The 57,671-nt window shown below is 56.7% G+C and carries 46 protein-coding genes, 1 tRNA gene and 1 pseudogene (1 of these 48 running past the window's edge); 29 read left to right on the forward strand and 19 right to left on the reverse strand.

Features of this window, described 5'->3' with window-relative positions; translation table 11 throughout:
• Positions 1-115: 115 nt before the first annotated feature.
• Positions 116-1,171, reverse strand: coding sequence for an alcohol dehydrogenase catalytic domain-containing protein (locus AABO57_22275; GenBank protein MEK6288454.1), 1,056 nt, complete (start codon positions 1,169-1,171; stop codon positions 116-118).
• Positions 1,172-1,578: 407 nt separating this feature from the next.
• Here AABO57_22275 and AABO57_22280 point away from each other — a divergent pair, with 407 nt between their 5' ends.
• The 7 genes from AABO57_22280 (at position 1,579) to AABO57_22310 (ending at position 10,827) form a co-directional block, all read left to right on the forward strand.
• Positions 1,579-2,034 (forward strand): hypothetical protein, encoded by a 456-nt coding sequence (locus tag AABO57_22280; protein MEK6288455.1) that lies wholly within the window; start codon positions 1,579-1,581, stop codon positions 2,032-2,034.
• A 491-nt stretch (positions 2,035-2,525) separates the two neighbouring features.
• Positions 2,526-3,455 (forward strand): hypothetical protein, encoded by a 930-nt coding sequence (locus tag AABO57_22285; GenBank protein MEK6288456.1) that lies wholly within the window; start codon positions 2,526-2,528, stop codon positions 3,453-3,455.
• Positions 3,456-3,550: 95 nt separating this feature from the next.
• Positions 3,551-3,826: a hypothetical protein gene (locus tag AABO57_22290; GenBank protein MEK6288457.1), complete on the forward strand. Its 276-nt coding sequence runs from the start codon at positions 3,551-3,553 to the stop codon at positions 3,824-3,826.
• A 165-nt stretch (positions 3,827-3,991) separates the two neighbouring features.
• Positions 3,992-4,672 carry a BON domain-containing protein gene (locus tag AABO57_22295; GenBank protein MEK6288458.1) on the forward strand — a complete coding sequence of 227 codons (681 nt, stop codon included), beginning with the start codon at positions 3,992-3,994 and terminating at the stop codon, positions 4,670-4,672.
• A gap of 233 nt (positions 4,673-4,905) precedes the next feature.
• Positions 4,906-5,544, forward strand: a complete 639-nt coding sequence (locus AABO57_22300) for a pyridoxamine 5'-phosphate oxidase family protein (GenBank protein ID MEK6288459.1) — start codon at positions 4,906-4,908, stop codon at positions 5,542-5,544.
• Positions 5,545-5,602: 58 nt separating this feature from the next.
• Positions 5,603-8,281 (forward strand): HAD-IC family P-type ATPase, encoded by a 2,679-nt coding sequence (locus tag AABO57_22305; protein MEK6288460.1) that lies wholly within the window; start codon positions 5,603-5,605, stop codon positions 8,279-8,281.
• 164 nt (positions 8,282-8,445) lie between these two features.
• On the forward strand, positions 8,446-10,827 hold the full coding sequence (locus AABO57_22310) for a phosphoketolase family protein (protein ID MEK6288461.1): 2,382 nt from the start codon (positions 8,446-8,448) through the stop codon (positions 10,825-10,827).
• A gap of 97 nt (positions 10,828-10,924) precedes the next feature.
• Here AABO57_22310 and AABO57_22315 read toward each other — a convergent pair whose 3' ends face one another.
• The 7 genes from AABO57_22315 to AABO57_22345 all read right to left on the reverse strand — a co-directional run bounded on the left by AABO57_22315 (position 10,925) and on the right by AABO57_22345 (position 18,666).
• On the reverse strand, positions 10,925-11,878 hold the full coding sequence (locus tag AABO57_22315) for a universal stress protein (protein MEK6288462.1): 954 nt from the start codon (positions 11,876-11,878) through the stop codon (positions 10,925-10,927).
• A gap of 22 nt (positions 11,879-11,900) precedes the next feature.
• Positions 11,901-13,826, reverse strand: coding sequence for a PAS domain S-box protein (locus AABO57_22320; protein MEK6288463.1), 1,926 nt, complete (start codon positions 13,824-13,826; stop codon positions 11,901-11,903).
• A 367-nt stretch (positions 13,827-14,193) separates the two neighbouring features.
• Entirely contained in the window at positions 14,194-14,613 is a 420-nt protein-coding gene (locus AABO57_22325; GenBank protein MEK6288464.1) for a pyridoxamine 5'-phosphate oxidase family protein, read from the reverse strand.
• Positions 14,614-14,676: 63 nt separating this feature from the next.
• On the reverse strand, positions 14,677-15,141 hold the full coding sequence (locus AABO57_22330; protein MEK6288465.1) for a universal stress protein: 465 nt from the start codon (positions 15,139-15,141) through the stop codon (positions 14,677-14,679).
• A gap of 33 nt (positions 15,142-15,174) precedes the next feature.
• Positions 15,175-16,140, reverse strand: a complete 966-nt coding sequence (locus AABO57_22335; protein MEK6288466.1) for a universal stress protein — start codon at positions 16,138-16,140, stop codon at positions 15,175-15,177.
• 402 nt (positions 16,141-16,542) lie between these two features.
• Positions 16,543-17,997 carry a sigma-54 dependent transcriptional regulator gene (locus AABO57_22340; GenBank protein ID MEK6288467.1) on the reverse strand — a complete coding sequence of 485 codons (1,455 nt, stop codon included), beginning with the start codon at positions 17,995-17,997 and terminating at the stop codon, positions 16,543-16,545.
• A gap of 183 nt (positions 17,998-18,180) precedes the next feature.
• Positions 18,181-18,666 (reverse strand): DinB family protein, encoded by a 486-nt coding sequence (locus AABO57_22345; GenBank protein MEK6288468.1) that lies wholly within the window; start codon positions 18,664-18,666, stop codon positions 18,181-18,183.
• A 286-nt stretch (positions 18,667-18,952) separates the two neighbouring features.
• On the opposite strand from AABO57_22345, the gene AABO57_22350 reads away from it, so the two are divergent.
• Positions 18,953-20,245: an NAD(P)/FAD-dependent oxidoreductase gene (locus AABO57_22350; GenBank protein ID MEK6288469.1), complete on the forward strand. Its 1,293-nt coding sequence runs from the start codon at positions 18,953-18,955 to the stop codon at positions 20,243-20,245.
• 213 nt (positions 20,246-20,458) lie between these two features.
• Positions 20,459-21,538, forward strand: coding sequence for a sigma 54-interacting transcriptional regulator (locus tag AABO57_22355; GenBank protein ID MEK6288470.1), 1,080 nt, complete (start codon positions 20,459-20,461; stop codon positions 21,536-21,538).
• Here the strand turns inward: AABO57_22355 and AABO57_22360 are convergent.
• Positions 21,497-22,438 (reverse strand): glycosyltransferase, encoded by a 942-nt coding sequence (locus AABO57_22360; protein MEK6288471.1) that lies wholly within the window; start codon positions 22,436-22,438, stop codon positions 21,497-21,499. The genes AABO57_22355 and AABO57_22360 overlap by 42 nt on opposite strands.
• A 37-nt stretch (positions 22,439-22,475) precedes the next feature.
• Between AABO57_22360 and AABO57_22365 the strand changes: the two genes are divergently transcribed.
• The gene (locus tag AABO57_22365; protein ID MEK6288472.1) at positions 22,476-23,393 is read left to right on the forward strand and encodes a glycosyltransferase family 2 protein; all 918 of its coding nucleotides are present in this window, start codon (positions 22,476-22,478) and stop codon (positions 23,391-23,393) included.
• A gap of 117 nt (positions 23,394-23,510) precedes the next feature.
• Here AABO57_22365 and AABO57_22370 read toward each other — a convergent pair whose 3' ends face one another.
• Both AABO57_22370 and AABO57_22375 read right to left on the reverse strand, forming a co-directional pair.
• Positions 23,511-24,641: a glycosyltransferase gene (locus AABO57_22370; GenBank protein MEK6288473.1), complete on the reverse strand. Its 1,131-nt coding sequence runs from the start codon at positions 24,639-24,641 to the stop codon at positions 23,511-23,513.
• A complete protein-coding gene (locus AABO57_22375) occupies positions 24,638-25,618 on the reverse strand; it encodes a glycosyltransferase family 2 protein (protein ID MEK6288474.1) in 981 nt (326 codons plus the stop codon). Before AABO57_22375 ends, AABO57_22370 begins: the two co-directional genes overlap by 4 nt.
• Before the next feature lie 254 nt (positions 25,619-25,872).
• Between AABO57_22375 and AABO57_22380 the strand changes: the two genes are divergently transcribed.
• The 3 genes and pseudogenes from AABO57_22380 (at position 25,873) to AABO57_22390 (ending at position 29,681) form a co-directional block, all read left to right on the forward strand.
• Complete coding sequence (locus AABO57_22380) at positions 25,873-27,945, forward strand: tetratricopeptide repeat protein (protein MEK6288475.1); 2,073 nt, start codon at positions 25,873-25,875, stop codon at positions 27,943-27,945.
• 64 nt (positions 27,946-28,009) lie between these two features.
• On the forward strand, positions 28,010-28,894 hold the full coding sequence (locus AABO57_22385) for an ABC transporter permease (protein MEK6288476.1): 885 nt from the start codon (positions 28,010-28,012) through the stop codon (positions 28,892-28,894).
• A gap of 40 nt (positions 28,895-28,934) precedes the next feature.
• A pseudogene (locus tag AABO57_22390) lies at positions 28,935-29,681 on the forward strand (ABC transporter ATP-binding protein).
• Between the two features lie 146 nt (positions 29,682-29,827).
• Here AABO57_22390 and AABO57_22395 read toward each other — a convergent pair.
• Entirely contained in the window at positions 29,828-30,967 is a 1,140-nt protein-coding gene (locus tag AABO57_22395) for a DegT/DnrJ/EryC1/StrS family aminotransferase (protein ID MEK6288477.1), read from the reverse strand.
• A gap of 238 nt (positions 30,968-31,205) precedes the next feature.
• Here AABO57_22395 and AABO57_22400 point away from each other — a divergent pair, with 238 nt between their 5' ends.
• From AABO57_22400 to AABO57_22460, 13 genes are all read left to right on the forward strand, one after another.
• Complete coding sequence (locus AABO57_22400) at positions 31,206-32,159, forward strand: VWA domain-containing protein (GenBank protein ID MEK6288478.1); 954 nt, start codon at positions 31,206-31,208, stop codon at positions 32,157-32,159.
• A 185-nt stretch (positions 32,160-32,344) separates the two neighbouring features.
• On the forward strand, positions 32,345-32,584 hold the full coding sequence (locus AABO57_22405; GenBank protein MEK6288479.1) for a DUF465 domain-containing protein: 240 nt from the start codon (positions 32,345-32,347) through the stop codon (positions 32,582-32,584).
• A gap of 319 nt (positions 32,585-32,903) precedes the next feature.
• A complete protein-coding gene (locus AABO57_22410) occupies positions 32,904-33,524 on the forward strand; it encodes a phosphatidylserine decarboxylase (GenBank protein MEK6288480.1) in 621 nt (206 codons plus the stop codon).
• 26 nt (positions 33,525-33,550) lie between these two features.
• A complete protein-coding gene (locus AABO57_22415) occupies positions 33,551-34,318 on the forward strand; it encodes a hypothetical protein (protein ID MEK6288481.1) in 768 nt (255 codons plus the stop codon).
• 8 nt (positions 34,319-34,326) lie between these two features.
• A complete protein-coding gene (locus AABO57_22420; protein ID MEK6288482.1) occupies positions 34,327-35,238 on the forward strand; it encodes a TIGR04222 domain-containing membrane protein in 912 nt (303 codons plus the stop codon).
• The gene (locus AABO57_22425; protein ID MEK6288483.1) at positions 35,235-36,080 is read left to right on the forward strand and encodes a DUF692 domain-containing protein; all 846 of its coding nucleotides are present in this window, start codon (positions 35,235-35,237) and stop codon (positions 36,078-36,080) included. Before AABO57_22420 ends, AABO57_22425 begins: the two co-directional genes overlap by 4 nt.
• Positions 36,070-36,582 carry a hypothetical protein gene (locus AABO57_22430; protein MEK6288484.1) on the forward strand — a complete coding sequence of 171 codons (513 nt, stop codon included), beginning with the start codon at positions 36,070-36,072 and terminating at the stop codon, positions 36,580-36,582. Before AABO57_22425 ends, AABO57_22430 begins: the two co-directional genes overlap by 11 nt.
• A 250-nt stretch (positions 36,583-36,832) precedes the next feature.
• Positions 36,833-38,074 (forward strand): type II secretion system F family protein, encoded by a 1,242-nt coding sequence (locus AABO57_22435; protein ID MEK6288485.1) that lies wholly within the window; start codon positions 36,833-36,835, stop codon positions 38,072-38,074.
• A 123-nt stretch (positions 38,075-38,197) separates the two neighbouring features.
• Positions 38,198-39,793, forward strand: coding sequence for a GspE/PulE family protein (locus tag AABO57_22440; protein MEK6288486.1), 1,596 nt, complete (start codon positions 38,198-38,200; stop codon positions 39,791-39,793).
• Positions 39,794-40,093: 300 nt separating this feature from the next.
• The gene (locus tag AABO57_22445) at positions 40,094-42,796 is read left to right on the forward strand and encodes a secretin N-terminal domain-containing protein (GenBank protein ID MEK6288487.1); all 2,703 of its coding nucleotides are present in this window, start codon (positions 40,094-40,096) and stop codon (positions 42,794-42,796) included.
• A gap of 50 nt (positions 42,797-42,846) precedes the next feature.
• Complete coding sequence (locus AABO57_22450; GenBank protein ID MEK6288488.1) at positions 42,847-43,413, forward strand: type II secretion system protein; 567 nt, start codon at positions 42,847-42,849, stop codon at positions 43,411-43,413.
• Positions 43,413-43,889, forward strand: coding sequence for a prepilin-type N-terminal cleavage/methylation domain-containing protein (locus AABO57_22455; GenBank protein MEK6288489.1), 477 nt, complete (start codon positions 43,413-43,415; stop codon positions 43,887-43,889). Before AABO57_22450 ends, AABO57_22455 begins: the two co-directional genes overlap by 1 nt.
• Positions 43,890-43,986: 97 nt before the next feature.
• A complete protein-coding gene (locus tag AABO57_22460) occupies positions 43,987-44,925 on the forward strand; it encodes a hypothetical protein (protein ID MEK6288490.1) in 939 nt (312 codons plus the stop codon).
• An 80-nt stretch (positions 44,926-45,005) separates the two neighbouring features.
• On the opposite strand, the gene AABO57_22465 is transcribed toward AABO57_22460, so the two are convergent.
• Complete coding sequence (locus tag AABO57_22465; protein MEK6288491.1) at positions 45,006-48,236, reverse strand: M14 family metallopeptidase; 3,231 nt, start codon at positions 48,234-48,236, stop codon at positions 45,006-45,008.
• Between the two features lie 209 nt (positions 48,237-48,445).
• Positions 48,446-49,729, reverse strand: a complete 1,284-nt coding sequence (locus AABO57_22470; protein ID MEK6288492.1) for a tetratricopeptide repeat protein — start codon at positions 49,727-49,729, stop codon at positions 48,446-48,448.
• 323 nt (positions 49,730-50,052) lie between these two features.
• Between AABO57_22470 and AABO57_22475 the strand changes: the two genes are divergently transcribed.
• The 3 genes from AABO57_22475 to AABO57_22485 all read left to right on the forward strand — a co-directional run bounded on the left by AABO57_22475 (position 50,053) and on the right by AABO57_22485 (position 53,975).
• Positions 50,053-50,126, forward strand: a tRNA-His gene (locus AABO57_22475).
• Between the two features lie 568 nt (positions 50,127-50,694).
• Positions 50,695-51,726, forward strand: coding sequence for a radical SAM protein (locus tag AABO57_22480; GenBank protein MEK6288493.1), 1,032 nt, complete (start codon positions 50,695-50,697; stop codon positions 51,724-51,726).
• A gap of 155 nt (positions 51,727-51,881) precedes the next feature.
• Positions 51,882-53,975 carry a radical SAM protein gene (locus tag AABO57_22485; GenBank protein MEK6288494.1) on the forward strand — a complete coding sequence of 698 codons (2,094 nt, stop codon included), beginning with the start codon at positions 51,882-51,884 and terminating at the stop codon, positions 53,973-53,975.
• A 103-nt stretch (positions 53,976-54,078) separates the two neighbouring features.
• On the opposite strand, the gene AABO57_22490 is transcribed toward AABO57_22485, so the two are convergent.
• From AABO57_22490 to AABO57_22510, 5 genes are all read right to left on the reverse strand, one after another.
• On the reverse strand, positions 54,079-54,348 hold the full coding sequence (locus AABO57_22490) for a hypothetical protein (GenBank protein ID MEK6288495.1): 270 nt from the start codon (positions 54,346-54,348) through the stop codon (positions 54,079-54,081).
• 5 nt (positions 54,349-54,353) lie between these two features.
• Positions 54,354-55,721, reverse strand: coding sequence for an MFS transporter (locus AABO57_22495; protein MEK6288496.1), 1,368 nt, complete (start codon positions 55,719-55,721; stop codon positions 54,354-54,356).
• 249 nt (positions 55,722-55,970) lie between these two features.
• Positions 55,971-56,111 (reverse strand): hypothetical protein, encoded by a 141-nt coding sequence (locus AABO57_22500; protein ID MEK6288497.1) that lies wholly within the window; start codon positions 56,109-56,111, stop codon positions 55,971-55,973.
• Between the two features lie 231 nt (positions 56,112-56,342).
• Positions 56,343-57,581 (reverse strand): ABC transporter permease, encoded by a 1,239-nt coding sequence (locus tag AABO57_22505; protein MEK6288498.1) that lies wholly within the window; start codon positions 57,579-57,581, stop codon positions 56,343-56,345.
• 84 nt (positions 57,582-57,665) lie between these two features.
• Positions 57,666-57,671 carry the final stretch of an HlyD family efflux transporter periplasmic adaptor subunit gene (locus AABO57_22510; GenBank protein ID MEK6288499.1) on the reverse strand. 510 nt of this gene lie beyond the right edge of the window, so 6 of the gene's 516 nt are visible here — the last part of the coding sequence; the start codon falls outside the window, past its right edge; it ends in the stop codon at positions 57,666-57,668.

Raw genomic sequence — 57,671 nt, forward strand, 5'->3', positions numbered from 1 at the left:
CTACCTTTCCGAACAGGCGCAGCCTAAAGGCTGAACTCTGAACGCACTACCTTTCTGAACAGGCGCAGCCTAAAGGCTGAACTCTGAACGTCCTGATGGAGTTGTCATCCGGCGATTACGGCTTGACCGCTACTTTAAGGACCCCATCGAGTCGCTCGCCGAAGATCCTGTATCCTTCCTCTATCTTTTCGAGTGGCACGGTGTGCGTGAGCAGCGGAGTGAGATCGACTCGCCCGGCCTTGACGACCTCCATCAACCTTCGCATTCTCTCTTTGCCTCCGGGGCATAGAGTAGTCACAATCCGATGATCACCCAGCCCGGCGGCGAAAGCTTCATAGGGCATCTGCAGCTTGCCGGAGTAGACACCCAAACTCGACAACGTGCCGCCGGGTCGAAGGCTGCGGAGCGCGCTCTCGAAAGTCTGCTGCGTGCCCAGCGCTTCAATCGTGACGTCGGCGCCACCTCCCGTGAGCTTCTTCACTTCGGCAACGACATCTACCTCGCGATAGTCCAGCGTCACATCGGCCCCCATTCTTCGCGACATCGCACGCCGGTTTTCGTCGGCCTCGACCCCAATAATGAGAGCAGCGCCCATCAACTTCGCGCCGGCGGTCGCGCACAAGCCGATGGGTCCTTGCGCGAAGACGACTACTGAATCGCCGATTCGCACGCCGCCCGATTCGGCTCCGCTGAATCCTGTTGAAGCTATGTCGGCTAGAAGCACCACCTGCTCGTCAGACAGCTCATCGGGAATCTTCGCCAGGTTTGCTTGTGCGTTGGGCACGAGCAAGTACTCGGCTTGCGCGCCGTTGATCGTGTTACCGAAGCGCCAGCCGCCTATGGCTTCGTAGCCGCCGCCGTGGCCGCATTGCGAGAGCTGACCGGAAAGGCAAGCACGGCACTGGCCGCACGGAGTGATTGCACCGACCAGCACGCGGTCGCCGATCTCGTAGCCCGTCACGCCTGGTCCAAGCTCTTCGATCACCCCCACGGGTTCGTGTCCAATGACGAGGCCCGGCTTGACCGGATACTCCCCACGCACGATGTGTAGGTCGGTCCCGCAGATCGTCGTCAGCGTGACTCGAATGAGCGCCTCGCCGACTCCCGCGTGCGGTTTCTCGACTTCTTCGATGTGAAAATTGTTTGCGCCTCTAAAAACGTTGGCTCGCATCTTCTGCATTTCTCTACCTCCAGTTCCGCGATTTCGCCGACGGTGGTGTTCAACCAAGGCGATGACGAGTTATTAGCAGGGGCAAGCCGCATACCCAATCGGGCGACTACTGTTGAGCGCACTCCTTCTTTAGGTTCGTCGCAGCGGCCGCCCCGCGCGCTCCTGAGCTTTGCGTGCTTTCACGCAAACTGATGCGAGAATTTCCGCAGAGGCGACGCCACGAGTCGCCCGGATCGGCGTGCTAGAGAATAGAGTTTTCAGCACGTGCCGGACGCGATTCTTACTACGCTGCTGCGTTGTGACGGCCGTCACGACGCCGCGTGACAGCGGTCATCGCAGATTGAGCCGTGAAGTCGTAAGCTGGCCACAGAGGTTTACGTGGTTGAAAGTGGAAGGAGGATACGGTCATGAAACGCTTTATGTTCATATTCTCGATACTGAGCGTGCTGGTGCTTGCGGCGTTTGCTCTAGCGTCACAGACACCTGCTCAGAAGCCGCGGACCGACAGACCAGTGCCGCCGATGCTTGAGCAGATCAAGCCGGAGATCCAAAAGGCGTCTGTGGAGTTCGCGGAGCCAGTCAAGCTGCTTGGAGTGATCCTGAAGGGCTCTTATCTGTTCATGCACGACGAAGGCAAGATGTCGCGGGGCGAGCCTTGCACGTGGGTGTACGGCCGGGGTGAAACCGGCAGGTTCGACAAGCTTATTGTGTCGTTCCATTGCATTCCGGTGGAACGCGACGAGCCAGCGAAGCAATTCAGCGTGATCATCTCGGGAGTGATCTCGCCATTCACGTTGCCCGACGTGATTGAGTACCGATTCGCAGGAAGCACCGAGGGTCACCAGGTTCCGAAAGCCGAATGACAACGGGCGCGATTCGCTGTGGCACAAGACCCGAAATGAAAGAGACCGAGTTGCGAGTGGTTCCCTGTTCTTGACCGGCTACGCAGCGACTCACTCTTTGCCCGAGGATTCGTCCAGTATCTGTCTGTCCGCATTGCTGACCAACAAGAGTTGATCACCCACCTGGCGACCGCTAGTGGCGAAACGTCGCTTGGGACGACTTCAGAATGCCCGGTCGAGTTATCCGATCCCCATGAGCTGTCAGGAGACCAGAATGAGGTTGCCAAATGAAAGCGCAGGGCCGGTGAGGGCGTGATGGCTGTGACTTCCTTCGGTGATGACCGTCATAGCTTTGCTGGCCGCCCGCTTCTATAGTTGCACTGAGGGAGCTGCCTGAGAAGTCGGTTCACCAGACGCTCTATGAATGCTCAGTAACTTTCGCCGAACGGGATGTCCGCCCGCTCGGAGGAAAGGGCCATAACAACCAGGTAATGGCCAAGAAAGGAGTTGCTATGAAAGTTATTATCCTGAACCGGATGGTTGTGGCGCTTGTAGTCAGCTCGCTTTTGTTGGTGGGAGTGAGCCTGCCGACTCGCGCGCAGCAACAACCGCCGCCAGAACAAAAACAGCAGGAAGACCAAAACAAGCAAAAGCAGAAGAAGCAGCGAAAGGCTCAGAATCAGCAAGAGCAGCAGCAGCAACAGCAGGTCAAGCAGCAGCAAAAGGCCCAGAAGCAGCAGCAACAGCAACAACAGCAGGTCAAGCAGCAGCAAAAGGCCCAGGGGCAGCAACAACAACCCCAGGTCACGCAACAGCAAAAGGCTCAGAAGCAGCAGCGCCTTTCACAGCAGCAGCAGCAAGAGCGTATCAGCCAGCAGCAACAACGGCTGGTGCAATACCGTGAACACCTGGATCAGCAGCAGCGTCTCGCACAACAGCAGTCGGCGCAGCTTCAGCAACAGAAGCGTATGGCGCAGTACCGTTTTCAGCAACAGTATTTGCAGCGCCTGCGTCAGCAGCAATTAAGTCTGCGAAACGCACGTAACTACAACTATGGCCGCGATCCGTACTTCTACACGCCTCCGAGCTATCGATACTCTCGTGGCGGCAGCTACTACGAGACGAATCAGTACGGCGCAAATTTGCTACGGCAGGCCGTGAACTACGGCTATGAGGAGGGCTTCCGTGCCGGACAGGCAGACCGGCAGGATCACTGGGGCTCCAACTATGAGGACTCTTACGCCTATCGCGACGCCAACTACGGATATACCGGCTACTACGTAGAGCGCGACGACTACAACTATTACTTCCGCGAGGGCTTCCGTCGCGGCTACGAAGATGGCTACAACAGCCGCTATCAATATGGCCGCCGCTCGAATGGCAAGTATGTCATCCTCGGCGCCGTTTTGGGTGCAATCCTCACTTTGGAGGCGCTTCGCTAAAAACTGAGAGGATGGTGTTCTGAACGAGCGGACTGCTCTGCCTGGAGCGGGACGCTCATAAAGCTTAGAAGGCGATCTTCGAAGGAGGTGCGGTTATGAGGAAGAAAGAAGAAACAAGCGCTGCCGGGACGACTACTAGTATGCTGGCAGCAGTGGAAAAGAAGAAGTCCCGCGTTGTTCCCAATCTGTTAACACACAGCCTCGCAGGTGCGAGTACCGCTCCCAATGTGATGAAGCACATCGCCGTGGGGGCGGGCTCGGCTACCGAGAGGAGTGGAAAAGGCGGCAAGAGCGGCGGCGGACTGGGCGGCCAGAAAGCCGGCGGAATCAAGGGAGGGGGCAAACGCAAGACTCATGCGGGCAGAAAATAACCGGGACTCTAGCGAGGTTCGCCTGCGTAGAGATCGAATTCCCTCAGAGCGCACGCTATCAGACCCAAGGTAGCAGCGCGTGATGCCGACACCGCGTCGCAACCGTGTGTTCCAAAGAACAAAGTCGGGGTCCCAGGCATCTCGACCGGGTTAGGAGGTTTTGTTATGTCAGCAAAGATGCAAACGAAGAGTGATTCACAGATCCAACAAGACGTGCTCCGCGAGCTTAAGTGGGACACTCGAGTTGAAGAGAATGAGATCGGAGTAGCTGTGGAACACGGAGTCGTCGCTCTTACGGGCGCCCTCAGCACCTACGCCAAAAAACTCGCCGCGCAAGATGCTGCGCACCGCGTGTTCGGCGTGCTCGATGTGGCCAATGATATTCAGGTGCGCATTCCCGGCAGATTGTCTCGCAGCGACACCGAGATCGCACAGGCGTTGAGGAGTGCGCTTGAGTGGGATGTATGGGTGCCGGAGTACCGAATCAAGTCCACCGTGTCGAATGGCTGGGTGACGCTAGAGGGCGACGTCGCTTTATTGCGCGAACGCAACGACGCGGAGCGCGCGATTCGGAGGCTCACAGGTGTGCGCGGCGTCACGAACAAGATCGAGGTCACGCCCGCGAAGCTTCAGGCGGAGGACTTGCGGGAAGCGATCGAAAAAGCGCTCGAGCGAAGGGCTGCGCGCGAGGCTCGGCGCGTAAAAGTGGAAGTTCATGACGGCGGGGTGAAAGTTTCGGGGCCGGTTCGCTCATGGGCTGAGAAGCGAGCGGTTTTGGGAACTGTCAGCCACGCGCCTGGAGTGCGGGCCGTCGAGGAGCACCTGTTCGTCGATCCGTTATTCTGATGTTCCGGTGCTCGCGACATCCCGGGCGTAAGACACCGCGCTCCCAGAGGAAGCAGCCTGAGACTCTGGTCTTTTCTATTTGGGAGCGCGGCTGGCGCGGCGTGTTGTGCCGGGTAAATCCCGATCCCGCCTCGGGTTGATCATGCGCGAAAAGGAACCTGCATGTTTGATCTCGAAACAACATCACTTCGTCGAACCGTGGAAACGCTCGCACTCAAGAGCTAGAGGTTGCGATGCTGATCAACGAGATGACGCTTCAGGAATGCCGCGACGCCCTCGCGCAGGCCAGCGTCGCAAGATTGGCCTGCGAGATGGACGGTCAGCCTTATGCTGTTCCCGTCTATCCAATCTACGATGGCAACTGCCTTTTCGGCTTTTCCACTATGGGCTATAAGATCGATTGTATGCGCGCCAATCCGCTTGTCTGTGTGGAGATTGATGATATCAAAAGCCAGAATCAGTGGATGAGCGTTCTCGTCTTTGGCAGATACGAGGAGTTGCCGGATACGCTGGAGAACGAAGCGGCGCGCGCGCGCGCTCACGAGTGGCTACAAAAGCGCGCTATGTGGTGGGAACCTGCCTGTATAGCGGTTGCGCATCGCGCTTGTCCGAAATCGCTCACACCTATCTTCTACCGCATCCTGATAGATCGAATGACGGGACACCGGGCCTCGCCTGATCAAGTTGAGGTTCATCCTGCTCCACCTGCCAAAACTCGAAGCTGGTTGAGCAGATTGCTAGGCCACAAGTTGATAAGGTGGAGCCAAGCCGATGATTCGCATTGCCACGCACCGGGTCGATTCGTGCACCTCAAGTGCCAGATGCGCACTACCGGAAAGAGCGTGTTGAGGCAGGCTGACGAGCAGTCGTAACCTGCGTTTGAGTAATCTACTCATCAAGCCTCAGTTTCTAGAGCCAGGATCTGAACGAGTGCCGCACGCGCTAAACGCGGCAACGGTCGCGCGCTTGCTCGGTGTCGATCCATCTCACGGCCTCAATACCTCCGAAGCTGATGAGCGCCGCAAGCGTTTCGGCGCAAATGCAATTCAAACCATCCGCCCGCGCTCGCCTTGGCGCATTCTGCTGGAACAGTTCGCAAGTTTGATCGTCGCGCTGCTCGCGGTCGCAGCCTCAATCGCGTGGGCCACTGGCGACGTGATTGAAGCGGTCGCCATCATCGTTGTGCTTGTAATAAACGCGCTGATCGGTTTTGCGACCGAGTGGCAAGCCGGACGCGCTCTCGACGCGCTTCGTCGTCAGGCCCGCACGACGGCGCGCGTGCGGCGTAACGGGCAGCAGACGAACGTGGATGCGGCAGACCTCGTCCCAGGCGACGTCGTCATCCTCAACGCCGGTGATCGCGTTCCAGCAGACTCGCGCTTGATCAGAGCTGGGAGCCTGCATGCCGAAGAGTCCGCGCTGACGGGCGAAAGCACTACCGTCGAAAAATCCTCGGAGCCAGCCGAGGCGAATGCGTTGCTGGCCGAACGCCATTCGATGGTGTACCTCGGCACGACCATCGCAGCCGGCCATGGAGTAGCCGTAGTCACCGCGACTGGCGCGAACACTGAGCTTGGACGCATCGGCAAGCTCGTCGCCGACGCCCCCGACGAGTCGACGCCGCTCGAAGCGCGGCTTGCGCACCTCGGTCACCGTCTTGTCTACGCTGTGCTCGTGATCGCGGCCGTGGTTATGGTGACCGGATGGCTTCGCGGAGATGGTTTGTGGTTGATGGCCCAGGTAGCCATCAGCCTCGCGGTCGCGGCGGTGCCCGAAGGCTTGCCCACAGTGACCACACTGATTCTTGCGCTCGGTGTGTTGAGGATGGCGCGGCAGAACGCAATAGTCAGAAGGCTTCCGGCGGTTGAGACTCTCGGCAGCACTTCGATCATATGCACTGACAAAACAGGCACGCTCACACAAAACCGAATGACCGTGCGCGAGTATCAACTGGCCGACGGGAGATCTGTATCGCCGGTTGATCCGCGGTCCTCTCTTGAAAAAGACGAATTGCCTGGCCGGGCTGTTCGCGCGAGCGTGCTTTGCAATGAAGCAGCATTGACGGCGCCATCAGCCGAGGGCTTGCGAGCCCTCGGTGATCCCACTGAAACAGCCTTGCTCCTGGCAGCCGAGGAAATGAGCATCGACGTTTCTCGCCTCCGATCCGAGTATCCGAAGATCATCGAAGTCCCGTTTGACGCTTCCACCAAACGAATGATCACGGTTCATCGAGGCAAGACGGGAACTTATCTTGCAGCGCTGAAGGGCGCTCCCTCGGTCGTCCTGGATGCCTGTGCGAACTATTTGGATGCCAGCTCGAGCACACGCCCGCTCGACGACGAAGCTCGCGCCCGATTCCTTTTGGCTAACGAGGAAATGGCTGACCGCGCTTTGCGCGTGCTGGGCCTTGCGGAGAAAAGACTGGCTGGAGCCGGTGAACAAGTGGCTCTAGGGACAATCTCTAATCTGGAATCGAATGCTGAGATACAGGCCGGTTACACGTTCCTGGGTTTCGTGGGGATGATAGACCCGCCGCGGCCCGAGGTGCCAGAAGCAATCGAGCATGCGCGCGCGGCAGGCATCCGAGTTGTGATGCTAACCGGCGATCAGATGAACACGGCTCGCGCCATCGCTCGCGAGCTGCGATTGAACGGCGATCAGGAAGCAGAGGCGTTGCACGCACGTGACCTCGAGGGCTTAAGCCATGACCGGCTCGCGGAACTTGCTCGCACGGCGAATGTGTTTGCTCGCGTCTCTCCCGAAGATAAGCTTCGCATCGTCGAAGCCCTGGTGCAGTGTGGCGAGGTGGTGGCTGTCACAGGAGACGGGGTCAACGACGCGCCCGCTCTCAAGCGCGCAAGTATCGGAGTGGCGATGGGCGAGCGCGGAACAGAAGCCGCCAAGGAAGCCGCCGACATTGTGCTGACCGACGACAATTTCGCTACCATCCTGAAGGCGGTCGAAGGCGGACGGGTTATCTACGCGAACATCATGAAGTTCGTTCATATGATGTTCTCGCACAATCTGGCCGAAGTATTGGTGATCTTTCTGAGCATAGCGGCGGGTTGGCCGCTTCCGCTTCTGCCGCTTCAGATACTCTGGATGAACCTTGTCACGGATGTGTTCCCGGCGATCGCGCTCGCGCTGGAACCGGCAGCGCCGGGCGTTATGCTGCGTCCTCCACGATCGCCCAAATCTTCACTGCTATCCCGAGATCTACTGGTGCTAATCGGTTGGCAGGCCATGCTTCTGGCCGCAATCGTGCTCTTGATCTACGCCTGGGCGCTCGGTGTCTACGGCGAGGGCGCTCATGCGCGGACGGTGACACTCGTGGCAATCGTCGGTGTGCAGCTCGGACACATGTTCAATTGCCGTTCGCGCACGCGCACCGCCTTTGAGGGACTCTTCCGCAATCCCTTCATCTGGATCGCTGCTGCGATCGTGATAGCGCTGCAACTGACGGCGGTTTACCTGACGCCGCTTTCACGCGTGCTCAACACCACACGGCTTACTAGTTTGGACTGGCTTATGGCTGCCGGCGCAGTCGTCGCTCCGATCGCTCTCGTAGAAGCCACAAAACTATTCTCTCGTTGGAAGCGGCGCGGATGACTATCTCTGGATCGGATTAAACCATGTCGCTCCGCATCCCCCCCAACTTCACGAGGTGGGTACGCTCAAGACTCTGACGGACACCCGGCAGGCGGTTTGCGATGCGATCTGGTAACGGGTAGCGTGTCTTCGGTCCTTTGAAACGAAGAAAGGTTATTACGAACATGGCTGCCGTTGAAATGAAAGAGCCGCAACCGCTAACCCCGGAAGAAGCACGCAAGCTGGACAGCTACTGGCGCGCGGCGAATTATCTCTCGGTGGGGCAGATCTACCTTCACAACAACCCGTTGCTGCGCGAGCCGCTAAAGTTGGAGCATGTTAAGCCCAGGCTGCTCGGTCACTGGGGGACGACGCCGGGACTGAACTTCATCTACGTGCACCTCAACCGCCTGATCAAGAAGAATGATCTCAACATGATCTACATCTGCGGCCCCGGTCACGGGGGTCCAGGCATGGTCGCCAACACCTATTTGGAAGGAACTTACAGCGAGTTCTATCCAAACGTCTCGCAAGATGCAGAGGGGCTGCAAAAGCTATTTGCTCAATTCTCCTTTCCGGGCGGCATCCCGAGTCACGCCGCGCCAGAGACTCCGGGATCGATCAATGAAGGCGGTGAACTCGGTTATTCGCTCGCGCACGCTTATGGCGCGGTCTTCGATAATCCTGATCTCTTGGCTGCCTGTGTCATCGGCGACGGCGAGGCAGAGACCGGGGCTCTGGCGGCGAGCTGGCACTCCAATAAATTTCTGAATCCCGCGCACGACGGCGCGGTGCTCCCGATCCTGCATCTGAACGGCTACAAAATCGCCAACCCGGCAGTGCTGGCGCGGATCAGTCACGACGAACTGGCGAGCCTCTTTATCGGCTACGGATACAAACCCTACTTCGTGGAGGGGGACGATCCCGAGACGATGCATCAACTGATGGCGATGACGCTCGATAAGGTGATCGCCGAGATTCAGGCATTTCAAAAAGACGCTCGCGAGCATGGCTTCTCACATCGTCCGCAGTTTCCGATGATTATCTTGCGTTCACCGAAAGGCTGGACAGGACCGAAGTTTGTAGATGGGCTCCCCACTGAGAATTCGTTTCGCTCGCATCAGGTTCCTTTAGCGGAACTGGCAAGTAAGCCCGAGCATTTGAAGATGCTCGAAGAATGGATGCGCAGCTACAAGCCCGAAGAGCTATTCGACGAGAGCGGGAAGCTGATTGCGGAGTTGGCTGAGCTGGCTCCGAAAGGCGAGCGGCGCATGGGAGCCAATCCGCACGCGAACGGAGGATTGTTGCTCGAGGATTTGAAGATGCCGGACTTCCGCAATTATGCGGTCGACGTACCGAGGCCGGGCACCGTCGAAGCGGAAGCGACGCGGTCGATGGGACAATTTTTGCGCGATGTGATGAAGCTCAACGAAGATTCGCGGAATTTCCGCGTAATGGGACCGGACGAGACTAATTCCAACCGTCTTAACGCTCTCTTTGAAGCGACTGACAGAGTATTTACAGGAAACATTTTACCGACCGACGATCACCTTTCGCCTGATGGCCGTGTAATGGAGATTTTGAGCGAGCACCTGTGTCAGGGCTGGCTCGAAGGCTATCTCCTGACCGGGCGACACGGTTTCTTCTCTTGCTACGAAGCCTTCATTCACATCGTTGATTCGATGTTCAACCAGCACGCCAAGTGGCTGAAGACTACCTGCCACATACCGTGGCGCCGCCCGATTGCTTCGCTGAACTATTTGCTTACATCGCACGTCTGGCGACAGGATCACAACGGCTTCAGTCACCAGGACCCAGGGTTTATTGATCACGTCGTCAACAAGAAGGCTGAGGTCGTGCGGGTCTATCTTCCGCCCGACGCCAACACCCTGCTGTCGGTCACCGATCACTGTTTGCGAAGCCGTAACTACGTCAACGTCATCGTCGCTGGGAAACAACCCGCGCTGCAATTCCTCAACATGGATGCAGCCGTCAAGCACACGACCGCTGGAATCGGCATCTGGGAATGGGCGAGCAACGACGAGGGGGCCGAAGCTGACGTTGTGATGGCTTGCGCCGGAGACGTGCCGGCATTGGAGACGCTTGCTGCCGTTGATATTCTCCGCCAGCACTTTCCCGAACTGAAGATTCGCGTCGTCAACATCGTTGACCTGATGACGCTTCAACCTCAAAGCGAACATCCGCACGGATTGCCTGACAAGGACTTCGATTCTCTTTTCACTACCGATAAGCCGATAATCTTCGCCTTTCACGGCTACCCGTGGTTGATCCACCGGCTGACTTACCGGCGGACAAACCACAAGAACCTCCACGTGCGGGGATACAAGGAGGAGGGAACGACTACTACACCCTTCGATATGGTTGTCTTAAACGATTTGGATCGCTTTCACCTGGTTATGGATGTCATTGACCGCGTTCCAAAGCTCGAGCGAATTGGCGCGCACGTGAAACAACTGATGCGCGACAAGCGGCTCGATCACAAGCAGTATATTCGCAAACACGGCGACGACATGCCGGAGGTTCGTGGTTGGAAGTGGCCGTATTAGTTCGAAAGCCGGGTATCAACCGGGTGATATATGTGGAGGGTCGCTCTCGTCGACCGCTAGCAGAGTGCTCAAGGGAGTGAAGTGGTACCGGATCGGGTCACTTCGCTGCTCGCACAACTTCAACCGAACAGTGCGCTCGACCGGCCACGGCCGCCGACACGCTGCCGAGCAGAAAGCGATCAATGCGGCTGAGGCCGCTCGCCCCGACAAATATGCAGTCCGCCTCCCAGCTTTCAGCCTCATGCACAAGAACCCGCTTCGGATCGCCCGGCTTGACGATAGGGGAGACGCTTAGCTTTGCCGAACGGAATTGTTCCTCCAAGGATTCGACCATCCTTCTCACGATCTCAACCGCCGCCAGATTTTGCTCATCAGACCACTGAACAATGGGCGGAATTAAGCTGCCTGCCATCGTCGGGGTAATCGTGTCGAAGGCGGCAACAATGCGCACCTCGCTTCCCGCAGGCCACGCGCGCATCGCCGCCGCTCGCGCTGCCTCTGCCGCGCCCGGCGAGCCATCCACGCCGACGACGATTCTAGCCGGTGAGTCGCGCTTCTTGGTTTGACCGCGCGCGATTCTCACTGAGCACCGCGCTTCGGTGACCACTTTGTGCGAGACGCTCCCGAGAATCAAGCGCCCAATTGCCGAGCGGCCGTGCGACCCGACCACAATCAGGTCGGGTTTCCACTCATCGGCCGTAGCGAGCAACTGGGACGAAGGCGAGCCGAATTGAGCTTCAGCTCGCAGGTTCCAATCTGGAAAGCTAGACTGGATCCGTTTGGCCGCTTCGGTGGCCAGCGCCAGGGCGTCTGCCAGAGCGCCCGACTCTCTTTCGCTCACCTTCTCCGCATCTGCTGTGGAGTGCTCCGCGAAGACCCTCTCAACGATCTCGTAGCTTGACGGCGGAGGAGGAGGAAGCCACGCTTCGGCCACCGAGATGACTATCGCCTCGGCTTCGCGCGGCAGCCCCGCTCGCTGCAAATCGTTGAGAGCCGCGTCAGCGCACGCCGAACCGTCGTACGCGATTAATATCCTCATCCTGGTGTCCATCGCCTCTCCTGAAGCTTACGCGCTACCGCGGGCCTATTACTTCCGCGAGCGTGTTGAGCAGCCTTTCCGCCGTGTAGGGTTTGGGTAAGAACGACTTTACGCCCTCGATTGCCCTGCTGTTTTCAGCAAGGCCGCTGCTGGCGATAATTCTTACGTTCGGGTTCATCTTCTGCAGAGCGCGAATGGTTACCGGGCCGTCCATGTAAGGCATCATCAGGTCGGTCAACACCACCTTGATCTCGTCCTTGTGCTGCGCGTACAGCGCCACCGCTTCAGTTCCGTCCGCCGCCGTCAGCGCGCGATAGCCGTAGGCCTCGAGCGTACCTTTTGTGATTTCGCGTATAGCGATTTCATCGTCCACCACGAGGATCAACTCGCCGCGTCCAACTGGCAGCGACGCCAATGAATCTGCCTGAACACTAAAGGGAGTCTCGGCAGCGGGAAGATAGATTTTGAATTGAGTGCCCCTGCCCGGTTCGCTGTAGACGTTGATGAACCCGCCGTGGCCTTTGACAATACCGAGGGCCGTCGAAAGGCCCAGGCCGGTTCCTTTACCATGCTCTTTAGTCGTAAAGAAGGGCTCGAATATTCTGTTGATGATGTTTGGTGATATCCCCATACCGGAGTCGGCGATGGTTATTAGAACAAACGGGCCGGGCTTTGCTTCAAGGTTCATCCGCGCGTAGTTGTCGTCGATGTATATGTTGTCGGCTCTGATCGTCAGCTTGCCACCGCCCGGCATCGCATCGCGGGCGTTCACGCAGAAATTCATCAGCACCTGATGAAGCTGCGTAGCATCGCCGGCGACTACCGAAAGATCTTCGCTTGTTTCAAACTCGACCTCGATCGATTTGGGAAGCGTGTCTTTCAATATTTTGACGATCTCTTTGACGAGATGGCGCGGCTGAAGCGTTATGCGTTCGCCTTCGACCCCTCTTGCGAACGAGAGCACCTGTTTGACAAGACCTGCTCCGCGCTCAGCGCTCACTTGAAGCATCGCGAGCAATCGCTGCCCATCCTCGTCTGTGATCCTGGCCTGCAATAGTTGGATTGACATCAAGATCGGCGACAGCAGGTTGTTGAAGTCGTGAGCTATTCCGCTTGCCAGTGTACCAATGCTTTCCATTCGTTGCGCGCGCAGAAATTGAGCTTCGATTTTTTTCTTCTCGGTTACGTCGGTGTTGATCACCAGCACGGACTTCGGCTCGCCTCGGTCATCGCGAACGAGCGTCCACCGGCTTTCGACGATGATTTCTTTGTCGTCTTTGGTGAGCTGTCGCATTTCGCCCTGCCATTCTCCCTCGCCGATAACTTTCCGCTTCGCCTCATCGTACTGGGTGAGGCTGTTCTTGTAGACGATGCTTTTGATATTCCTGCCGGTAACTGCCGCTTTGGGCCAGCCGTATATCCGCTCGGCACTCTTATTCCAAAACAAAACGTTGTCGTTCAGGTCCCTCACAATGATCGCATCCTGAGCGTTGTCCAGTAGCGTCGCCTGCTCGCGAAGCTGCTCCTCGGCGCGTTTACGCTCGGTGATGTCGTTGCGAATTGCGACGTACTGATAAGGCTTGTGGGTGTCGTTCAAGAACGGAACAATGGTTGTGTCCACCCAATAGATGGTTCCGTCCTTGGCGCGATTCTTGATCTCGCCTTTCCAGACTTGCCCGTTCGCGATTGTGGTCCACAGATTCCTTATGAATTCCTTCGGGTGGTAAGCGGAGTTGATGATCCGATGGTCCTGTCCCAAGAGCTCTTCTCGAGAGTACTTTGAGATTTCGCAGAACTTGTCATTCACATATTTTATTATTCCGGTCTGATCGGTTATCGCTACTATTGACGATTCATCCAGCGCGAATTTGATGTCGGCGAGCTCCTTGAGCGAACTCTGCAAGTCCGCTTCGATTTTACGATGCGTCGCCTCCGCTTCTTTGTTTAGAGAAGTGGCCATTCGTTCACTCGCCTAATGACTCTCAGCGGTCTTCCAATATTCTGACCTTATTCTGGGAGCCACACCGAGCACATGGTACAAAGCTGCACTTGCTCACACAAGTAAGAAGTGAAACAGCTAAAATGGGTTTGGTTAGCGTTAGAAGTATTGCTTGGGACTAGTGTGATGTAACAAAGACTTCGCTAGCGTGTACCAGCCAGTCCTGTACGGGCGGTCCTCCGTGGCCGCCCCTTCCCGACCGGTGGAATCATTCAGTGCAGAGAGGGGCGGCCACGGAGGACCGCCCGTACAGGAGTATCAATTTCACCGTTACACTCCACTAGATGGTGAGCGGGTGCTTCTTGGAGGGTAGGCTGCGACGATGAGTTTACTTCTCTCCAACGCCGCTGATTTCTCGGATGCGAATGCGAAAGATGACCACTGAAGACTGCCCATCGTGAACCGGAACAGATTCAACCGGAGTCAGATTGGGAAAGCGCGCCTGGAGTGCTCGCACCGCCCGGTCGCGTTCGTTTGGGTCGGTAACCTCTTCGTAGGCGCCAAAGGCGATAGCGCTGCGCCAGTGATACGAGTCTGTGACTTCGTCGACTTGAAGGCAGGCTCTCGGGTTCGCGCGAAGCGCCTCGAGCTTTCGTCCTGGCAGCGAGTGAACATAGATGTTCTCGCCGTCAAAAACGTAGTTGACCGGGACAACGTAGGGCCCCCCTTCGTAGACAACTCCCAACCGGCCGACCCTGCTTTCGGTAAGGAGAGCGCGCGCCCCTTCCCGGCTCAGTGCTGTGATCATGACAAACCCCATCCAGGCGCAATCCGCGCCGTTGGAACTCAGGAACCCAGAGCTCTTGGATCCTCACGAATCATGCTGTGTGTTGCGCTCGCGAACGATTCCGACCGAGCACTTCGCGTGTGCCGCGACAGCTTGGGAAACCGAGCCGAGCCACAGCCTTGTCAGCCCGCGATAGCCGTGCGAGCCCATCAGGATCAGATCGGCGCCCCACACGTCCGCCTCGTCGATGATGGCGTGCTTCGGATGGCCCCTCACAATCTCGGTGGAAACACGAAGCTGGTCACCCTGCGCTTCGCGCACTCGATCGGCGGCCTTGTTGACTATCGACCGCGCCTGATCCTCGCCAGCCGCCTCGAGAGCTTCAATGTAATTGTCCGGCGGCACCCAGGTTTCAACCGTTGGCAGCAACGGCGGCTCAACCACCGAGATGATTTTCACCTCGGAGTTCACGGGCCACGGTTTGACTGCTACTTCTTTGACGGCTGCATCGCTGAAGGATGATCCGTCGATCGCCAATAGTATTTTCATCGTCAGTCCTCCTCACCTGCTCGGTGATCGAGTTCAGGCTGTGAGTGTCACAAGAGCCGGCCTCAGCGGCCGGGTGATAAGCACGGGGCAGGGCGCCTGACGCAGCACTCGGTCTGCGTTGGACCCGAACAGCGCGCGCATGCCAAACCCGGTGCCGCTCGCCCCCATGCATATTATGTCGATGTTCTGTTCATCCGCATAGGAGAGCACTTCGCGGTAAGGGTGTCCCTCGCGCACGGCCTGCTTAACATCGCACCACACCCGCGTCTCCGGAGGCACAGAGCTTTGAAGGCGGCTGGCTGCTTCGCGGAATCCGTTGTCGGCCCAGGGCGGCAGAAACGCGATCTCGGGTGCCGCCGGTTTGACCGAACGACCGGGCAATACGTGCAACATGTGGACCTCGGCTTGATACTCCTGGGCAAGCGACAGTCCGTAGGAGAGCGCCAACTCGGAGTCGCTCGAAAAATCATACGCGACAAGCACTCTCTGGAGTCCGATCTCGTTAGTCGTCACGCCGGCAAAATCTTGTTCGCGCGGGTGAGTGATCATCACCGGGCACGGTGCCGTGCGACAGATTGATTCCGCCGTCGAGCCGAGCAGGGCCGCCGCGTAGGGCCGCCTGCGCGAACGCATCACGATGAGGTCGATCCTTCGCTCCGCTGCCTCCTGTGCAATGGCGGTCTTCGGATCGCCCTCAACCAGCACAGTCTCCCAGGTGAAGTCCGCGGACACTGGAAGCCGCAGGTGCTTTCGAACTGAAGTGTCGAGGAGCTGCTTGATGTGTTCGCGTTCGCGCGAGCCGCTGACCGCGTAACTGTCCACACAGTTGATCACGAAGAGCTTCGCGTCGTAGGCCTTTGCCAACGCTATACCATATCGCAATGATTCATCCGACTCAGGCGTGAGATCGATCGGGCATAGAATGCGCTCAAAAATTATTCGCTCGTTGATCACCATGAGCCGTTCGTGCCTCCTCAGCGGGTGGTGTTCTAGTTTCAACTCTCTGGGTATCTCGCCGTCCTCTGCGCCTCGGCGGTTAGGGTTTTCGCCCGGTATTCACCGCAGAGAACGCATAGGTTGCGCAGAGAATGATTCAAACTGGGACACCACCCTCGGCGAAGCGTCTCCCTTCTCGCTGCTTAGGGAGCAATGAACGTGCCGCTCGAATTGGTTAATTGGCGGACGAACGCGATGGCACGTTGCGAAATATGACCAGTCAGAGCGGAGAATCACGCAGAAAGGCAAAGGGCAAAGGGCAAAGGGCAAAGGGCAAAGCGCAAAGGACAGGGGAGCTGCCGCTTGGCCTTTGCTCTTAGCTCTTTGCTCTTAGCTCTTTACTTTGCCCTTTGCTCTTTGCTCTTTGCCCTTTGCCCTTTGCCCTTTGCCCTTTGCCCCTTTTTCTTACCCTGTTGCAGCGTCGTCGAGTTTCTTGAGACGGTAGCGAAGCTGATCGCGGGAGATACCTAACAACTCGGCGGCTCGAGTCTGATTGCCGTTGCTCCGCTCAAGGGCCTGCCTCACGAAAGACATCTCCACGTCATCCAACACGAGACCCTCAGGCGGGAGCCGAAACACAAGAGCGGGAGCTTGAGGCGCGGCCGGTTGAGCTTGCTCGCCGCGCTCTGATTGGTGTTCGCTTGCCCATTCGGCCGCGGACTGGCGTCCGGCGTCGCCTCCATCCTTTCCGAATCCACGCGGCAAGTAGGTCGCGGTGATCAAGTCTCCGTCCTCAAGTATCATCACCCGCTCGATGACATTGCGCAGCTCACGCACGTTGCCAGGCCAGGGATACTGGCGAAACGTCTCTGCAACCTCGGGCGCGAGTCCGCGAACCCGCTTGCGAAGCCGCTCGTTGAACTGCGTGATGTAGTGCTGGGCCAGCAGGATCGCGTCGTCACCCCGCTCGCGCAAGGGAGGTATGTCGATCTGTATGACCGACAATCTGTAATACAGATCCAGGCGGAAGCGGCCGGCTTCGCTTTCGGCCTTGAGGTCGCGATTGGATGAAGCGATCACTCGCACGTCGAGTGGGAGGTCTCGCAGCCCGCCGACACGCCTGAAGGAACCCTCTTCGAGCACTCGAAGCAGCTTAGCCTGCACACTCAGTTCAAGCTCGCCGATCTCATCAAGAAAAAGCGTTCCGCCTTCGGCCTGTTCGAACAACCCCTCCTTGCGCGCCTTTGCATCGGTAAACGCGCCTTTCTCATACCCGAACAATTCGCTCTCGATCAAGTTCGCCGGAATCGCAGCGCAGTTGATCGCGATAAATGGCAATTCTGCGCGGCGCGATCCGTAGTGAATCGCCTTGGCGACCATATCCTTGCCTGTCCCCGATTCGCCTTGAAGAAGAACGGATGAGACCTCGCTCTCAGCCACCTTCCTGGCGAGAGCAAACACATCACGCAATCCGGGCGATTCGCCTACAATTTGATCGAAGCTGAACTGTCGCGCGCGCTCGCGTCGAATGAGTCGAACTTCCTTTCGCAGCGACTGCGCTTCGATGCCGTTGCGAATGGTGATCTGAAGCTCTTCCAGATTAATGGGCTTGCCGACGAAGTCATAAGCGCCGCCGCGCAGTGCGGCGATCGTATCCGCCACGAGCACACTGCCGGTCATCATGATCACGATGGCGTCCGGCTGGCGTCGTTTGATCTCGTATAAGCCGTCGAGCCCCGAACCATCCGGGAGGTTTACATCCAACAACACCGCTGCAGGGTGTTCAGTGTCGAATGTGGCAAGCGCAGCATTGACGGTTCCCGCCTCGACACAAGCATAGCCCCAGTTGCGCAACGCTTCGGTAAGCGCCCAGCGGATCATCTGATCGTCGTCTACGATGAGGACTTTTTCCTTGGCCATTTAGTGCCAAATCATAGCACCCTGGCGAAAAGGCAAACAAGAATGCTCCGTTCTTAAAGGTCGTGGCCTACAAGTATTCTTATCGCGATAAACTTACTTTAGCATCAGCCGCTCTGAAGCTCCCGGGCCGTACAGGCCCAACGTCGAGATTCGACTCACGGGTTTACCTTTTGTGACTTGCACTTACCTTTCCATCCCCATCGGCTCATCCGCGGTTGGTCCATAGATCGACGGAACTTTCGCGCCTGCCAATCTCAAGTAAACAGAGAATTGCCCGCGATGATGAATCTGATCGTGAAGTTCTGCCCAAAGGGCATCGATGGCTTTTATTTGATAGCCATAGAAATCAATGATCTTGTTCATTTGCGCGTCACTAGCCTGAGCAATTGTTTCCTGAACTTCAGTGTGAATCTCATCGAACATCTCGAGCTTGCCCTGCAAAGTATTCGGCATGCTTTGCGGGGAATCAGCCCGACGGAGGTCGCCCCGCATGGCTCCCCTACAAACATATTCTTCGCGGATGAATATCTCGACCAGTTCTCCCGCTGTGCGCGATTTGTCGGCGGGCTTCATATCCAATTTGTCTTCAGGATAGGCTCCCAATACTTTCAGTGTGGTTGCGAATTCGAGCTTGCGAAAATTGAGAATCTGTTCTTTGAAGGCTTCCATATTTCTCCTCTTTACTGGTGTTCACAAATCTCTATCATCAGAGCCTCACGACTCTGCCGCTCGTCTGCACGGCGCCGAGCCTCGCGTGAGTTTGCCAGAGTCTCGATCGTTCTTCAAAATAATATCCGCCTCAACCCCGGCGTCGCTTTCCTGGGAGCGCAGGCATCCCTGCCTGCTCCCCGGGTTTCCTGAGAAGCCGAAGAAAAGAGCAGGCAGGGATGCCTGCGCTCCCAGGTCAGTTGATCTTAGCCTGATCCTGTGTAGACTACTGGATCGAATGTAGAGTATGAGGGTCAAACATCCGGCAAAGGAATCAGGTAAGAAGATCGTTGTGGTTCTTGGAGGCGGCTTTGGTGGGTTGAACACGGCAAAGAAGCTTGCCAATGAGCCGGATGTTTTCGTCATTCTCATCGATCAGAGAAATCACCATCTCTTCCAGCCGCTGCTTTATCAAGTAGCAACTGCAGGTCTCAGTCCGGGTGATATCGCGGTTCCAATTAGAAGCCAATTTGCTCGCGTGAAGAACGTCGAGGTCCATTGGGGCGAAGTCACCAGCGTCGATCTCAAAGAACAGGTCATTACATCATCCGAATCGGATCTCGAGATTGAGTACGATTATCTGGTGCTGGCTTGCGGCGCCCAACACAGCTACTTCGGCCACGCCGAGTGGGAGGAGTTTGCACCGGGTCTGAAGACTCTCGAGCAGGCTATAGAAATCAGACGCCGGATTCTTTCGGCGTTTGAGATTGCTGAAAACGAGATCGATCCTGAAAAGCAGAAGGCGCTTCTCAACTTCGTGGTTGTCGGAGGCGGACCGACAGGTGTGGAACTCGCGGGAGCTATCGCCGACATCAGCCGCACAGTTCTTGTCGATGATTTCCGCCGCATTGATCCTTCCCAGGCCAAAGTAATCCTGGTCGAGATGGCTCCGCGTTTGTTGGGAGCATTCGCAGAAGAGCTCTCAGAAAAGACAAGGCAGGATTTGGCCGATCTCGGTGTGGACGTGCGCACATCAGCGCGAGTGGAGAACATCAACGGGGAGGGCGTGCAGGTTGGGAGCGACTTCATTCCGTCAAGGAGCGTCTTCTGGGCGGCAGGCGTTCAGGCCGCAAAAATGCAGATAGAACCCTCGGTGGAGAGGGACGGTGCAGGAAGAATCAAAGTGAAAAACGATTTGTCACTTCCCGGTCACGAAAACGTTTTCGTGATTGGTGACATGGCGGCGTTTGAATTGACTCCAGGGCATATCGTGCCGGGCCTTGCTCCAGCCGCGATGCAAGAGGGACGACACGCGGCCAAGGTCATTTTGTCATCCATTCGCGGCAAGGAAAGACCAGCCTTTCGATATGTTGATAAAGGCCAGATGGCGACGATCGGGAAATATCGCGCGGTCATGGAGTCCGGCAACTTGAAAATGAGCGGTCGTTTAGCATGGTTAGCGTGGCTCTTCGTACACGTCTTCTATCTGATTGGATTCAAGAATCGAGTGGCGGTCATGGCCCAATGGGCCTGGAGCTATCTATTCTCAAAACGAGGCGCGCGACTCATCACCGAACGGCAATGGAAGCCCAAGGATTAAGCAGTGTTCGGCGGTGTTTTTGGCCCGTTCGTCCCTCCAGCAGCCCCATTCGTACCAAAGTTATTCTCCTGCTTCATCACAGCGTAGTAGACTTCGGGGGTTTAGAGTTCCACCTGTAGCTCGACAACGGCCTGGCGCTTTAGTTCGGGCGTCGGCGATGTGCCCAAGGCGGCGAGCAGTCCGCGCGAATTTTAGTGAACAAATGGTGAGCACATGGCGACGCAAACGATTGATTACACCCATCAGATTGATCGGATAGGCCGGATTGAAGGGCCGCTCGCCAATCTGATTGGCGACGAAGCATCTCAGGTACTAATAAAAGATAGCCTGATCGGATCCAGCAGATGGGCTGAGAACGCTCGAAGATCGGTGGCGTTGTTCGCCGCTGGCGACGAAACAGTCATATTCGAGGGTGAGCCGGGCACCGGAAAGAAATTTCTCGCCAGGCTGATACACCAGTGCAGCGCTTACCGCGAAGGACCCTTCGTTTCCCTGTCGCTCGGTTCAACCGCTGATGACGTAGCACGGGCTGTGCTGTTCGGTTGGACGCCGGCGCGATCGAATGATATCGGTTGCTGCGAGAAAGGACTCGTTGAGCTGGCGCACGGAGGCACCCTCTACATAGACGGGCTCTCGAGCTGCTCGCCGGCTTGGACTGACGATCTTATCCGGTTAATCGAGCGGAGAGCAGTTGACCGCGACGGAGAGGGATCAGTTCGGATCCTTCTTGGCTGGAGCATTCAATCGGAGTTTCGCGCGAGGGTGACGCGCAACCCGCGAAGCAACGGTTTGGACTACGAGAGGATTCAGATCCCGCCACTTCGCGAAAGGCCCGATGACGTCGAGGCGTTGGCCATGCACTTCATCCGGCAGCGCTGTCAGCAAATGGGGAAAGAGTTGAGGACGCTTTCGCGCAACGCAATGGAAGCGTTGCGCGGCTACGACTGGCCGCGAAATGTAAGAGAACTGCGAACACTGGTCAATCACCTGGTGAAGCAGTCACCCCCGCCGTCGATAGACGTTCCGCTACTTCCCGCTTACCTGGCCGGTTCGCGCATGGCGAACAGTCTCCTTCCCGCGGGTCTCGACCTCGACGACGAATTGAAGAGGTATGAGATAGATCTTATTTGCTCGGCGCTCAGAGACAGCCGCGGCCTGCAAATCAAAGCCGCGCGGCTCCTCCGGACTAAGCCAACCACTCTCTTCATGAAGATCCGGCGCTATGGTATCGATGTTGAAATCTTCAAGTGGTCAATCTCTGCTTGTAGAGGCGCCTTGAAAAAACCCGTATGACCAGAAGCAACTTCCGAGCAGATACATCGGCGAGATCAACAAAAACATCAAGAACGTCCGCTTATCAATTCTCGCAAGCCAGCTCGCTGCTTTTGCCAGTCTCACAATAGGCATCAAGGCTATGAGCGCGGGATAGCGAAGCAGCACGTCGCCTGGGAGGCCGCCGCGTCTTCGAGCTTCGGCCGAGCACTTCCCGAGGCTGATTTGATAAGACAAGACCTGCTTCCAGCCGGTTCGATTTAGATGGGTTACCTCGATGGCCGGATCAAACAGGATGCGCTCGCCTGCCTTAAAGATCTTCCAGTTGAACAGAATGTCTTCAGCCAGCCACATGTCGTCGTCAAAATAACCGTGCTGCTCCAGAGTGACGCGTTTGTATGTAACGTTGGCTGTGGGCACACTCTTTTCAAATCGGATTGGCGCCTGGGGAATGAACTCCTTGAACTCGAGCAGGTATCCGGTCCAACCGCTCAGACTCTTCGGCGTTCCGTTTCGCAGCGAGCCTCCGACCGCGGCAATGTCCGCTTGCTGGTGACGAGCAACCATTCGCTCGATCAAATCAGGTCGCGCGATGCAGTCTGAATCTATCATCAGGCAATACGGCGCTCTCGTTGCTCGCACTCCAAGGTTGCGCGCCGCGCCGGCAAACGTTCGCTCTTCAAGATGAATGAGCCGGACCGAGGGGAATTCTCGCTCAACGATCTGCGGGGTTTGGTCCAGGGAGCTATCGACGACAATGACCTCAAAAGGAACCGTGGTGTGCTGATTGAGGATCGCATTCAAACATCGGCGAATTGTCCGCTCGGAGTTATAGCAAGGCACGATGACGGATAAGATCGGCTCGCTCTGAAGCATTCTTGAGGCATTAGATATATCGTCCAGGCTCAGGTCAAGTAACATTGACAGCGAGTGCCCTCTCAAATAGTTTCTTAGCCACATGAAGCCACACCCTCAAGTTGCTGTCGTTGTGGTGTGCTACAACACCCGAAACCTTCTGCTCGAGTGTCTCGGTTCAGTGGCCGATGCGGGAGCGAACATCGAACTGGCCGTTGTTGACAACGCCTCCGAAGATGGCAGCTACGAAGCTGTTCGCGAGGCTTATCCGCAAGCGATCGCCATTCGGAATTCGACAAACCTCGGATTCGGCGCGGCGTGCAACCAGGGGATCAGGGCGACAAACACGCCGTTCATACTGCTGCTCAACAGCGACGCGCGGCTTACGCCGCAAGCCTTTCAAGCCCTTCGCGATTGTCTGGAAAAAAATGAACGCTGTGGAGCTGCGGGCTGCAGATTGATCAACGGCGCAGGTGTCGAAGTGAACAACACCAGGAACTTCCTCACCCCGTTTAATCAGGCCTTAGAGATGACCGGAATCAAACTCGGAATTAGGCGTTGGGGCCGGAGGCAAAAGCCGGCCGTGGATGGCGAGCTCGTTGATTGCTCAGTTGATTGGATCGACGGCGCTTGCCTGATGTTGAGACGCGCGGCCCTCGATGAAATCGGTCTTTTCGATGAGCAGTTCTTCATGTACTCAGAGGATGAGGACCTATGCTTCAGGCTCGGAAAACGGGGATGGCTTGTGTGCTTCTGCGGCGCGGGCACGGCGGTTCATCACGGCGCAGCGTCGAGCGAGCCAAACAGAGTCGAGATGTTGCGGCATTTCTACCTTAGCCAAATGCTTTTCCTTTCGAAGCATCGAAGCCCCGGTTCTGCCTCTTTCTATTTGGCGGCGATGAAAACGGTCCTGTTCCTCAAACAAATATTGCTCCGGGATAGTCATCGGCGGGAACGAGCGCGTGAGCAGTTGATGGCCTTGAAAGAAGCCTGCGCGACAAAGACAAACAAGCTTCACTAGTGAAGGAGGGGTATCCGCGCAAATCCGTCGAATCAGTGTCATCCGTGGTCTATGCGGCGCTGGCTCTTACGAACTCATAGACCACCGATGACTCGGGTTTGACGGATTCGCCCCGATTTAGCCAGCCGCATGGCGATTAGACGAGGCTCGCAAGATTATCTCTTCGATCACGTTGCCAGGCTGAGATTTTGAATCGGCGGAAGTCTTCAGGATGTTTTCGGAGAATGCTGGACCGAGATTGTTGGTGAAGTAATTCACGATCTGGCCGGCCAGAGCATCTGGATCTCCTGGCGGGAACAGCAAGCCCGTGACGTTTTCTATTACTACTTCGGAGAGCCCGCCAGTTCTGGACGCGATCACTGGCAGCCCGTTTGACAAGGCGATGCGGGCCACCCCGCTTTGGGTCGCGCTCAGATATGGCAGAACCAGCACGTCGGCTTGTTGAAAGATGCCCTGCACTTCCTCGTTGGGAACGTATCGATTGTCCATGACCACGTGGCTCTGAATCTGATTCTCGCGAATGAGTTTTTGGTATTTGTCGATCGGCTCGTAGAACTCTCCCACAATGTTCAGACTGCACTCTACCTTCTGCAACACCTTGGGCATGGCGGCGAGCAGCACATCCAGCCCCTTATACTTGCGCACGTTTCCAAAGAAGAGAATCGTGCGGCCGCCGCGGCCCCCGCGGTAGTTGCCGCCGGGACCGGAAAATTCACTCAAAGAAGGAAGTGAAGATATGGTGACCTCTTTTCCCGGAACGATCGCCAACACATCATTTCGGTCCCTGGTCGAGTGGGTAATGAGATGATCCGCGGCCGAAAGCGCAAATCTGGCCAGGAGTCTGTCGAAAGGGCTGCCTTCGTGAGAAACCACGTTGTGGCATTCGATGATGCACTGCAAGCCCGACCTGCGAAAAAGTCTGGCGAGCGTGCCGACGAGTGGGCCGAAGAATGGCTGCCACCACTGAAACACGATCACGTCGGGCGAGAAGGCTTTCACCTGCTTGAATGCGCGCAGCCATGTCGCCGGGTTTAGCGGGGTCAAGGTTGGAAGCGCGCGCGCATCCAGCTTCAAGCGGCTGTTATCAACCTGGGTGGTGCCGGGGAAGAACATGCCGGGATAGAGCTTGCGGAACGAGACTACTTGAACCGTGTGGCCGCGATCAGTCAGCTCTCGCCAGAGCCAGTACACGTGGTGAGCGATGCCACCCCTGAGCGGGTATGCCGGCCCCAATACGCTGACTCTCATTCAGTGGTCTTACCTCGACCGACTCCAACCGCGTGCTCATCCGCGCCGAACGTTATATCTTCCCCTGCGTTTGACTCGACGACAGAGTAGTCGTTTTCGCGTCTGTATGAGAACGCGATCATTTCCGCCAGAAGCCCGAACAAAACCAGTTGAACCCCAACGATAGCGAGCAATGTCCCGACTATCAGCAGCGGGCGATTGCTCAGCCACTGGTTGAAGAAGACACGCAGCGTGATCAGGTACGTGTCTATTGCAATGCCTGCCCCGGCCAGCACGAGTCCCATAACACCGAAGAAATGTAGCGGCTTATTCGTGTAGCGAGTCATGAGAATGACGGTGAGCAGGCTAAAGACTCCGCCAACCACTCGTTCCAAACCATATCGTGAACTGCCATGCTCGCGCGGCGCGTGCTCGATCTGCACCTCTCCCAGACGAAACCCTCGATAGCTCGCCAGCACGGGAATGTAGCGATGCCGCTCACCATACACCATGACCTCGTCCATCACTTCCCGCCTGTAGCACTTGAAGCCGCAGTTGATGTCGTGGAGGCGGACGCCCGTAAGAATCGAGGTCACCCAGTTATAGATCTTCGATCCTATCCGTCTGGTCAGCTTGTCGCGCCGGTGATAGCGCCAACCAGAAACCAGGTCGTATCCTTCGTCCAGTTTCTCCAGAAGCAGCGGCAATTGTTCGGGAATATCTTGTAGATCAGCATCCAGAGTCGCGATTATGTCATAGCGCGCAACGCGAAAGCCTGCCGCAAGCGCCGCCGACTTGCCGAAGTTCCTTCGAAAGCGTACATACCTCACCGAGCGGTCCAGGGCGCTGATCGCTTTTAACCTCTCAATTGAGCCATCCTCACTTCCATCATCCACAAAAACGATCTCGTAGCGCCTTGCGACCTGAGCCAACACATCAGACAATCGGCGATATAGCCCGTCCAGCGAGGCTCGCTCGTTAAACAAGGGGACTACCACGGAAATTGTTTTAGAGCTTAGATCCAAGAGATTTGCCCTGATCGATTGTCATAACTTTGAGACTTAGTAATTTGCGCGCCCGGCCACGCTTGGATAAGATATAGCGGCTCTGCGGCTGATTACAACTGAATTTTAATAAGCGGAGGCTGCAGATTGCTCCTATTAACAAGCTCATCGAAAATCATAATGAGACTCTATTGGTGTGTGACGATTTCCTCAGACTTCTCCGGGCAGCCGGGGTACGGTAAACCAAGATGGTGAGCATCGCCGCGGGCAAAAAGAGAAAGAGCACGCCGATCGCAACCCCGCACCAGGAAGTAAAGCTTCCCCCTCGCGTCCGGAACAGGTCCGTCTATATCGCGGCCGGAGCCCTGCTGGTCATCGTCTTACTTTGTTATGCGAACGCGCTTACCAACGAGTTTGTTTTTGACGACCACGTGAATTTGCAAAACAACCCCGTGCTGCGCAAGATCGAGAACGTCCCCCGGTTGCTTATCTCGGGGTTTCGACCCCTCAGGGAGATATCCTACGCGCTTGATTTCGCATTGTGGGGCGAGCGCCCCTTCGGATTTCATCTGACAAACATCTTGATCCACGTTGCAAATGCGCTGCTCGTGTTTCTGCTTATGCGGCGGCTGATCGGAGATGTTCTATCGGCAGCAGTTGGGGCGCTCGTCTTTGCTATCCATCCAATTCAGCCGGACGCGGTAACCTATATATCGGGGAGGCGGGATGTCCTTTTCGCTTTCTTTTATCTCGCAAGCTTTCATAGCTATCTTTCGTATCGATGTGTTGCTGGCGGCGCGGAACGGCGACATCGCTGGAGATCGGCGCTTTCGTACTTCGCGCTGTTTATCGTTTGCTGGGCGCTCAGTTTGTTGTCGAAAGAGATGGCCGCGAGTTTGCCGATTTTCATTTTCGTGTGGAATTTTTGCGATGCCTGGCCAAAGAAGCTGGGTTCCTGGGGCCGTCGGCTGTTTAGTGCTGCCCGAGAAGCTTTCAGCCGGGATAAATGGCTTTACTTGATACTTTCGCTGGCTGTGCCGGCCTATGCCTGGTACGTCGTATTTGCCAAGGGCTCTTCCACGCGCGCGCGCCTGGCGGGATTCGACTACTGGGGCGGTAGCTTCTATACGAATATGCTCACGGTGATCCGGGTGCACGCCTGGTATCTTAAACAACTCGTCTATCCGACTCCCATTGTGCAGTACTACGGAGCGTTTGATGTATCCTCGTCTTTGTTTGAATTGCGGGTAATCCTGGCCATTGTTGCCGTCGGCGCAGTCATCATCGGAGGTTTTCTTCTGCTAGACAGAAACAGGCTTATGGCGTTTGCTGTTCTTTCATACTTTGTGCTGCTGCTTCCGGTAAGCCAAATCATCCCCCATCACGAACTGCTCGCAGATCACTATCTTTACTTGCCGTTGATGAGCGTCGGTCTATTCGTGGCGGTGTTGTTCCAAAAGCTTTCAGCAAGAGGCGAGCGCGTTAAGCGCATCGCTTATTGCACAGCAGGCGTCATATTGGCGGTTCTGATGGTTATGACGGTTTGGCGCAACCGGGTATACAGGAATGATCTGACGCTTTGGCAGGCTAACTATGCCGAGGTGCCTAATTCGATTCGCGCTATTTTCAATCTTGGAAGCGCGTACGAGAACAGTTATCCGGCAAGAGCCGGAGAGCTCTACAAACGATGTATCGCACTCGCTCCATCATATGCGCCCGCGTACGTCAGACTCGCCATGCTTTATCAGGTCAAGGAAAAGGCGCGCGAGGTGCAAGAGCTTGTCGAGCATGGGTTAACTGTCCCCGCCCCCGCGATCAACGCGCCTGGCTATGATAACCCGCTCAGAACGCGCTCGGACCTGACTACAGCGCTGGCCATATCAAAAGGGTTTCAGGGACGTCCGAAAGAAGCCGAAGAATCACTGCTGAAAGCAATCGAGCTATACCCATCCAATCAGCAAGCCTACGAACTGCTGGCAGGCTATTATCACACGGCGGATCGGATTAAGGAGCTCGAGATACTCAAGAGGCAAGTCGCGGTGCTTCCAACGAACTACTATTCGCTTCAGACTTTGTCGCTTCGTCTGATTGAAAACAAAAAGTATGACGATGCTCTGCCATATCTGGACAGAATGCTCGCGATGATTCCTGGCGACTTTTACGCGAATTACCAGTTGGGCCAGATTTATCGAACTAAGAACGACTGCGCAAGAGCGAGGCAGTATCTGACTACCGCAAGACCGGCGGCGTCTGGTCCCGAAGATGCCAAGACTATCGAAGAAGCTTTCAACCAGCTTCAAGAGCAATGCGCAGGATCGTAGAATCCGGCCAGACGAACTCAGGTTGCGGCGTGCTAGACTGAACAGAGTGAGGATTGAGAATATCGTGAGGGTCTCTGCTAACAAGTCCGAGGAACCCCATATCTCCGAAGGTGTGTCATACAACTTGCCGGACAAGCCTGTGGTCACGATTGAGGCGCACAAGTCATGGGTCCCGCTCGACCTTCGTGCTTTATGGGCTTATCGGGAGCTGCTTTATTTTCTGATGTGGCGCGATATCAGGGTTCGCTACAAACAGACCGTTTTGGGCGCCGCATGGGCGGTGATACAGCCGCTGGTAACGATGATAATCTTCACATATTTCTTCGGCAAACTGGTGCGGATGCCGACTGACGGAGTACCGTACCCAATATTCGTCTACACCGCGTTGTTGCTTTGGACATTCTTCTCAAACGGCGTGACCAACGGCGCAAACAGTTTGATTGGCAGCAGCAACCTAATCACCAAAGTGTATTTCCCGAGGCTGATAATCCCTTCGGCAGCGGTAGGAGCGGGTTTGCTCGATTTCGCGATCGCATCTATTTTGCTGATCGGCCTGCTGGTCTATTATGGCTTCGCGGTGACCTGGGCGTACCTGATGATTTTGCCGCTGATCGTGCTCACAACGTTGTTCGCACTCGGCGTGGGCATATGGTTTTCGGCTCTGAATGTGCGATACAGAGACGTACGGTACGCGCTACCGTTTCTAATTCAGGTTTGGTTCTTCGTTTCGCCGATCATATATCCGACGAGCCTCGTCCCTGAAGAGTGGAGGTGGCTTCTCGCTTTGAATCCGTTTACCGGTATCGTGGAGGCCTTTCGCGCGTCGCTCTTCGGGCGGGAACTGCCCTGGCTTGCGCTTGCCTATTCAGCCGGGTTTGCTGTGATTATGCTCATCTACTCTTCCTACACGTTTCGTCGGATGGAGCGGAGTTTCGCGGAGATCATCTGAGAGACCGGTAACCACAGCCGGACGGTTTCCTGACACGCTAATGAAGCCAATCATCAAAGTCGAAGGCATAAGCAAGAAGTTTCACATCAAGCCGAGCGAAACTCGATCGGTGCGTTACGAAACCCTGCGCGAATCGCTGGTTAAGTTCGTTCGCGCGCCGTTTGGTCGAACCCGAAACAACGGGAAAGGCGCCGACACCATCTGGGCGCTCAATGATGTGAACTTCGAGGTCATGCCCGGTGAAGTAATGGGCATCATCGGCCCAAACGGCGCCGGTAAGTCAACGCTATTGAAAGTCCTCTCGCGGATAATCGAGCCGACAAGCGGGCGGGTCGAGCTCTACGGGCGCGTCGCAAGCCTGCTCGAGGTAGGCACAGGCTTCCATCCAGATCTAAGCGGTCGAGAAAATGTCTATTTGAACGGCGCGATTCTGGGCATGAGGCGCCGCGAGATTGACTCGAGGTTTGACGAGATAGTTGAATTCTCGGGTGTCGAGAAGTTCCTCGACACAGCCGTCAAACACTACTCGAGTGGGATGTATTTGCGGCTGGCGTTCGCCGTCGCTGCGCACTTAAACCCGGAGATACTCATTGTCGATGAGGTCCTTGCTGTCGGCGACGCGAGCTTCCAGAAGAAGTGCCTTGGGAAGATGGATGACGTCACTCGAAGCGGAAGAACCGTGTTGCTTGTGACTCATGGCCTCGGCATGGTGAAGCAGCTCTGCCGGCGCGCGATTCTATTCAATGACGGCCGGATCACGAAGATGGGTCCGGCGGCTGAAGTGGTGGACTACTATGACGCGTGCAACTCCTCGCAGGCAGAGATCAAAGACATATGAGCCGAGGCAGTTGTGTTAATGGCGCGGCCCTCTGACTGAATCGCCGACACATTGGTTCATTGGTTCAAGGCTGATGACGCAGAGGTCAGCTCGCTCTATGAATCGACAGCCGTTGCTCCGTCTCGACCCTCTGATGAGCGGCAAAACTTCTTGACGTGATCGCAGACATATTCGATCTGTTCAGCGGTTATTTCGGCAAACATCGGCAGCGATATGACGCGTGACGAAACTGCCTCGCTGACGGGAAGAGACCCCGAGCGCAAACCCAGGTCTTCATAGCAAGGCTGCAAATGCACCGGGATGGGATAGTGCAGACCCGCGGACACGCCTTGCTCGTGCAGGTAGCTCATCAATCGCTCGCGCTGGGCGTGTTGAACGACATACAGATGATACGCGTGCGATGATTCTTCTGCGGCGTACGGAGTTCTAATTCCCTCGGCATCCTCGAGCAGTTCGTTGTAAAGCCGCGCTGCGCGCTGCCGCGACGCGTTCCACTCATCCAACAGTGGAAGCTTCACTCGCAACACGGCGGCTTGTAGAGAATCAAGCCGGCGGTTGTACCCCATCATCACGTGCCGATACTTTTGGGGCTGGCCATAGTTTCTCAACAGCGTGATTCGCTCTGCTATTTCCTTTTTGTTGGTCACGACCATCCCGGCGTCACCATAAGCGCCCAGGTTTTTCCCCGGATAGAAGCTGAAGCATCCGGCGTCGCCCAGCGCCCCTACCCGCTTTCCTTTGTAACGCGCGCCGTGCGCCTGACAAGCGTCTTCGATAACGACGAGATTGTGCTTTCGCGCGATCGCCAATATGAGGTCCAGGTCGGCGGGCTGGCCGTAGAGATGCACCGGCACGAGTGCTTTCGTACGCGGGGTTATTGCAGCTTCAATCTTGCCGGCGTCGATATTGTAAGAGTCTCGATCGACATCCACCAAAACGGGCAGCGCGCCGGTGTAGGAGATAGCGGCGACCGTGGCAACAAATGTATGGGAGACGGTGATGACCTCATCGCCCTCTCCTATCCCGTGGGCGCGAAGCGCCAACTCGAGCGCCGAAGTGCCCGAGTCTAGCCCGACCGCATACTCGGCTTCGCAGAAGTCCGCGAACTCTCGTTCGAACAATGCTACGTCTCTGCCAAGTATGAAGTCGGCATCGGCGACGACGCGACGCATGGCCTCGTCCACCTGGCCCGCGATCGTTTGGTATTGCGCCTTCAGGTCCACGAACGGAACTATCATTTCTTAGATTCTCCTCGCTTCCGCCAGGTGACGTACATGAATCTGGCCGGCGAAATCAGTTTCCTATAAAACCGCGACTGTTCTCAAGCGCGCATCGACCTCTCGTCTTTGCGGACCAGGTTTCTACGCGGGGCGCGCCAGAGTAGAATTCACTTTGAGCATGAGATCACTCATATTGCCGGCGGGTCGTAGCTTTGGAGCCTCGCCGCTGTTGCGCACAGGAGGGAATGAGACTATGGGTTGCAAGCCAGGAGCGAGGCGAGCCGCCGCCGCCGCAATCATGTTTTCCACGTTATTGTCGAGCGCAGGCGCGCAACGCAAACAGCGCGACGTTTCCGTTTCTGACCGCGACATAACCATCCTGGTGACTGCGCATCCGCACAACGAGCGCACGCGCGAGGCAGCGTTGAAACTCAAGGGGGACGATTTTGCGGTTCGCGAGGAGAAGCGTCCGCAGCAGATCATCTCGGTGAAAAGCTCTTCGGAAGCGCCGCCGATTTTGGCGCTGCTGATCCAGGACGATCTTGTTTCGCGGGTCAACAACGAGATCAAAGGCATCAAGGAGTTCATAAGACGTCTGCCGGAGGGCTCGCGCGTGATGACGGCTTACATCACTAGCGGAACGTTGCAGGTCGCGCAGGACTTCACCACCGATCGCGAGCGCGCGGCGAATTCGCTGCGCATTGTGCATGGCAGTTCATCGAGCTCTCCCTACAACCCATACGTAGAAGTGGTCGAGGCGCTGCGTCGATTTGATTCGCAGCCCGCGGGACGACGAATGATTCTGATGATCTCGGATGGCCTGGACACCTCTCACGGATTTCGAAGTTCGAGCCCTACGCTTTCAGTTGATCTTGATCGCGCGATACGTGAAGCCGAGCGACGCGGCGTTGCAGTGTTCAGTTTCTACGCGCCGACAGTAGGAGCCACCAGCGCGAGCCGAATGGCGGCCAACTTCGGACAGGGCTCGCTGATAAGGCTCGCGGACGAGACCGGAGGCGAAGCGTTTTTCTCCGGCAACGACTTCGTCTCCTTTGATCCGTACTTCAAGGAGTTCGACGGCCTGCTCGGGCTTCAATGGTTGATAACCTATCGAAGCTCAACCGTTGGGACGGGCTTCCGACACATCGAAGTGACGACCGAGCAGGACATCCACTTGCACCACCAGGATGGTTACAACTGGCGGTAGGAGTCTGTGTGAAGCTCCCGAAATACACCCAACTTCAGTTGGGGGTATTTCGACTGCCGGATGGCGTTACTCGCCGCTATTGTCATTGCAATGCCTCGCTCTTCTTGCATCAATCGAAGCTTTGAATTACCATTTTGGCGGGAATTTTGAACTGGTCTTTCTAAATTCAAAGGAGGGGAAAATCCATGAGTTTTTCCGACACCGAAGCGCTCAAGCAGCAGCTTATGGCCAATGATGTACGGTTCGCGGAACTGGCGAGCACTCACGGGGAGTACGAGAGGAGATTGGTCGAGTTGGCCGCGCTGCACTATCCGAGCGCTGAGGAGCAGATGGAGGAAGCAACCTTAAAGAAGAAGAAGCTATTTCTAAAAGACCAGATGGAAATGATCATGCGCCGCCATAAAGAACAAGGCGCAGGTCACTGAGATTGGAAGGCGCGGCAACCGCGATCATTCTAACCACTCGCGCTAACCATTCGCGCCAAACATAAACCAGATAACCGTTGGTTACTCACGAGCGGACGGTCCCCCTTTATCGAGGCGAGGTTGTCTGTTTGTTGATGGGTAACCAATTTTTGTTGAGGCTCGTACTGGTTGCGCAGCGAAGACCAGCGACACGTGAGCATCGCGTTCAGAGTACAGGCTCTAGCTTGCTGAGTAGCTTGCTGAGTTAGCGGCCGGCAAGCTAAAGCTTGTACTCTGAACCTGAGTGGCGGTGAATCCGAAGCCTGAGGCTTGATCATCGATGGCAAAAGAAGGAATACCTTTTATAGGCTTGTTTCTCGTTCCCGCCTTTGGCTTTGTCGCTCTGGGTTGGTGGATCGCGGCCGGGTTGTGTCTGATACTTGCACTTTTCATGGCGTTCTTCTTTCGCGATCCCAGGCGCGACAGCCCGGTGGATGATCGCGTCGTAGTGTCGCCGGCGGACGGACGAATCGTGATGGCGGCGGCGGTCGATGATCGAGCCAGGAATTCCCCGACCCAGATCTCGATCTTTCTCTCGCCGCTCGATGTGCACATCAATCGCTCGCCCATCGCCGGCGAGATCGTCGATGTCGTTTACAAGCCCGGCGCCTTTCATATCGCCTCACGCGATATCGCTTCGGTTGAAAACGAACAGAATGTTGTCACTGTTCGCGGAGAGAGGCTGACGATCGTGTTTCGACAGATTGCCGGGGTGATTGCGCGGCGGATCGTGCTGTGGAAAAAGAAGGGCGATCGGGTCGCACTGGGCGAGCGGGTCGGTCTGATGAAGTTCAGCTCGCGTATGGACGTCATCTTGCCGGCCGAGGTGGACGTGATAGTGCACAAAGGCGACCGGGTTATTGGAGGTGTGAGCGTTCTCGGACGCCTGCGCGATAAGTAAAAAAATCTAACCCAAGAGGCAGTCATATGGCTGATACCAACGGGGTCGTTTCAGACTCACTCGAAGGACTCGCCGCGCCGCCTGAGATTCGCGACGCGATTTCCAGACTCGCTGATGATCTTACTCGTGCTGCGGGCGCGAATCTCGCAGGGCTGATACTTTATGGCGGGCTTGCGCGCGGCCGCTATCGAGCAGGAAAAAGCGATATCAACATTGTCGTGCTGCTCGGGGATACATCGACCGAATCGCTCGCGGCAATCGCGCCGATTCTTCGCGCCGCGTGGCGGGCGGTCCGAGCCGAGCCATTCATCGTGAAAGTCTCCGAGGTCCCGCGCCTGGCAGAAGTCTTTCCAACCAAAGTGCTCGATATTCAAACTCACTGCATCGTTTTGATGGGCCAGAATCCGTTCGCCGGGGTCGCCGTCTCGCGTGAGCAAATACGTTTGCGCATCGAGCAGGGCCTCTGCAATCTCGCTCTTCGATTGCGGCGGCGCTACATGTCGATATTTGATGATCCGCGCTCGCTAGCCACGACTCTCGCCGATGCGGCTGTGCCGTTCAAGGTCGAGCTTACGGCGTTGTTGCAGTTGGCGGGAAAAGACGAGCCGTCAGAATCAACGTCGGCAGCCGTCTTGGAGTCTGCCGCCGCAGCGTTCGACCTTGATCGCGAAGCGCTCTCGCAGATGGCCGCGCTTCGCCGCGACGCGAGCCTGCCGGAGGATTTGGCGGGGCTCTACGATCGCGTGCTCGGGGCCATCTCGCGCGCGGCGGAGATTGTCTCGCGTATGGAGTAAAAGCCGTTATGAACCCTTTTGAACTGCGCGGCCCGGAGTTTATAGGGCTCTACATCATTGTGTTGGCCGCCGCCTGTTTGCTGGCTTACATCCTGCGGAAGAGTGTTAAGGGCGTTGATCGGGATTTCGCTTTGCGCGGAGCCAGCCTCGACGCGTACGAAGCGGCTTACTTGAGTGGCGGCGCGAAACTCGCGACTGAAACGGCCATCGCCACGCTGCTTTGCACCAAGGCTTTTCGGTTGTCATTCGTTGATAACACGCTATCGGCTATTGCCGGAGCGCCGCGCGTCTCTCATCCGTTCGAGCAAACAGTCTATCGCATCGTCGAATCGGGCGAAGCCACCACGGTTAAGAGCATTCGAACAAAAGCTGCAGCGACGGCCAATGGGATCGCTACGCGGTTGCAAGCGTTAGGTCTGGTCATCAATGTCGAACAAAACACTAGAGCGCAAACCTTGCCGGTAATCATTTTGGTGATGGTGTTCCTTTTCGGGGCGATAAAGGTTCTCATCGGTCTCTCGCGCAATCGCCCGGTTGGATTTCTATTTGTGCTGTGTTGCCTGACCGCCTTGATAGCTTTCTTCCTCTACAAATCGTCTTCGCACCGGACAAAGGCGGGTGATGATACTTTCGAACGGCTCAAGCGTGAGAATTCGGCGTTGGAATCAACGGCAAAATCCAAACCGGAGCGGCTTGCCGCGGGAGATGTGGCTTTGGCGATGGGATTGTTTGGCATAACTGCGCTGGCATTCACGGATGAATCGTGGTCCGTGCTGAAAAGACAAATACTCCCGCCCGTCTCGGTTTCAAGCGGCGGCTCATCCTGGAGCAGCTCATCTTGCAGCAGTTCGTCTTCGTGCGGAAGCAGCGGTTGTGGAGGAGGGTGCGGTGGCGGTGGTTGCGGGGGATGCGGCTCATGAAGAACAGCGAGCCCAGTCTTGGAATCGGAATCGGTTGGCGACCCGAGCTGGCGCTTTCGATTGCGCGCGACACCACGATTGGCTTCGTGGAGATCGTCGCCGAAAACATCTCGCCCGATCGGATACCCCTTCCGCTCAGGCAACTCGCGGAGCGAGGAGTTAAGGTTGTACCGCACGGCATCTCGCTTTCACTCGGCGGCGCGGAGCCGCCCTCGAGCCAACGGCTCTCACGGATCGCTCGACTCGCCGAGGACCTCAACGCCCCGCTGGTGAGCGAACACTTTGCTTTTGTTCGCGCAGGGGGCGTCGAAGCGGGACATCTGTTGCCGGTGCAAAGGACCCGCGAAGCGCTCGATCTGCTGGTTGAGAATATTCTCGAAGCGAAAGCTGCGTTGCCAGTGCCGTTAGCGCTTGAGAACATCGCGACGCTCTTTGAATGGCCTCGAGCGGAAATGGATGAAGCGACGTTCATCGCCGAAGCGCTCGAGCGCACCGACTCGCTATTGCTGCTCGATGTCTCGAACCTCTACGCGAACGCCCGCAATCACGATTGGGACGCGAACGAGTATCTCGACAGGCTGCCGCTCGAGCGGCTCGCTTACGTTCACATTGCGGGCGGCATCTCTAGAAACGGGCTTTATCACGACACCCACGCACACGCGATTCCGGCAGCCGGGTTGGACCTGCTCGCAGAAGTCTGCTCGCGCGTTGACATACGCGGCGTGATGCTCGAACGCGACGATCACTTTCCAGAATGGAGTGAGCTCGCCGCCGAGCTGGACGCTATTGCGGAAGCCCGAGCGCGCGGCGCACGTCGAAGAGAGTTGGCTTATGTATTCTGACGCGCGAAGGAGATTGGCGGCAGCCCAACTGGAACTCGTGCGAGCTCTGGTAAGCAATGAGATCGCGCCGGCCGAGTTCGATAACTCGCGGATTCAAGCGACCGCCGACGCGCTGTTACTCAAGCGCGCGCACGCGGTAGCTGGCGCCTGGCCGAGCCTTGCGCGCTCGCTCGGCTCGGCGTTCGATGATCGCTTCGCTCTGTACTCTCGATCGAGACCCGTTGTGCAGGAAGGCGGCCCGCTTGCGGACGGTCGAGCATTTGCTCGCGAGCTTGCTCGTGCGGGTGCTGTGCAGGATGACGTGGCGCTGGAAACGCTCGCGTTTGACCTTCGCCACCGCGTCAGTTCCGATAGAGTAATCGCGCGGCGAGGCTTTTCGTTTGGCGCGAGTTTGCTCAAGCAACCGCTTCGATGCATTATCGGCATCCGCATTCCGTTGTTACGCGAGCGATGGATTAGCATCCCGCTCACAATATTCTTTGAAACACCGCGCGCCCGCTAGCGTGTAACAACCTGCTCGAACACGATCCAAAGCGCGAGTTCAGAGTTCAAGCTTCAGCGTGCTTCTCACGTTCATATGGCGAAAAGAGCAAGCTGAAGCTTGAACTCTGAACTCAAACTGACCCCTCTGCGCGCGATTGATTACCGTGGTTATGCGCCTGAGCGTTGTGGTATGATTTCGCTTGGTTTCGCACAGCCCCAGGCGCAGATGAACGGCTGCGACAGACCCGTCTTGAAGAAGGTTCAATTCGATGGCTGAGTACACTTGCAGGCTTGGGACGCCTACGGGCGAAGTGGTGACGCGAACGGTCGAGGCGACCGCCGAACGCGATCTTCGGTCGAAGCTCGAACGCGAAGGCTTTCGAGTCTTCTCGATCGCTTCGACTGGATCGGTGAACATTCGCCGGGCGTTCGGAGGCGAGCAGCACGTTCGCAAGATCAAGACGGAAGACTTTCTGCTCTTCAATCAGCAGCTCTCGGCCCTGCTGCGAGCCGGGCTACCAATACTCCAGGCGATTGGCATCCTCCGCAAACGCGTTCACAACGAACAACTCAGGCTCACTCTCGAGGACGTAGAAGCGAAAGTGCGGGCGGGCCACGCGCTATCAGAAGCGTTCGCCGCACAGGGCGATGCGTTCCCGCGCATCTACATCGCTTCGATTCTCGCGGGCGAGCGCGCGGGTTCACTCGACGAAGTGCTGCTGCGATACGTCAGCTATCAGAAAACCATCACCGAAGCGCGGCGCAAAATAAAGAAGTCGCTTGCCTACCCGGCGGTGCTCGTGGGCGCTTCCTTCATACTGGTGATGGTGCTTTCGACTTACGTTATTCCGCAATTCATGAAGCTGTACAGCGGTGTCGGCGCGCAGGAACTGCCGACCGTAACCATAGTCGTGGTCAGCACCGCTGACTTCATAAGCTCAAACCTGATCTGGTTGATACCGGCCATCGTTGGCGGATTGATCTTTATCTTTTTCTGGAGACGGACGCCAACCGGCAGGCTGACGATCGATCGCTGGATCCTGAGAACGCCTGTCGCAGGCGAGACAGTTCGTCAGATGACGATAGCGCAGTTCACTAGAAGCCTTGCGACGCTGCTGGCGGGCGGCATAACGCTGCCGGAATCCGTGGAGATCGCCAGCGAGTCGATCACCAACCGTGCGCTCAGACTCGCGAGTAGCGGCGTGCTTACAGGCATCCGGGAAGGCAGTCCGTTCACCGACAGCCTCGAGGCTTCGGGCTGGGTCTCGGAGCTTGCGATCGACATGATTGGCGTGGGCGAACGCTCCGGCGCGCTGCGCGAAATGCTCGATGAAGTCGCTAACTTTTATGATTCCGAGATCGACGTAAGGCTCAACACGATAACCACCTTCATTGAGCCGGTGATACTGATTTTCATGGGCAGCCTGGTGATGACGATCCTGCTTGCAATGTATCTGCCGCTGTTCTATATGATCGGAAACATGGGCCAGAGCCAGCCCATACCACGGTGAGTGCGGATTCAAACTAGTGGAGAGAAATCCTACATGTCAGAAACAGCCGAACAAGATACTGGCCAGACCTTATCCAGTGCCGCGGTGATTCCGGCCGAGGCCGCCGAGCGCGTGCCGTCGGAGATGACCCAGGAGGAGATCGCCGCGCGAGAGAAGGCGCGGCGCTACAGGTTGAGGTTCGTGGATTTGAAGATCGAAGAGCCGGCTTATCACCTCATTCATGAGTTGCCGGTCGAGATGATGGTCCGGCACAGCTTCGTGCCTCTGGATCGCGACGGCGACACGTTGTACGTGGCGATGGCCGATCCGACGAATCTCGAAGTCATCGACGAAATTGAAGCTCAACTGCACGTGCGATTGAAGACCGCCTTCGCCACGCAAACGGCTGTGGAAGATGCTCTGAAGCGCGGCGATACCGCGGCCCGCATACTCCAGGATGCTACCGCAGGCTTTCGCACTGATCGCATGGCGCTGGTGCGCGAGACCGAGCACGGCGAGGAAGTGCTCGACCTCGAGCGGCTCACCGGCGACGAAGAGATGTCGCCGATAATCAAGCTCGTTTACACCATCGTGCTCAACGCGCTCGAGCGCCGCGCGTCGGACATTCACATCGAAACTCGCGACTCGGACGTCGCCGTGAAGTACCGGATCGACGGCGCGCTGTACCGGGCGGCCGACCCTATCGACATCGCCCACCATCAGACGATCGTGCAGCGCATCAAGGTCATGTCCGAGCTGGATATAGCCGAGCGCCGCGTGCCGCAGGACGGTCGTTTTCGAATCATGATTCGCGGACGCAAGATTGACTTCCGCGTTTCGATAATGCCGTCGATCTACGGCGAGAACGTGGTGATCCGTATTCTTGACAAAGAGCAAATCAACGAATCCTTCCGCGACTTGAATCTGGATGTTGTGGGGTTTGCTCCGGGGGACTTGAAGAAATTCCGCAAGTTCATCTCCGAGCCGTACGGCATGGTTCTGGTGACCGGGCCGACGGGCTCGGGAAAAACGACGACTCTTTATGCCGCGCTCAACGAGATCAAGAACGAGGAAGACAAAATCATCACTATCGAAGATCCTGTCGAGTATCAGCTTCAAGGCATCACACAGATACCGGTGAACGAGAAGAAGGGGTTGACCTTCGCGCGCGGGCTGCGCAGCATACTTCGACACGACCCGGACAAGATAATGGTCGGTGAAATCCGCGATTCCGAAACTGCGCAGATCGCCATTCAGTCGGCGCTCACCGGTCACCTGGTCTTCACTACGGTGCATGCAAACAACGTGATCGATGTGATAGGCCGCTTCCTGAACATGGGCGTTGAACCGTACAATTTCGTTTCATCTTTGAACTGCGTGCTGGCTCAACGGCTCGTGCGTATTCTGTGCACGCACTGCAAGCGCCAGCATCATCCAACCGATGAGGAGCTGAACGAATCGGCGTTGAACCCGGACAAGTATCGCGGTGAAGAGTTTTATCGCTCGGTTGGATGTGAAGCGTGCAACCTTACGGGCTATCGCGGCCGGACGGCGATACACGAGCTGCTGAACGTGACTGATCACATCCGCGAGATAATAATCGAGCGTCGTCCGGGTTCGGAGGTGCGCCGCGCGGCTCGCGCCGAAGGCTTGACCTCGTTGCGCGAGTCAGCGATCGCGAAAGTGTTTATGGGCGTGACTACGCTACACGAGATCAATCGCGTGACGTTTGTTGAGTAGTCATTGGTCACTGGTCATTGGCCAGTGGTCATTGGTCACTAGCCAATGGCGATCGGTCACCGTGACCGAGCAAAGGACCAATGACCAATGACAGTATTCCGTTTATTTTGAAACCGAAGCGTGCTAGAGTGGTTTAACCAAAGCAGACACTCTTAGAAGAATGAAGCTCGATGCGGCAGCTAGCCCCGAGCAGTTCCGGGTGAGCGACAGAGGTTAAGCGCAAAACCGCGACTATCCACTGCCGAAGTTTTCAGGGGTGCGTTTTCTCCGTGGGAATATCAAGAAGCGAGGAGTAGGGCTATGGCAAAGACTCTAAGACTACATCAGACAATAGCGCTCGCGTTGGCGCTGACATTGGCGGCTCCCATTGCCGCTTTCGCGGCCGATGGCAAGAAGCACTTTAATGAAGGGATCAAGTACGAACAAAACCGCCAGTGGGACAAAGCCGCCCAGGAGTTCGCCCTTGCCGTATCTGAGAAGCCATCCAATATCGAGTACCAGCTTCACCTTCAGCGCGCGCTCGTGAGCGCTGGGACTATGCTGGTCGAGCGTGGAGACAGCCTCGCTGAGAAGAAAGACTACAATGCCGCTTACAATGCATATCGCCAGGCGTTTTCGTTTGATCCTACCAACGAGTTGGCGCTGATCAAGATGCGCAGAATGCTCGAAGCGCAGGGGCTTCCGCCCGACAATTTGCCCACGAGCGGCGACCCTGCCGGCCCGAAGTATAGGCCCGACTCGAATCTTAAGGCTTCCTACACGAGCGGCGGCAACGCTGCCACGCTCAGTCCGATGCGCGTTCAGATGCCGGCTATACCGGGGCGCCGCTTCAGCAGGACCGATGTCGTCTACCGCGACACCAATATTCTGACGGCCATCGAACAACTGGCCCAGATGATGAAGCTCAACGTGATGTTCGATCAGATGGTCGTAAATCAGATGAAGATGATCAAGATCTCTGTCGAGCTGCGCGACGTGACCTATCCCCGCGCCCTCGAGATGATCCTTAAGACCAACAATCTGATGTACGCGCAGATCGACACTCGGACAATCGTAATAGCCAGCGACAACCCTCAGCAGCGGACCAAGTACGAGCCCTATGCTGTTCGCACCTTTTATATCAAGAACGCCACCGTTGACGAAATGCGCGGGGCGATAACGGGAGCTCTGGCCACCAAGAACATAGTTCCGGTGAAGCAGTTGAACGCGCTGATTGTGCGCGACACGCCGGCTAACCTTGAGCTTGTCGAGAACCTGATCAACTCGATCGACAAGTCTAAGGCCGAAGTGCTCATTGACGTGAACATCTACGAAGTCTCGCACAATGACCTGCTCCAGATTGGGAATCAGTTTGGCGTGGACCCCTCTACGATCGGAGCCCGTAAGATAACTATTCCGGCGCACGACATAACTAAGCCCAATGGGAAGGTCAAGTCGGTGCCGGAGGAAATCATAAACGTGCCGGGTGGTGTTGGGGCTGGAGCTAAATCTCTCGGTGGTTTCGGGCTGGCAGGGGCCATAGCCGGGAACGTAGGGTCGCGTGTGCTGACTGGCCCACTTGGCCTTGCGCTTGGCCTTCCATCGTCCACGATCAGTTTCTTCCAGGATCGCGGTAAGGCGAAGCTGCTCGCTTCAACGCAAGTGCATGTGCTCGACAATGAGCAGAACACGGTGCGCATCGGACAGAGGGTGCCTATCCAAACCGCTTCGCTGCCCAGCTACAATACACCGACGGTGAGCCAGCCCACCACCGGTACCGGCGGAACTAACAACCAAACGGGCAATGTGAACCAAAATTCCTTTCTGGGTGGAGCGTTCGGCGTAGGCATCCCGCAGATACAATATGAAAACGTCGGACTCAATATCGATATAACACCGAACGTCTACGAGGACGATGTTCAGATGAAGATGAAGATCGAGTCTACCTCGATTGACGGAAGCACTAGCTCCCTCACTCCGACGTTCAGTCAGCGGCAGATGTCATCGGTGGCCCGCGTCAGGGATGGGCAGACCACGCTGGTTGCCGGAGTCAGCCAGAGCGTGGAGTCTAAGAACGTCAGGGGCATTCCGTTTATCGGATTGATTCCGATATTGGGGCGCTTCTTCGCAACACCAGATACCAGGAGTACTCAGAGCGACGTTATTATCACCGTGACGCCTCACATACTCCGACGCGCCGACATTACCGAGAAGGATCATTATGCGAGGGCCGCAGGTGATGTGAACAGCTCAAGCAATCAGCTCAAGATCGAGCAGATTCTATATCTGGCCGACCAGGAAGACGCGCAACCGAATCAGGTGGCTGAGAACCCGGCTCCTGCTGCGCCTGAAACCAAACCGCAACCAGTCAGCGCCCCGCCTCCTCCGGTCGTCAACACTCGATCAGACTCTCCCGGCGTCGTCGTCGCGCCACCGCCGGCTCAGGCGCTGAGGCCCAACGTCATAAAAATGCAGGTTTCCAAACCCGGCATTCAGACTGGCAATTCGGGAACCGGAGCCGGTTCTCAACAGGTCAATCCAGCCAACAAAGCGGTGAACGACGATGACGATGACGATGATGAGCCAGCTTCAACCCAAGCGCAGTCCGCGGCTCCGTTGACCGTCTACGTGAGACCAAATTCGGCGACGGCTACCAAGGGGCAAGATCTCTATGTTGCGATATTCGTCAACGGCAACGGCGAGGTCTCGTCGGCCCACATAACTTTGGGCTATGACGCCTCGCTGCTCGAGGTCAAGGGCGTGCGCGACAGCGGGATGTTGGGAGCGGGTTCGCGCGCCGAGCTTCAGTTTAGTTCCGACGGTGGAGTGCTAAGTATTCAGATGGACCGGCTGCAGGGGACGGGAGGCGTTCCCGCGCGCGGCCAGTTGTGCCTGGTTGTCTTCGGCGTGAAAGCACCAGGTCAGTCGCCGCTGCTGCTCAACGAAGCGCAGACTCAATTCCGCAGCTCCACCGGTCAGGCGCTGCCGATCAAGGTGCAATCGTCGCAGGTCGAAATCCGATGACCAGATCGCGACCTGCAGACCGGGGATTGCGGACTGCTGATTTGAGAAGTATGAAACAGTCAGGATTTTGGATCTTAGATTCTAGATTTTGGATTAGGGAGGGAGTACAACTTCCAATCCAAAATCCAAAATCCAAAATCCAAAATCGCAAAGACGGCTTCACCCTCCTCGAGATAATAATAGTAATCACAATCCTTTCGGTGCTAACCGCGGCTGCCATACCGATGGTGCGCAACACGGTGAGGCGCGAACGTGAAGCCGAACTCCGGCTCGTGTTGCGGCAAATTCGGCAGGCGCTCGACAGATACAAGCAATACCACGATCAAAGTAACGGGACCGCGATCCCACTAGAGTGGAAGACACCGACTGGCTATCCGAAGGACCTCAAGATTTTGGTCGAGGGTTTCATACCTGCGAACGTGGTCGGTACCAGCGACGCCCGAGTGAGGTTTTTGCGCCGCCTGCCGATTGATCCCATGACCGGGACGACTGAATGGGGCTTGAAGTCATATAAAGACAAACCCGATTCGACTTCATGGGGAGGCGAAGACGTATTCGACGTTTATTCCAAGAGCAACGGCGAGGCGCTCAACGGAACCAGGTACAAGGATTGGTAATGATAAGTAAAGGTACCTTGAAGATCGAAGATCGAGGATTGAGGATTGAGGGTGAGCCAAGCACGCCCGCGATCTTCGATCCTCAATCCTCTATCTTCGTTGCGCGCGGGTTCACCCTGCTCGAGTTGGTGATGGTGATGACCATCATCGTAATACTGGCTGCGGTGAGCGTCACCTCGTACCAGCATATCCAATTGAAAGCACGCGAAACGATACTCAAACAAGACCTCCAGGCCATGCGCAAGTTGATTGACCAGTACGCGGCTGACAAGGAAAAACTTCCGCAGTCGCTCGATGATCTGGTCTCCGCCTCCTATATGCGCGACGTGCCTGTCGATCCAATCACCGGCGACAGGGACTGGGTAGTCGATATGGGCGAGGACACTGTGTCGCGCGACGGCGGCACAGGAGTGATCGACGTTCATAGCGCTGCTGCGGGCGAAGGCAGCGACGCCATCGCGTACAAGGACTACTAGGAAAGGGTCTCGGGAAGAAAAGGTAAAGCGAAAGAGTAAGAATCGTTCTTTGTGCGCTCTTTGCTTTTACCTTTTACTTTCGCCTTTCGTCTCAAAAATGGCAGCCTTAGGAAGAATATTTCTCTCGCCGCCGGCGCCTAATACAGCAGCCGGTTTCGTCGACGACAACTTCGCGGTGGTCGATTTGCGGCGTGCACGGAGTGGTTTCTCGCTCGCCTCGAGCGCGGTCACCCAGCTCCCGCCCGGTCTGATCACCCCGGGCTTTGACACCTGTAACATTCAAGACGCGGACGAGCTTGCTCAGATCGTTGCGCAGACCGCCGAAGCGGCTGGACTCTTAAACAAGAAGCGCTGGTCGGTGGCGTTGCCCGATGCCACCGCCCGCACGCTTGTCGTCGCGCTCGACAGCAGGCCTTCCAGTCGCCGCGAGCTGAATGAAGTAATCTCGTGGAAGATCGAGCGAGTGATCGCGGCGCCTTCCAAGGATCTGTGCATGTCGCGTCAGCGCCTAAACCCCGTCGCAGGACTGGACCGCTACCTCGTGACGGCCGCGCACAAAGAAGTTCTCTCCGAGTACGAGTCCGTCTTTGCAGGACTGGGTTGGAAGGCAGGGCTGATCTTGCCGCGGCACATGGGCGAAGCGCAGTGGCTGATGTGGGATGAGGCGCCTGGCGACAAGATGCTGGTGTCCGCAAATCGAAGCGGCTTCACTTCGCTGATAGTACGAAATGGTGAACCGGTGCTCGTGCGCGCGTTCGTCTGCGAACCCGAAGCGATTGCTGATGAGCTGCATCGCTTTGCTCTTTATTACCGTGACAGATTGGTCGACGGGAGCGGCGCCGCGAACACGTTGACCCGAATGCTGGTCTTGGGGGGCATTGACTCGGCCGAAGCTCGGCGCGCCGTCGGCGACGCGCTTGACAGCGAGCCTCGCACGCTCGACCCCGGGGAGTTTGGAATGGACCTGAAAGGCGAAGCGATTCGATTCGACCAACTCGCCGGCGCAGCCGGCCTGGCAACCATCGCGTGGCGGTGAGGAAAGGCAAAAGTAGAAAGTAAAAAGGCAAAAGGGGTGATCTTCCTTTTGCCTTTTTACTTTTTACTTTTGCACTTCCTTCATCTGGTTCTTGGTTTCCCGCTCCAGATGTTGACCGCTGCTGCGGGATTGATGGTTCCACCTGAGGGCACGCCGTAAATCTCAACCGAGAGAAAGAACTTCTTAGCGTTGACCAGCCCTATAACCAGTCGAGCGTCCACGGTCTCGCCGGGTGACAGCGCGTTATCGGCGCCCGCGTCAATCGTCTGACGAGCTCCCTCAGTCCATCTTGATTTGGGATCGCGCGTCAGCAGCACGTGGCGGGTGAGCTCGGCGACTCGAAGGAACGGATTCAATATGGCACTGCTGCCGCGGTTGGTGATCTTCAAGTTGACAGTCAGGCGCGATGCTCCGCTCGCGGTGCTCGCTGGATCATTTGAAGACGTGTCCGACCAGCCCAGATCAAGTCTCTCGGAAGACACAAAACTGATATCTAAGTTTGAACCGACGTTCCGCCCAATAGAGAAGTCTGCCTGGCTGGCGGCAAACAAGAAATTGAGCGATGTGGGTTCATATGCCAGAAGGCGAATGCGCGCTCGCGCCGTGGAAACCCGCGGAATACTGACCTCGTAGCGTTGCGCGTTAGAAGGTATGTTTTCCACCAGCGATACATAGCTCTCGCCGCCGTCAGTGGAAAGCGATAGCGATTGGGGGAACCCAGGAGCATTTGGCGAGGTCCAAACAACCGTGTAACTATCCTCCCCGGCGAGACGCTCGCCGCCGTTGGGCGAGGCGATGAGAACGTTCGGGTAATCGCCGCGCAAGCCCGGCCCAATCACATGCTGGGTGTCAATCCCACCGTTATTGCCCTCGCCCGACGAGCCTTCGTAGTTTTGCCAGCGACTGACTCCGGCCGTGTAGGTTGCGGTAGTGGCAGGCACTGCGTCGAGGAGGAAGGCGAGCGGGTCAGTTGCCGAGACCGCAAGCTGCCACGGGCTGGTCAGATTTTCGTCTCCAATCACGACTGTCTCGCCAATCCACGTGTCGTCCGCATAGACCGCCTTCTGCCAGCCTTCGTTTTCATTGATAGCAGAGAACGTCACTTCGTCGAGCCGGGCATCCCGGCCGAGCGTTGCTCGCGGCGCCAGCGAGGTGTTCATCGGCCTTGAGAATTGCAAACGCACTTGTAGCCGGCCAGGCTCGATGCCGGCGAAGCGTGTGTCAACAACCATCTGCCGCTTGTTGGCCGGGTCATCAGGAGACGGGGACCAGTGTGCCGAGTAAACAAGCTTCGAGAAGGTGCCATCGGCCGCAATCGTGGATGCTTTGACCGATTCGAGAATCGGGGGACCGGCTGCCCAGTTCAGCAGCGATCTGGCGCCAGCCCAGTTCTCGCGATTCACGACTAGTATTTCGCTCTCAGGCACAGTGAAATCGCAACAAGCGGGACGCATCTCGATAACGAAAGGCGCCGGCACCCGATTGACCCCGTATGCGTAGTCAATCGACGACCCCGTCAGCGCATAAAGATCAACCGCCTGTTCAGGCCGGTAACGCACTTTGTCCACGCCGAACACCGCATCCGACATTCGCTGTCCAAGCCTTGAGAGAGTGTTGGCGTCATCAGTTCCAAAAGGCGCGTAGCCCCAGGGATAGAGAATCAGTTGAGAATAATTATGATAATCGAGCTGCGCTCGGAAACGACGGCTGGGATCGTCGACGAGCGTTTTGAGGGCCTTCACTTCCGGTTCGCTTTCCGGCGCAGGCCCGCGATAGATTTCGCTTCTGGGATCATCGCTGGCCCCAATGTCGTCTTTGAGACAGCTTCGATCCTCTGAGCAGTAGTCAGCGCACGGCGCGTCGTCTCGGAGTCTCCACTGGTAGTTGTAGTTGCGATTCAGGTCAACGCCTATTGATGAAGAACAATTGCCGAGTGAGATGGGCCTGCGGTTCTTGCGCCACAACCGAACCGGGTCCACTTGATCGTTGGGCGAGTTTTGAGTATATGTCAGCCCATCGGGATTCATTATCGGAACTATCCAGACTTGCAGATGGTCAACAAGATACTTTATCGAGTCATCAGTCGCGTAACCGCTCAGGAGTTGATTGGCGATATAGACCGGAGATTCGACGGATATCCACTCGCGGGCGTGGTGGCACCCGGTGATCAGCACATCGGGCTTGCTTGCGTCGTCCACCGAGGCGTTCTTGCTGATCTTGAGCGCGAATATCTCTCGACCTTCGAAACTCGATCCCAGCTTGGAATAGCGCGCCAGATCGGGATGCGAAGCAGCAAGGTCCTTGAACTCGGCTACTGTGTCGTCATAGCTATGAAACCTTCCGTTTGCCAGCGACATGCGGAGATCGCCCGCAGGCACCCGTTTCGCACGGCGGCCGGCGTCGAAGTTCTTGCCCGGGAAAAGACGCGGCGCGATGTCGGCGAACTCCTCCGGGGTATAAAACCCAGCGAGCTTATAACCGCGACGCGTGTATCGCTCGGCTATGCGCGCGTCGATCGACGCAGGGGATCCGTCCGACGGAAAGATGTCCAGATACGCTATGCGGGATCCATCTCGCATCAGTATGTCTTCGCGGTCGCCCAGCCAATCCGAGTAGCCTGACGAGACTGCTGCGCGGTCCGCAAGGTCAATGACAGCGATGCGCATCTGCGATCCCGAATCAGCGCCGGCAGACTGATACTGAGGGGTGATCGCTTGAGCAACGACGTCTCCGCTTGCGCGCGCTTTTTGCCAATCGGCGACTGAGCTATAGAGGATCTTTGTGTTCATGCCCGCGCTTTGAAGGCGGTCGATCAAATACGGCGGCGCTGCTGCAACGGTTTGAGTATCGCCGGCAGACCAGATAGTGACATCGAGGCCGTTGGAATCGGCGAGGCGCACGACTTCATCAGCAGTTGCGTTAATGCGGGTGATCTGGGGAATGAACTGCTTGCGCGCAAGCTCCGCTTGAACCAGGCGATACTCGCTCCACGCCTCACGTTGAAGTACCGGGTCAGCGTTGGCTAGAGCGGCCTGCCAGACGTCGAGCGCGCCAGGCTCATCGAGGCGAGCCAGAGCTGTCAGCGCGTCTCGAAACTCGGTCGAACGCGTCGAGGTAAGACGAACCCGCAGCCCCGCCTGTCTCAAGCGGCGTTCGTCATTCCGCGCAATAGAGCGCTTCGGTGTTCGACTCGAAACGGCGGAGACGGAAGCTGAAAGAGAGGCGCTCGCCAAAAGCACGGCGCAGGCAGCCAGGACTGCGCCGGCCACCACCAATTCACGATGGAACACGCTCTTTTTCGTCTGCTTCATTCCTGTCCCGATAAACAAGGGTGTACCAGAAGCCCACAACCAAGGTCAAGACTCCTCCAATCGATCCTTAAGTCTACTGATTCAGTGGTACGCGTCGGGCGCTTCAATCCTGCGGGAAAGAAGCCCGGGGGGCGGGTTACGGAAGAGCACCGGATGCGGTGGCTCTTCCGTTCAAAACTCTGCTGCACTCGGTGGCGGGTTGAACCGCGCTAAGGCTTCTTGGCGCGCCTCGTGGGAGCAGGCTTCTCGGCTTCAACCTTGTAAGCGTTTTTGACTCCCTCGAGCGCATCTTTCACGATTGGCACCCGCTTGTCTGTTGGGGGCGCTTTCGCCACAAAGTCGGCCAACGTATTTGCGCCTTCCTGAATCTGGGCTCTTTCACTGCCCGCAATGAGTGTGAGTCCCAAACCGTAAAGCGCGTCGACGTAGGTTGGATCAGCGGCGAGAACTTTCTTGTATGCAGCCACTGCGTCCTCCGTACGGCCCGCCGATCGAAACATGTCGGCCTTTAGAACGCCCCACTTATTCTTATTTACGGTATCAAGCGCTTCGGCTTTGTCCAACTCCTTCAAGGTATCTTCAATCAGGTCAGCCGCCCCGTAATACTCGACAAGTAACATCGCATTCTTCCCGAGCATGTTGTAGTAAATCACCAGGTCATTGTTGAGGTTCGGATTGTTCTCTGCTGTGTCTTTCGCGGCGAGCCCTAGCGCTTTCTTAACCGCGGCTACCGCGGCCTGGAAATGCGCCTTCGCTTCCGGTCGTTGCTTCTTATTGAAAAGGTCCACGCCAACCTGATAGTGAGCTTCGGCCAGATTCGCGTTTGCCCTGTAGGCAAGCATGGCCATAGCGGCGTGCTTGCCCGGATCGACGGTGGCGGCTTGCTCGAACTCACTCATCGCATTCTGATAGTTCTGAGCCTGCATCATCTCGATGCCTGCATTGTAATGCGTTCGAGCCTGGTCAAAGCTCGACTGAACCTCCTGGCTCTCTTTGACTTTGGATTCGTACTCTTTCTGAGCGGCTTCCGCTTTGGCCTTGTCCGCTGGAGATGCGGGCCTCCCTGCGCCCGGCTGTGCCCCGCCTCCACTCTTCTGTTGGCCAAGAGCCTTCTGCACCTCCTCAAGCGTGAGCGCGTGCCCGTCTCCGGGATCCAGGATCACATCAACGACCGGCATCTGCGATATGCGAACGTTGTTCAGATAGGTAGGTGCTGCCCCGGGAGCGGAGACCACGAATAGGTATGTGCCCTGCAACGGCAAGCCGAGTCGAATATAGTGACCGTTCTTGTCGGTCTTGACACCCTTGAACTGACCCTTGATGTCGATGCGATACATGTCAACCACAGCTTCAGCGACGGGCTTCGTTGAGCCGTCCGCGGCCTTGATCCTGACGGTTCCCTCGACCTGTGAGGTTTGCGCCGAGACTGCGGCCGACAAGAAGGCGAGTGCGACCGCGAACTGGGCGACTCTCAAAAGACTCTTGCGAAACATTGAAATTCCCTCCATCGGCTTGCGGGCTAACATTCGCTTACCCGGTGACTATGATGCCTCAGTTCAAGCGCTGGTTGGCACAGGACTGATGGCGCAAGCACTCACTTTTGATGACCTTTATGCTCAAAAACTCAGAGTATATGCAGTCTATATCAGCACTCGATCAGTGTCAACGGAGCAGCAGATCTGCAGGATCGATGTTGACTCACCAACGTGGTTGCCGGTTGCGACATTCAACAGAGATCCGCGGAGCAGGCACAATTCAACTACAATTGACAAACGCATGAAGATTGAGCCAAAGTTAGTCGCAGTCGAGTAGCGTGGCGAGCATAGCTCAGTTGGTTAGAGCGCCTGACTGTGGATCAGGAGGTCGCGGGTTCAAGCCCCGCTGCTCGCCCTCATCAGATCCCGAATTACACAGTTCCATCCGGCCTTATATCAATGACAATCTTTGCGTTTCGATATCCTCGGTGTCGCTCTCAATCTGGCAGCTTCCCTCTCAGCCAGTTCGTGTCCCGCCTTCCGTGATCTCGAGACTCGACGCTTCATTGGGATGGTTGTGCGCTCAATATAGCAGAAGCTTTCTCGTTGATATGCCGCGCCCGAATGTGTTATTGTCCCCGCCCTGTAGGATTCAGTCGCACAAGTCGCTAGGCCGCGCGAAGCGAATCGGGTCAAAGTGACGGCGAACGCGGCTCATCGTCGCGGCCTGAGTCATTAGGCCGCATCGACTCTGATAGCCCTTTCAGGTAATGAGTCAAAACCTGATTTGCTTCGCTATCGGATCGGGATTGCTTGCCAGTGCCGCTTAGCTATTTGTAGGATTGATGAAGCTTAGAGCTACCAGGACTGGAAGGTTTTAGAGGGTATATCAATTGCTCTGACCTCGTTTACGCCTTGAAATGGATCTGTTTCAGGTTTCTGACCCAAACAAGGCTGCTTTACCTTTTTCACTCAAGTCTCCTATGAAGCTATCAAGCCGCCTGAAAATGTATTTTCGCGCATACAGGTTTATGGCCAAGGGTCTGTTGTCACAGGACCATCCCATACTCGCGCACATCATTCCAATGAGGCGGTGCAATTTGTCCTGCACGTATTGCAACGAATACGACGACTTTTCGAAACCGGTGTCAACCGAGGTCATGTTCGAGCGTTTGAATAAGCTCGCAAGCCTGGGAACCACGGCTATCATCATCAGCGGCGGTGAGCCACTGATGCATCCCGAAATCGAGAGCATCGTCGCGAAGATCAGGCAACGCGGGATGCTGGCGTGCTTGATCACGAATGGATATCTGCTGACGCAAGAGAAGATCAAGAAGCTCAATGCAGCGGGCCTCGAGTACATGCAGATTAGCATCGACAACGTGAACCCCGATGATGTTTCGAAGAAGAGCCTGAAGGTGCTGGACAAGAAACTTGTTTGGCTATCGGAGCTCGCCGAGTTCAGGGTGAACATAAACTCGGTCATCGGCGGCGGCATCAAGACTCCTGAAGATGCGTTGACTGTTGGCTTGCGCGCGGTTGAATTGAAATTCTCAAGCTCGCTCGGCATCATTCACGACGGGCTGGGGACACTCAAGCCGCTCAAAGGCGTCGAACGTGACGTCTATTTCGAGATGAAAGACCTGGGCAAGAAGGGTCACGTCAGATGGAACGGCTTTCAGAAGAACCTGGTCGATGGCAAGCCAAACCAATGGCGTTGCCGGGCTGGAGCGCGCTATCTTTACGTTTGCGAGGATGGGCTCGTTCACTACTGTTCCCAGCAGCGCGGCTATCCCGGGGTCCCTCTCAGTAGCTACACCAAAGAGGACATTCGGAGAGAGTATCTGACCAAGAAGGCGTGCGCACCTTACTGCACAATCGCCTGTGTGCACCAGGTTGCGACGTTTGATAACTGGCGCGATCCGCAAACGCTGGGCGTGAAAGGCGCGGTTCGGCGCGAGTCGGTTCAGGCAATCCAGACGCTGTATCAGATCGAGCAAACCGAAAAAGTGTAGTTTTGAGTCTGGTTCTTTGATGTGCGCCCGGATGGATTCCGGGCTGGTTAGAAGCAATGATAACGAGCGCCGCTAAGTGGCGGCGCGTGTGAATAACAAAGTCCCGCGGGAGCTAGTGGGATTCTTAGAGCTTTAGCGGACGAGGAGAAAATGACATGCATAAACCTGTGAAGTACGCGGAGAAGGGACTGACCTACGTCGCGCGCGGCGGGTGGGCGGTATTTGAAAGGATTAACCGAATCAAACCTAACCCTTCGTTCACTCCGAAATGGTCCGAAAAGCCGCTGCTTAAGTCCTATCAGAAAACCAAGCCGCCCCTGGGCTGGCCGCGAACCACGGATTCATTGTGCCCCAAGTGCATTCCTGAGATTCGCCAACAAATCGTTGACGGCAAGCTTCCTCACGAAATACTTCTCAACGAAAGAATCGGCGAGATCAAAGCTCAGATAATCGAGCGCGACGGCAAGATATTGATGGTCAAGGACTGCGAGAAGCACGGTCACTTCGAAGATGTGATGTCGAATGACCCTGCCTTCTTCAAACATCTCGAGGAAGTATTCCCAGGCCGGGACATCCGTGCCCACAACGACGAGAAGATGCACAAGCACGGCTCGAGCACGATCAAACACGGGCGGGGATCGGTGCTGACGGTCGACCTTACCAACCGCTGCAACATGATGTGCGACCCGTGCTTCATGGACGCCAACCAGGTCGGGTTTGTGCACGAGCTCACCTGGGAAGACATCAAGACACTGCTCGACAACGCAATTTCGATCAAGCCCCGCCGACAAATGTCGGTGCAGTTCTCGGGCGGCGAGCCGACGATGTCGCCTTATTTCCTGGATGCCGTTCGTTACGCTCGCAAAGTCGGTTACAACAGCGTGCAGGCGGCGACCAACGGAATCGAGTTCGCAAAGAGTCCCGAGTTTTGCAAAGAAGCGGCGGAAGCCGGATTGCGCTTCGCTTATTTGCAGTTCGACGGAATCGGCAACGCGGCCAATGAACACCGCAAGGTCGGCAACCTTTTTGACGTGAAGCTCCGCGCCATCGAGAACCTTCACAGCGCAGGCGTGGATATCGTGCCGGTGACCACGATCATCAACGGCATCAACAACGAGCAGGTTGGGCGCATCATTCAGTTCGCGCTCGACAATCCGAAGAAGATAAACTTCCTCTCGTTTCAGCCGGTCTCGTTCACCGGACGCGACGAAGAAATAACCGACGAGCGCCGGCATGCGCAAAGGTACACTCTCTCGCACATGGCCCACGACGTGAAGAATCAGACTGGACTGGGCGAGCCGATTCGGGACTGGTTTCCGATTTCATTCATGGCGACGTTTACCGATTGGGCTGACCTGGTTCACGGACCGCAGAACGATTGGGGCCAACTCAACTGCGGATGTCATCCAAACTGCGGGATCGGCATGGCCGTGATGATCGATAAAGAGACCAAGGAAGTGGCGCCGGTCACCGCATTCCTGCACGCCGAGCAGCTCGCCAAGGACATAATGAAGGTCAATGACGCGGCGCGGGGCAAGGTCTTATCGGTCGTGGGAATGGCCCTGGCGCTGATGAAGAATTACGATCCATTCAAGGCGCCGACACACTTCAGGCTCGTCCATTTGTTGAAGAAATTCGACAAGACCTTTGGGGCGACCGGCAAGGATTACGGCAAGGTATCCGGTGAGCGCACCGCCGAAGACATTGAGAAACGCCGGGCCGACCGATGGAACTTTCTGTTCATCGCCGGAATGTGGTTCCAGGACCTGTTCAACTACGACTTCCGCCGCACCGAGCAATGCATCATCCCGTACGCGACTCAAGAAGGCGAGATTTCCTTCTGCGCTTACAACACCGGTGTTGGCTGGCGGCAGATCATCGAGAAGATGCATATGACCGCGACTCTGACCAAGTGGTACGAAGAGAACGGGCGGCATGAGATCTTCGCCGGGGGCAAGTCAGTCGCGTTGAATAGCGCTGAGCACTCGCTGGTGCTCGACGAGGCGCTTGTGACCAAAGACATTCAACATGACCTTGACGATCTAGGCATCGCAAAGAACTCGAGAGAAGAGAAGCTGCGAGCGCAGCGAGATCGAATCAAGGAACAGCAGGAAAACGATCGTATGGCTAAGCTCTATAGGCAGCATGTGCTGAAGGAGCAGGGGACCCCGGAAGCTCAGATCGTTCAGATTCAGTTGAAGAGTTCCAAGCCGCGGCCGGAGGTTACGCCCGCAGGATTTGGCGACTGAGTACGCTCTTCACCGAGAGAATCAAAGAGGCCGCCGGGCGTCAAACTCGGCGGCCTCTTTTTGCCAGGCCGGAGGTTATCAGGACCGCGTCTTCCGATTGCGATCAGCTCCCGAGCTGATCCTTTGCGGAATGATAGAGTCCCGGTTCGCCTTTAAGACCGAATGGATCTTGTAGCCAGACTCGCCGACCGCTATGCGCCGATCGCTCCGGCTGCCTGTCTTCTTCGGGCAAGCGATCGCCGTCCAGCCACATCCGAGCCGAGGACGTGGCCGCGCGGAGGCGTAGCGACACGGCGACTATGACACCGCTCAACGCCGCTATGAGAATCAAACCGATCAGATTCATCGCCATCTCCGCGTCCCAGTATTCCATCGCCTCTAGTCTCCGTAGCTCTCGTGCACAGCGCGCATCGGCACCCTGAACCGCGCAGACCACAAAGCCAGCAGCCAGACCAGGCCCGGACTCGCTGAAAGCAGCCCGGACGCAATCATCAACGATCGCGGGCCGAACCAGGTCAACAGCCAGCCCGTGATGATCGTCGAAATCGCCATCGTCGCAAGCTCCAGCGACCGGTCTGTTGTGAACACTCTGCCGCGATAATCATCGGGCAGAATTCTCATCATCAACGTTTCTTGAAAGCCGAATTCGGCTCCAAGCACCAATCGACTGAGCCCTACCCACACCGCCATCGATGCAAGCGTGGGCATCAGACCCGCTACCGAAAAGAGCAGGCCGTGAGCAAGCAGCGACCATCCTATGAAATGACCGGCGCGATGCTCATTGGCGATCCACATGCCGACGCGCCGCGTCAGCATCATTCCCAGGAATACCCCGGCGCCGCCGGCCGTAAACAGCGCGGCTACGAACCAGTCTCCGCGCTCGCTCGACCCTTGTGCGAAAACGTGTCCGCCGATTCGATCGAACAGAATCGTTGTCATTCCACCGCCGCTGCCCCATCCGATGTTGACCAGAATCACCGCTCGCACGAACGGCGTTCGCCAGATGTACCGCAGCCCTTCGCGCAGGTCCGCGAAGAAACCTGCGCTTCCGGGCGCAAACGGCTGCTCGCTTCCGGCGATCGGCGTGATCGCCACAGCTTCCGCGGACATCGGGTCCGCCAGCACCGTGCTCTTTGCCGTCGCGTCTCGCTGTTGCCTCGTCGAGCCCGCAGGTATTCGAAGAATGAACAGCGCCGATCCGACGAATGACATCGCGTTCACAATGAACGCCGTGTTGTAGCCGAACTGCGCGGCCGTCAGCCCTCCGATCGCCGATCCGAGCGTGTACTGAAGAAACCGCGTCGAAAACATCAGCACGTTGGCCGTCAGGAACTCGCGCGGCGTCACCATGTTCGGGATCGACGCGTTCTTTGCGGCTTCGAAGAACATCGTGAGCGAGGCCATCAGCGCGCTGCACGCGACGACCAGCCACGCCGATCCGATCAACCCGGCGAAGACATACGCTACCGCGACCACGGCCCGCATCAAGTCGGCAGCGATCATTATCCGCCTGCGCGACCCGCGATCGGCAATCACACCGGCGATTGGGGCGACAAGTAAGAACGGCAGCAGTCTCGCTACGAGCAGCGCGGTCGTCATGAGCGGCGAGCCCGACAGCATGCGCACCAATCCGAGTTCCGCTATGAACGAAAACCAGGTGCCAAGCTCGCTAATGACTTGCCCGGCCCACAGTCTTCGAAAGTTCTTGTTGCCCTTCAGCAGCTCGCAGTAACTAGCCGACTTCATGGTCTCCTCCAAGCTTCAGTTTAGAGTTCAAGCTTTAGCTTGCCCGACTTCGACCGGAGCAACCTAAAGGTTGAACTCTGAACTTCGATCACCTTCAAGGCGAAGCCGTTGTTGGCAGTGGCGGGCACTATTTGCGACCGCCTTGTTTATTCGATTGTTCCGAACGTGGTTGAAACCCGCTCCAAAACATCAAAAGCCGCCAGCATCAAGTTGACGCTGGCGGCTGTCGGGCTTGATGCTGATGAATTGCTAAGGTCCTGTGCGAGCGGTCGCGTCCATAACGAAGAACGGCGTGATGCCAACCGGGCACACCTGCTCGAGGTACGCGCTCCACTGCTTGGGTGCGCCGCCGATGACATCAACCGATAGTTTGTTGTGTTCGCTCTTCATCAAAATCTCTCCGCTTGACGTAGCAACTTACGCGCAGGCTCGACGTTGGTTTCAACTCTTCTAGCCGACGAGGCTCAACTAGCGGATGACTGAAGATAAACGACTCGCGTTTTTGTGTCAACAAGTTTCTTTGCGCAGGCATCCGTGCCTGCAAGGCCTCGGCGGAAGATCCCTCGTAGAGAAAGAGGCGAGTTGCGAAACATGCAGGCAGGGATGCCTGCGCTCCCAGGACTACTCATATCGAAGCGCTTCAACGGGGTCGAGACCTGAAGCTCGAACGGCCGGGTAAATCCCGAAGATCAAACCGACTGCCGCCGATACGCCGAACGACAGCCCGATCGAGGCGCCGGTCACAACGGTGCTCCACTCGGCATACAGGGCAACGACTCGCGACACTCCGAAGCCGAAGATTATTCCGGTGATGCCGCCCAGTAAGCTCAAGACCAGCGCTTCAACCAGGAACTGCTTCCAGATATCCCGGCGTCTGGCGCCGACTGCCCGGCGGACTCCTATCTCGCGAGTGCGCTCCAGAATGCTCGCAAGCATTATGTTCATTATGCCGATGCCGCCGACCAGCAGTGAGATTCCGGCTATGCAGCTCATAACGATGTCGAAAATGTGCCGCGTCTTCTGGTTCTGCTCGAACAACTCGCGCGGCACGATTATCGAGAAGTCCTCGGCTTTGCCGTGCAGGTTCGTAAGCACTTCGTTGATCAGCACCGCGCTCGGCTTCAAGGCCTCCGGACTCTTCATGCTGACGACAATCTCATCGAGCTCAGATTCCATTCGTTTGAGCTCAAACTTCTTGAGGGCCGTAGCCAGCGGGATGTAGATATCATTGCTGAAGTCCTGTATCTTGACGCCCTCGAACTCGTCTTTCGCGAGGTTGGTATCCTCGAACACGCCGATCACCGAGAACCACATCTTGTCGATCTTGATGGACTGGCCGATCGGAGAGAGATAGCCGAAGAGTTTTTGCTTGACGCGCGAGCCTATCACGCAGAACTGCTCGTAGTCCTTCTCATCCGGCTCGGCAAAAAAGCTTCCCTCGGCCAGCTTGTGCTTGGCGAGCCGGAAGTATGAAGGCGTCACTCCGATCACGAACGAATCGTCGCTCTTGCCCTTGAAAGAAAAGATCTGGAACGTCTTCACGCGCTTCTTTGCGGCATAGGCTTCGATGTCGGGTGTAACCGCGGAAATGGCCTCGATGTCGCGAGTCGACAAGCCCAGCGAGCTCTCGCGGACTTTCTTCAGATCTTCGTCCTTGAACTCTCGGTCCTTGGCTATGATGTTTCGCAATCCCATCGTGTCAATGATACGCAAGCTCTCCCTTTCGGCTCCCGCCCCGATCGACAGCATCGCTATCACCGCGCCTACGCCGAAGATCATCCCGAGCATCGTCAGAAACGAGCGAAGCTTGTGCGCTCGGAGATTCGCTACTGCGAGTTGGAGTTCGGTTGCGTAGTTCATAGCTTGTAGAGGTAGGGCAGACTTTAGTCTGTGTTTGGCGATTGCTCTAATAGCGGAGTTACCAAACACAGACTGAAGTCTGCGCTACTT

The organism is Acidobacteriota bacterium (genome assembly GCA_038040445.1).
Classification (GTDB): Bacteria; Acidobacteriota; Blastocatellia; order UBA7656; family UBA7656; genus Onstottus_A; species Onstottus_A frigus.

Coding starts and splice junctions, on each gene's coding strand:
- AABO57_22275 (MEK6288454.1), bottom strand. CDS start 1,171: ATGCGAGCCAACGTTTTTAGAGGCGCAAACAATTTTCACATCGAAGAA.
- AABO57_22280 (MEK6288455.1), top strand. CDS start 1,579: ATGAAACGCTTTATGTTCATATTCTCGATACTGAGCGTGCTGGTGCTT.
- AABO57_22285 (MEK6288456.1), top strand. CDS start 2,526: ATGAAAGTTATTATCCTGAACCGGATGGTTGTGGCGCTTGTAGTCAGC.
- AABO57_22290 (MEK6288457.1), top strand. CDS start 3,551: ATGAGGAAGAAAGAAGAAACAAGCGCTGCCGGGACGACTACTAGTATG.
- AABO57_22295 (MEK6288458.1), top strand. CDS start 3,992: ATGTCAGCAAAGATGCAAACGAAGAGTGATTCACAGATCCAACAAGAC.
- AABO57_22300 (MEK6288459.1), top strand. CDS start 4,906: ATGCTGATCAACGAGATGACGCTTCAGGAATGCCGCGACGCCCTCGCG.
- AABO57_22310 (MEK6288461.1), top strand. CDS start 8,446: ATGGCTGCCGTTGAAATGAAAGAGCCGCAACCGCTAACCCCGGAAGAA.
- AABO57_22315 (MEK6288462.1), bottom strand. CDS start 11,878: ATGGACACCAGGATGAGGATATTAATCGCGTACGACGGTTCGGCGTGC.
- AABO57_22320 (MEK6288463.1), bottom strand. CDS start 13,826: ATGGCCACTTCTCTAAACAAAGAAGCGGAGGCGACGCATCGTAAAATC.
- AABO57_22325 (MEK6288464.1), bottom strand. CDS start 14,613: ATGATCACAGCACTGAGCCGGGAAGGGGCGCGCGCTCTCCTTACCGAA.
- AABO57_22330 (MEK6288465.1), bottom strand. CDS start 15,141: ATGAAAATACTATTGGCGATCGACGGATCATCCTTCAGCGATGCAGCC.
- AABO57_22340 (MEK6288467.1), bottom strand. CDS start 17,997: ATGGCCAAGGAAAAAGTCCTCATCGTAGACGACGATCAGATGATCCGC.
- AABO57_22345 (MEK6288468.1), bottom strand. CDS start 18,666: ATGGAAGCCTTCAAAGAACAGATTCTCAATTTTCGCAAGCTCGAATTC.
- AABO57_22350 (MEK6288469.1), top strand. CDS start 18,953: ATGAGGGTCAAACATCCGGCAAAGGAATCAGGTAAGAAGATCGTTGTG.
- AABO57_22355 (MEK6288470.1), top strand. CDS start 20,459: ATGGCGACGCAAACGATTGATTACACCCATCAGATTGATCGGATAGGC.
- AABO57_22360 (MEK6288471.1), bottom strand. CDS start 22,438: ATGTTACTTGACCTGAGCCTGGACGATATATCTAATGCCTCAAGAATG.
- AABO57_22365 (MEK6288472.1), top strand. CDS start 22,476: ATGAAGCCACACCCTCAAGTTGCTGTCGTTGTGGTGTGCTACAACACC.
- AABO57_22370 (MEK6288473.1), bottom strand. CDS start 24,641: ATGAGAGTCAGCGTATTGGGGCCGGCATACCCGCTCAGGGGTGGCATC.
- AABO57_22380 (MEK6288475.1), top strand. CDS start 25,873: ATGGTGAGCATCGCCGCGGGCAAAAAGAGAAAGAGCACGCCGATCGCA.
- AABO57_22400 (MEK6288478.1), top strand. CDS start 31,206: ATGGGTTGCAAGCCAGGAGCGAGGCGAGCCGCCGCCGCCGCAATCATG.
- AABO57_22405 (MEK6288479.1), top strand. CDS start 32,345: ATGAGTTTTTCCGACACCGAAGCGCTCAAGCAGCAGCTTATGGCCAAT.
- AABO57_22410 (MEK6288480.1), top strand. CDS start 32,904: ATGGCAAAAGAAGGAATACCTTTTATAGGCTTGTTTCTCGTTCCCGCC.
- AABO57_22415 (MEK6288481.1), top strand. CDS start 33,551: ATGGCTGATACCAACGGGGTCGTTTCAGACTCACTCGAAGGACTCGCC.
- AABO57_22420 (MEK6288482.1), top strand. CDS start 34,327: ATGAACCCTTTTGAACTGCGCGGCCCGGAGTTTATAGGGCTCTACATC.
- AABO57_22425 (MEK6288483.1), top strand. CDS start 35,235: ATGAAGAACAGCGAGCCCAGTCTTGGAATCGGAATCGGTTGGCGACCC.
- AABO57_22430 (MEK6288484.1), top strand. CDS start 36,070: ATGTATTCTGACGCGCGAAGGAGATTGGCGGCAGCCCAACTGGAACTC.
- AABO57_22435 (MEK6288485.1), top strand. CDS start 36,833: ATGGCTGAGTACACTTGCAGGCTTGGGACGCCTACGGGCGAAGTGGTG.
- AABO57_22440 (MEK6288486.1), top strand. CDS start 38,198: ATGACCCAGGAGGAGATCGCCGCGCGAGAGAAGGCGCGGCGCTACAGG.
- AABO57_22445 (MEK6288487.1), top strand. CDS start 40,094: ATGGCAAAGACTCTAAGACTACATCAGACAATAGCGCTCGCGTTGGCG.
- AABO57_22450 (MEK6288488.1), top strand. CDS start 42,847: ATGAAACAGTCAGGATTTTGGATCTTAGATTCTAGATTTTGGATTAGG.
- AABO57_22455 (MEK6288489.1), top strand. CDS start 43,413: ATGATAAGTAAAGGTACCTTGAAGATCGAAGATCGAGGATTGAGGATT.
- AABO57_22460 (MEK6288490.1), top strand. CDS start 43,987: ATGGCAGCCTTAGGAAGAATATTTCTCTCGCCGCCGGCGCCTAATACA.
- AABO57_22465 (MEK6288491.1), bottom strand. CDS start 48,236: ATGAAGCAGACGAAAAAGAGCGTGTTCCATCGTGAATTGGTGGTGGCC.
- AABO57_22470 (MEK6288492.1), bottom strand. CDS start 49,729: ATGTTTCGCAAGAGTCTTTTGAGAGTCGCCCAGTTCGCGGTCGCACTC.
- AABO57_22480 (MEK6288493.1), top strand. CDS start 50,695: ATGAAGCTATCAAGCCGCCTGAAAATGTATTTTCGCGCATACAGGTTT.
- AABO57_22485 (MEK6288494.1), top strand. CDS start 51,882: ATGCATAAACCTGTGAAGTACGCGGAGAAGGGACTGACCTACGTCGCG.
- AABO57_22490 (MEK6288495.1), bottom strand. CDS start 54,348: ATGGAATACTGGGACGCGGAGATGGCGATGAATCTGATCGGTTTGATT.
- AABO57_22495 (MEK6288496.1), bottom strand. CDS start 55,721: ATGAAGTCGGCTAGTTACTGCGAGCTGCTGAAGGGCAACAAGAACTTT.
- AABO57_22500 (MEK6288497.1), bottom strand. CDS start 56,111: ATGAAGAGCGAACACAACAAACTATCGGTTGATGTCATCGGCGGCGCA.
- AABO57_22505 (MEK6288498.1), bottom strand. CDS start 57,581: ATGAACTACGCAACCGAACTCCAACTCGCAGTAGCGAATCTCCGAGCG.